The following is a 56,016-nucleotide window of genomic DNA, read 5'->3' as shown; positions in this document are numbered from 1 at the left end:
CCTGGGCGCCGAGGTCACCATCCTCGAAGCGCTGCCGGACTTCCTGGCCCTGGCCGATGCCGAAGTCGCCAAGACCGCCTTGAAGGAATTCAAGAAGCAGGGCCTGGACATCAAGCTCGGCGCCAAGGTGTCCAAGACCGAGGTCACCGGCAAGGGCAAGAAGCAGGAAGTCGTCGTCACCTATAGCGATGGCGACGGCGAGAAGACCCTCAACGTGGACAAGCTGCTGGTGGCCGTCGGCCGTCGCGCCGCCACCAAGGGCCTGCTGGCCGAAGGCACCGGGGTCAAGGTCAACGAACGTGGCCAGATCGAGGTGGATGCGCACTGCCACACCGGCGTCGACGGCGTGTGGGCGATCGGCGACTGCGTGCGCGGGCCGATGCTGGCGCACAAGGGCTTCGAGGAGGGCATCGCGGTCGCCGAACTGATCGCCGGCCTGCCCGGCCACGTCAACTTCGACACCATCCCGTGGGTCATCTACACCGAGCCGGAAATCGCCTGGGTCGGCAAGACCGAGCAGCAGCTCAAGGCCGAGGGCGTGCCGTACAAGGCCGGCAGCTTCCCGTTCGCGGCGATCGGCCGTGCGGTGGCGATGGGCGAGCCGGCGGGCTTCGTCAAGGTCATCGCCCACGCCGAGACCGACCGCGTGCTGGGCATGCACCTGGTTGGCGTCGGCGTCTCCGAACTCGTCCACGAAGGCGTGCTGACCATGGAGTTCAACGGCTCGGCCGACGACCTGGCGCGCATCTGCCACGCCCACCCCACCCTGTCCGAAGCGATCCACGACGCGGCCATGGCGGTGAGCAAGCGGGCGATCCACAAGGCCAATTGAGGCTGGGATTGGGGATTCGGGAGTGGGGATTCGCAACAGCAGCCCCTCTTCCTACCCCATCCTTCAATCGCACAGCGCCGGGCAGATGCCCGGCGTTGTGCTTTGCGGATCGCCCCACGCATGAAGCCGATCAAGCGATGACACATCGCCGCTCCGGCATCATCGGCGGACCGATAAACCCACTGCTTTTACGAATCCCCAATCCCGACTCCCGAATCCCATGAAAAGCATCTGCGTCTACTGCGGCTCCAACGCCGGCAACAAGCCCGCCTACGTCGAGCGCGCCACCGCGCTGGGCACGCGCATCGCCGAGCAGGGGCTGCGCCTGGTCTATGGCGGCGGCAATGTCGGCCTGATGGGCACCGTGGCCAATGCGGTGCTTGCCGCCGGCGGCGAGGTCACCGGCGTGATTCCCAAGCAACTGGCCGACTGGGAAGTGGCGCACCGCGGCCTCACCGAACTGGAGATCGTCGGCTCGATGCATGAGCGCAAGTCGCGCATGTTCGACCTCTCCGACGCCTTCGTCGCCCTGCCCGGCGGCTTCGGCACCATGGAGGAGATCTTCGAGATGCTGACCTGGCGCCAGCTCGGCATCGGCAACAAGCCCTGCGCCTTCCTCGACGTGGAGGGCTTCTACGCGCCGCTGATCGGCATGATCGATCGCATGGTCGAGGAGCGCTTCCTGCACCCGGACCAGCGCGCCGACCTGTGGTACGGCAGCGACATCGAGACGATGCTGGGCTGGATGCGGGACTACACGCCGGCGCAGGCGTCGAAGTGGATTGATGAAAAGCGGCGCAATGCATTGCGCTGAGAGACGCCTGACGCGCGGTGAGTTCATGGCGCGTGGCGACGCGTTACAGCATCCGGCGCCTCACTGCCCCTGCGGCGCGGATTGATGAAAAGCGGCGCAATGCATTGCGCTGAGAGACGCCTGACGCCCGGCGAGTTCATGATGCGTGGCGACCGCTTCGGTCACCGCACACAACGACAGGAAGCGTCTCGTAGGAGCGGCTTCAGCCGCGACGGGCGCTCCCGGTAACGCCCTGTCGCGGCTGAAGCCGCTCCTACGGGACAAGCGCATCTGGATTGCGTGTGGCCAGAGCAGGTGCCCTCCAGTCGCTCCAGCCTGTGGGAATGACTGAGGTACGAACCGACCGGAATCGCCGCAACGTGTCGCGCCGAGACGGAACACATCGCCTCGGCAGCAAGCGCCACGCGCATGGCGACGCGCTCTGCATTCGATCGCCTAAAGCTGTTGCGGCGCGGCGGCCGGGCGCCCCAGCAGATAGCCCTGCCCGTAGTCGCAGCCCAGCTCGCGCAGGGTTGCCAGTTGCTGCTCGGTCTCGATGCCTTCGCCCACCGTCTCGATGCCCAACGTGCTGGCCAGGGCGAGGATGCCGCGCACCAGCGCGTGGCTGCCGGTGCCGCCCTCGTCCTGCAGGCCGGCGACGAAGCTCTGGTCGATCTTCAGCACCGAGATCGGGAAGCGGTGCAGGTAGGACAGCGCCGAGAACCCGGTGCCGAAGTCGTCCAGTTGCGCCAGCACGCCGCGCTCGCGCAGCGCCTGCAGGATGGCCAGGGTGCGCGGCGCGTCGTCGAGCAGCGCCACTTCGGTGATCTCCACGCGCAGGCGGCGCGGATCGGCACCGGCGGTGTCGATCAGACCGAACAGCCGCTCGGTGAAATCCGGCGAGCGGAAGTGCCGCGGCGAGACGTTGACCGAGACGTAGCCACCCTCGCTCTGCGCCAGACGCCGGATCACCTGCGCGTACAGCAGCCAGTCCACCTGCTCGATCAGGCCGCTCTCTTCGCCCAGGTCGATGAACTGGCTCGGCACCAGCAGCCCGCGGCTCTCGTGGCGCCAGCGCAACAGCGCCTCGTGGCCGATCACCTCGCCGTCGTGCAGGCGCACGATCGGTTGGTAGAACGGCTCGAAGTCGCGGTTGTTGATCGCGCGGCGCAGGTCCGCCTCCAGATCGAGGCTGCGCAGCGCCGCCTCGCGCATGGCCTCGTCGAACACCACGCAGCGGTCCTGGGTCTGCGCCTTGGCCCGGTACATGGCCGCATCCGCGTCGCGCAGCATCTCCTCGCCGTTGTGGTAGCGCGGATGCCAGGCGGCGATGCCCAGGCTGCCGGACGGGAACAGTTCGCGGCCGGCCACCCACATCGGCTGGCCGAGCACGTGCAGCAGGCGCCGCGCCAGTTCGCGCGCGCCGTCCAGGCCGTGCTCGGATGGCGTCAGCACCGCGAACTCGTCGCCGCCCAGGCGCGCCACCACGTCCTGGCCGCGGATCGTGGAGACGATGCGCTTGGCCACCTGCACCAGCATCTCGTCGCCTGCGGCGTGGCCGATGCTGTCGTTGACCAGCTTGAACCGGTCCAGATCCAGGAACAGCACGGCGAAGGTCTTGCCGCCGCCGCGGGCACGGGCGATCGCCTCGCTGAGCCGGTCCAGCAGATGCGAGCGGTTCGGCAACCCGGTCAGCGCATCGTGCAGCGCCTGATGGGTCAGCCGCTGCTCGGCGCGCCAGCGTTCGGCGATCTGCGCCAGCAGTTGCTCGTTGACCTCGGCCAGCTCGCGGGTGCGCTCGTCCACGCGCTGCTCCAGCTCCGCGTGCGCCAACCGCAGCCGTTCCTGCGCACGCTGCCGCGCCAGGCCGCTGCCGATGTTGTGCGCGACGAAGGTGAGCAGGCGCTGGTCGTGCTCGGTGAAACGCACCTTGGCGACGTAGCTCTGCACCACGATCGCGCCGATCACCTCGCCCTCGTCGAACAGCGGCGCGCCCAGCCAGCTGTAGGGGCGCTGGCCGTACTCCTGCACCTCGCCCTGCGCCAGCAAGGCGTCGATGTCGGACAGTTCGAGCAGCTGCGGACGCCGTACCCGCATCACGTATTCGGTCAGCCCGCGGCCGCGGCGCCGTTGCGGCCGGTACGGAGTGAACTCGTCCACCGAATACACGAACTCCAGCATCGTGTCGTCGTCGGACAGCAGGGCGATGTACAGATTGCGTGCGTCGATCAGCCCGCCGACGATGGCATGTACCTCGGTGTAGAACTGTTGCAGGCTCTCCGAGCGGATCGCCAGCTCGGCGATGCGGAACAGCGCCAGTTGCAGCATCTCCGCGCGCTTGCGCTCCTGGATCTCGTCCTGCAGGTCGCAGTTGGCGCGCTGCAGCTCCTGGGTGCGCAGGTCCACCCGCCGCTCCAGCTGCACCTGCGCATGACGCCGGTCCATCGCGGTCTGCACGTGCTGCGCCACGTAGGCCAGCAGCGCGCGGTCGGCATCGGTGTAGCGCAGCGCATAGTCGTAGTTCTGCACCACGATGGCCCCGCACACGCGGCCCTCGCGCAGCATCGGCACGCCCAGCCAGTCGCGGCTCTCCGGGCCGTGGCCGATGTTGTCGCCCACCTTCAGGCGCTCGCGCACCTGCTCCGACGGCCCGCGCACCGCACGGCCGTGGCGCAGCAGGGCGAAGGTCAGGCTGTGCGGCATGTCGTGCAGGAAGTAGGTCCGCTCCGGATCGGCGACGAAGTCGTCGTGGCGGTCGGAGAAGTACAGGAAGCGCATGCTCTGCTGGTCTTCGTCGTACTCGACGATGTAGCAGTTCTCCGCGTACATCAGCGATTCCAGCACGGCGTGCACGCGCTGCAGCATCTGGCTCATTTCCAGATCGGCGCCGGCCAGGTCGGCGATCTCGTACAGCGCCTGCTGCAGCTGCTTGGATTTTTCCAGGCCCTCGATGCGTGCGCGCATTCGCTCGGTGTCGAGCAGGTTCAGGCCGAACGCGACCGCAGCGTCGCACCAGGCCGCGCGTTGCGCGGCCTCCAGGGGCTGCGCCACTTCCGCGCCGATCGCCACGCAGGCGCCTTCGGTGGTGCGGTGCACGTGCAGCAGCGCCGGCACCGTCGACGGCAGCGGCGCGGTGCCGGCCAGCGCCTCGGCGACCAGCGCCTGCAGCCACGCCGGCGCCTGTGCGCTGGCGCCCTGCAGGCGCCCGACCACGCCGTCGCCGCAGCCGAGCGCCACGGCGCTGCCGGGCGGCAGCAGGCCGCACAAGGCCTGCGCCGTGCGCGCGGGGGCATGGCCGCCGGCTGGGTCTTCGCGGACGGTGGTGGACGAATTGAACAGCATCGACGACAACTCCTGCAGGGCCCCCCGGAACTGCTCCACGCTCGCCCTTCACCATCAGCATACCCGTTGCATGCGCCGATCGACGCCGGCTCGACCCCGAAGTGGCGAGATGGGCGTTTGTCTCCCCATGTTGTCCGAACTTCCGCAATCGCCGCCCTCCTCCGGGCCCCCGCCTCCCGACTATGCGCCGGCCCGGCGAACGCTTAGGCTTGCCGCCGTGGACGCCCCGGTCGAAGCGAGCGACGAAGCCCTGATGCTGGCCTACGCGGCCGGCGACGCGCGCGCGTTCGAGACCTTGTACCTGCGCCACCGCGGCCGCCTGTACCAGTACCTGCTGCGACAGCTGCGCGATCGGGCACTGGCCGAAGAACTGTTCCAGGACGTGTGGCAGCGTGTCATCGCCGCGCGCCTGGACTGGCAGCCGCAGGCCGCATTCACCACCTGGCTGCTGCGCATCGCCCACAATCGGCTCGGCGACCACTGGCGCGCGGCCAAGCACCGTCCGCCGGCGCCGGCCGACGCCGACCTGCGCACCGCCCGCGTGCAGGACCCCGACACCCCGGAGCGGCAGTTGTCCGCCTTCGAGCAACGGCGCCAGCTGCAACTGGCCCTGGATGCGCTTCCCGAGGAGCAACGCGACGTGCTGCTGCTGCGCCTGGAGCAGGAATTGAGCCTGGACGAGATCGGGCAGATCACCGGCGTCGGCCGCGAAACGGTCAAGTCGCGGCTGCGCTATGCGATGGACAAACTGCGCGCGAGGCTGGGCGGATGAGCGCCGACGAACCGCTGACCCCGGAAGAGCGCGCGCTCGCCGAACGCCTGCGCCAGGGCCGGCAGGCGCTGCCGCCGCCGGCGCTGGATGCGGCGATCCTGGCCGCCGCGCGCGCGGCGGTCGTGCCGGGTGCCACCGAGATCGCGGACTATCCCAGCAGCGCCGCGGAGCGCGCGCGGGCGCAAGCCGCCACGTCGCTGCCGGTGCCGCCACCCGCGCCTGCCGGAAAGGCGACCGCCCACGCCCCCGCAGCGCGCCCCGCTCCAGCCGCGTCGCGATCGCGCTGGCCGACCTGGCTCGGCCTGGCCGCCTCGCTGGTGCTGGTGGCCGGCATCGCCTGGCGCGCACGCCCACCGGTGCCCTCGGCACCGGCACCCGCACCGGCGGTGGCGCCTGCCCCGGCAGTCCCTCCCGCTCCCGACGCCGCGCCGGCGCCCGCCGCATCGCCGACCCCCTCCTCCGCGGAGCCGGCGCAGGCGGCCGCCGCGCCGGCAACCTCCGAGACCGCAGCGCCCGCGCCTGCGGCTTCGGCGCGCATGGCAGCGCAGGCGCCTGCCGCGCCGCTGGCGGAGCGTACGCCGGAGGCACAGGCGCGCAGACTGGCGCCCGCAAAGAGCCTGGCCCCTCCCATGCCACCGACGCTGATGGCGCCCGCCGCGCCGCCGGCCCCGCCACCGCCGCCCATCGTGGCCGACAGCAACGCGCCCGCCGCCGAGCAGCAGGCCGCGCCGGCCGCGATGGCCTTGCGCGCACCGGCGCGCGCGGCGACGACGCAGGACGCCTTGCCGCGCAGCGCCCCCACCGACCACGCCCGCCAGGCCACGTTGGCGGCCTCCACACGCGCGCAGGCCGCCGCGGGCGAGTCGTCGGAGGCGCTCTCGCTGCGTCCTTCGACGTCGACCGCCGATCCGGCTACCGCATCGCCGCAGCCCCCGCCCGCTGCCGGCGCCGTGGAAGCCGCGGTGGAGGCCGCAGCGGAGGCCGACGCGCAACTGCCCCCGCGGCGTTGGCTGCAGCGGATCCGCGAGCGCCGCGACAGCGGCGACCTGGGCGCCGCCCGCGCCAGCCTGCTGCGCTTCCAGCGCATCCACCCGCACCGCGCGGTGCCCGCAGACCTGCGCACGCTGCTGCACGACTGAGCCGCGCGATGCCGGCGCCTGCGCGGCAGGCCGGGGGCACGCCTCGTCTACAATGCCTCCGATGCCCGATACGCTCCCGCACCCCGTCAGCCACAGCGTGGAGATCAAGCACAGCCGCTTCGTGGCCCACGCTGCGCCGATCGCCGACGCCGGCGCGGCACTGGCGTTCGTGCAGCAGGTCGCGGTGGCCGACGCCACCCACAATTGCTGGGCATATCGCCACGGCGACGAGTACCGCTCCAGCGACGACGGCGAACCCGCCGGCACCGCCGGCCGCCCGATCCTGGCGGCGATCGACGGCCAGGGCTTCGATCGCGTGGTGGTGGTGGTCACGCGCTGGTACGGCGGCATCAAGCTCGGCGCCGGCGGCCTGGTCCGCGCCTACGGCGGGACCGCGGCCGAATGCCTGCGCCTGGCGCCACGGCAACCGCTGCTCGCGTTGAGCCTGTTGACCCTGCACTGCGGCTTCGACGATCTAGGCGCGGTGCATGCCGCGCTGAGCGCCTGTGCCGCGGAGAAACTCGATGAACGCTTCGATGCCGGCGGCGCCGAACTGCAGCTGCGCCTGCCCCGCGATCGCGTCGACGCCTTGAAAACCCGCCTGCGCGACGCCACTCGCAATCGGGTCCGCTGTTCGGAACCCGCCCCCGCATGAACACCCCGCCGGCCGACCAGGCCAAGTCGCTGCGCAGACTCGGCAGCCTGCGCACCCTGTGGCCGTTCGTGCGTCGCCGTCGCGGCCTGCTGATCGCCTGGCTGGTGGCGCTGGCGATCTCCTCCAGCGCCACGTTGAGCCTGCCGGTGGCGGTGCGGCAGATGATCGACCACGGTTTCAGCGACAGCAGCCGCATCAACCAGTCCTTCGCCCTGCTGTTCGCGGTCGCGGTGGTGCTGGCGGTGGCCACCGCCACGCGCTTCTACTTCGTGTCCCTGCTTGGCGAGAAAGTCGTCGCCGACCTGCGCGAACGTCTGTATACGCATCTGATCGGCCTGCATGCCGGTTTCCACGACCGCAACCGCAGCGGCGAACTGGTCTCGCGCCTGTCCGCCGACAGCGAACTGCTGCGCGGGGTCATCGGCAGCACCATGTCGGTGGCCCTGCGCAGCACGGTCACCGCGATCGGCAGCGTGGTGATGCTGTGCGTGACCAGCCCGCACCTGGCCGCCTACACCCTGCTCGGCATCCCGCTGGCGGTGCTGCCGATCGTGCTCGGTGCGCGTCGCCTGCAGAAGATCTCGCGCGCCAGCCAGGACCGCGTCGCCGACGCCAACACCCTGGCGGCCGAGACCCTGGGCGCGGTGCGCACGGTGCAGGCATATGCGCGCGAAGGCTACGAACGCGGCCGCTTCGGCGAGGCGCTGGCGCAGACCGTGGCGGTGGCGCGGCGCCGGGTCGGCGCGCAGGCGCTGATCACCGCCGCGGCCATCGTGCTGATCTTCGGCGCCATCGTGCTGGTGCTGTGGTCCGGCGCGCACGAGGTCGCTGCCGGCGAACTCAGCGCCGGCGCGCTCGGCCAGTTCGTGCTGTACGCGATGTTCGGCGGCGGCTCGGTCGCTTCGCTGGCCGAGGTCTGGAACGATCTGCAGCGCGCGGCCGGCGGCATGGGCCGTATCGCCGAGCTGTTCCAGGAACGTCCCGAGGTGGTCGCGCCGGCGCAGCCGCGTGCATTGCCGCAGCCGTTGCGCGGCGAGGTGCGTTTCGACCACGTCAGCTTCCGCTACCCGCAGCGCCCCGATCACCCGGCGCTGGACGGCTTCGACCTGCATGTGCGGCCCGGCGAGAGCGTGGCCCTGGTCGGTCCCTCCGGCGCCGGCAAGAGCACGGTGCTGGCGCTGCTGATGCGCTTCCACGATCCGCAGTCCGGCAGCGTGCAGGTGGATGGCCTGGACCTGCGCACGCTCGACCCGTCGCAGCTGCGCTCAGCGATCGGACTGGTGCCGCAGCACCCGACCCTGTTCGCCGCCAGCGCCGCCGACAACATCCGTTACGGCCGGCTCGAGGCCAGCGAGGCCGAGGTCGAGGCTGCGGCGCGCGCCGCCGAAGCCGACGCATTCCTGCGCCAGCTGCCCGACGGCTACGCCAGCGAACTGGGCGAGCGCGGCGCGCGCCTGTCCGGCGGCCAGCAGCAGCGCATCGCCATCGCCCGCGCCCTGCTCAAGGACGCTCCGATCCTGCTGCTGGACGAGGCCACCAGCGCCCTGGACGCGCAGAGCGAAAACGCCGTGCAGCAGGCGCTGGAGCGGCTGATGGCCGGGCGCACCACCCTGGTGATCGCGCACCGCCTGGCCACCGTGCTCAAGGCCGACCGCATCGTGGTGATGGACCACGGCCGCATCGTCGCCCAGGGCACCCACGCCGAGCTGCTGGCGCAGGGGGGGCTGTACGCCGAACTCGCTCGCCTGCAGTTCATCGACTGAGCACGCCGCGCTAACGGCGGCGGGACTACCGTCGATCCGCGTCTGCCGCGGGCCGCGCATGTCGCGGCTGCCGTGCCGGCGTCCCGCATTCGATGCAGCGTTCGACAGGAGGCTCCCGATGTCCTTTCGCCAATTGCCTGCCCTCGGTCCCGACGGCGAGGCCTATCTGATCACCGAGTTCCAGGACGATGCGCCGCGCCAGCAGCAGGCGCAGCACGATCCGCACGCGGACAGCGGATTGCGCTACGAACTGGCCGACGGCCGCAAGCTGATCCGCCGCGGCCAGCAGTTCGTCACCACCGGCGGCGAGTTGACCCTGACCGCGGTCTAGCGTCGCCACCACGCTGTGCCGTCTTGCCCTGTCGTCGCCACTGGCGTTCGGCGCACTGGCGGCGGGCTGGTCAATTTTTCGCCACACCTCTTGACAGGCTTGCCACGCAAGGCGCGCCAACGGTTATCCACATGTTTGTGCAGTGGCCATCCACATGCGCTGTGGATGAATTGCGGCAGGCGTTGGTGGTTCCCGTGCACGCATCTGGCGAGTTGCACGGTCGCGGCTGAAGCCGCTCCTACGATGGGTGTTGCGTGCTTTCGTAGGAGCGGCTTCAGCCGCGACGGCGTTCGATGCAATTCAACCCGCCAGCACCCGCCCGATCCCGCTGGCATCGATTTCCGCCGCCGCGGCACGCACCGCTGCAGCATCGCTGGCCGGATCGAAGCCGAGCCGGAAATGCAGCTCGCCCGCCTGCGTGCGCGAGGAATGGATCGAGGCCAGGTTGACGCCATGGCGCTCGAACACGTGCAACAGCGCGCGCAGCGAGCCGGCGCGGTCTTCTGGCAAGTACACGCTGAGGGTGGACTGCTCGGTCAGATCGGCCAGCAGGTAACCCACCCGCTCGTAGCTGTAGTTGCCCTGGGCGATCGCCGCCTCGCCCAGCGCCTGCCGGTTGGCGTCGAGGAACTCGGCGCGGAACTGCGCGCGCGCCGCATCGTCGCCACGGCCGACCTGCGCACGCAGCCGCGACAGTTGTGCGATCAGCCCATCGAGCACGTCGCCGACATGCGGATTGCCGAACTGGATGTCTTCGTAGATGGCCGGATTCAAGGCCAGGATGCGCGCGATGATCGCGGTGTCCAACTCGAACGAGGCCGAGCGGTACGGCAGCAGGGCCTGCAGCGGCCCCAGTGCCGGCGCATGCTCGCGCAGCACTCCGGCCTGGGCCAGATGGGTGGCGTGGACCATCGCCTGTACCAGCGCCATCACCCGGTCGTGGTGCTCGGGCGTGGTGCGCACGCACTCGCCTTCCAGCGCCGCGTACAGCTGCTGCAGCCAGGGCTGCCACTGCGTCACCCGCGCTTCGCACACCACCAGCACGCGGCCCTTGAGCGTCGGCGACTTCGGCGGCGCGGTCATCGGGTGCAGGCCGGCCACCTCCGCCTGCGAGGCCAGCATCGCCGCCACCGGCTCGGCCTTGACCGAGGTGACGTCCAGCCACAACTGGCCGCGCTCGCGGCCGCCGGCGCGCTGCACGTACGCGCCGATCAACGCCGGCGTGTGCCGGATCGGTGCGGAGAAGATCAGCACCTGCGCCTGCTGCAGCAGTGCCTCCGGCGCCAGCGACTGTGGGTCGGCCGGATCGTGGCCGACCACCTCCAGTTGCATGCGCTCGCGGAAGAAGCGGCTCAGCCAGCGGCCGTAGGCGCCGGCGCTGCCGACGATGCCGACGACCGGGCGCAGGCTCACGCCAGGCGCTCGGCGACGAAGCGCAGCGGCGTGGCTAGCGCGGCAGGCGCCGCCGCCAGCACGTCCAGCTCTTCCACGTCCGCGGCCAGGGTCGCCTCCAGGGCCGCATGCACGCCGGCGATGGCGCGGCCGATCGCCGCCTCGAAACTGTCGCCACGCAGCAGGAAGGCCACCAGCAGCGCCATCAGCACATCGCCGGTGCCGGCCACGTCCACCGGCAGCAATGGCGAGCACCAGCGGTAGACCGCCTCGCGGCTCACCGCCAGCGTCACCAGTTGCCCGGCATCGCCGCCGACACTGTGGGCGAGCACCCACTCCGGGCCGCGCGCCAGCAGCACGCGCGCGGCGGCGATCGCCTCGTCCCGGGCCAGCGCCGGCATGCCGGTCAGGCGGCCGAGTTCGAAGGCGTTCGGCGTCACCAGCCACGCATGCGGCAACAAGCGCTCGGCGAAGATCGCTTCCAGGCCTGGTTCCACGTAAGGACCGGTATGCGTATCGCCGATCACCGGGTCCAGGCAGTAGCGCAGCGTCGGGCACTGCGGCAGCGTGGCGTCGAGCCAGTCGGCGAAGGCGGCGCCGTTGCCGACGCTGCCGAAGTAGCCGGACACCAGCATGCGCGCGCGTTGCGGCAGGCCGCGTTCGCTGGCGCCGAGCAGCAGGTCGGCGAACCAGTCCGAGGGCAGCACCCTGCCGCGCAACGTGGCGTAGAACGGCGCATTGCTCAGCAGCGTGGTCGGGATCTCGGCCACGCGCAGGCCCAGCGCGCGCATCGGCGGCACCGCCGCGCTATTGCCGGCGTGGCCGTAGACGAGCTGCGACTGCACGGAGATGACGTCGACCGGCACCGGCCCGTCGGGCCGTTGGCGGCGGCCATGGATGAGATGATTTGCGGCGTTGCTGTCGGCGGAAGCGTTCATCGCCGTAGTGTAGCGCCGGCGCAAGGACGCTCAGCGGCGCGTGCATGCGCGGTGTTGCGGGGGCTTTCAGCAACAACGGCCTCAGCTGCGGCGCTCCGACGAGAAAGCGTCGCGGCTGAAGCCGCTCCTACACAACAGGGAGTCAGGATGCGAAAAAACGGCCACGCATCCGGAATCGCAAACCTTGATACCTTCGCTGCACGCAGCGGGCGAAACATTCCAGCAACACGGTCCGCTGTAGGAGCGGCTTCAGCCGCGACGCGTCTGACAGTAAGCGTCGGGGCTGAAGCCCCTCCCACAAAAAGCCTGGCAGCGGCCAGAAACGCTGGGAAAATCCCGACCCCCGGTTTCAACAGCCCCGGGCTGGTCATCTCGAATCCCGGATTCCCAATCCGGGCTTCCAACAGCCGCAGACCGGTCATCCCGAATCCCCAATCCCGGCCTTACGACGTCATCCGGTCCCAGAACCCCTTCACCCCATCGATGAAGGTCGCCGACTTCGGCGAATGCTTGCGCGCGTCCTCGCCGGTGAAGGTGGACTCGAACTGCTCCAGCAGCTTGCGCTGGTCGGCGGTGAGGTTGATCGGCGTCTCCACCACCACCCGGCAATACAGGTCGCCCTCGCTGCGGCTGCGCACCGAGCGCACGCCCTTGCCGCGCAGGCGGAACAGCTTGCCGGTCTGGGTTTCGGCCGGAATGCGGATTTCCGCCTCGCCGCCGAGAGTGGCCACGCGCACGGTGTCGCCCAGCGCCGCCTGCGAGATGCGGATCGGCACCTCGCAATGCAGATCGTCGCCGTCGCGTTGGAAGATCGGATGCTCGCGCACCCGCACTTCCACATACAGATCGCCCGGCGGCGTACCGGCCGGACCGGCCTCGCCCTCGCCCGACAGGCGGATGCGGTCGCCGTTGTCGACGCCGGCGGGAATCTTCACCGACAGCACCTTGGTCTCTTCCACACGCCCGGCGCCGTGGCAGACGCCGCACGGGTTCTGCACGATCTGGCCGCGGCCGGCGCAATGCGGACAGGTCTGCTGCATGGCGAAGATGCCGCGCTGGATACGCACCTGGCCGCGCCCGTGGCAGGTGACGCAGGTCTCGACCTTGCCGTCCTCCGAGCCGCTGCCGTGGCAGTGCTCGCATTCGCTCAGGGTCGGAATCTCGATGCGGCGCTCGATGCCGGCCACCGCTTCTTCCAGGTCCAGCTCCAGCACGTAGCCGATATCGGCACCACGCCGCGGCGCACGTCCACCACCACCACCGGCACCACCGAAGATGTTGCCGAAGATGTCGCCGAAGATGTCGCCCATGTCCGGACCGCCAGGGCCGCCGCCCATCCCGCCCATGCCGTGCTCGAACGCGGCGTGGCCGTGCGCGTCGTACATGCGCCGGCGGTTGCCGTCGGACAGCACCTCATAGGCTTCCTTGCATTCCTTGAACGCGGCCTCGGCGGCTTGGTCGCCGGGATTGCGGTCCGGGTGGTACTTCATCGCGCAACGGCGATAGGCCTTCTTCAGCTCGTCGTCGCTGGCGGTGCGGGCCACACCCAGCACCTCGTAATAGTCGCGTTTGCTCATGGGGCGGGGATTCGAGATTCGGGAGTCGGGATTCGTTCAATGCAAAAGCGGAGAGCCTCGGCTCTTCCGCTCTTGCAAACTGGATGGACAGGGATCGGGATCGGAGACCGCAAGGCAACGCGCCTTGCGCATCTCCAATCCCCAATCCCCAATCCCGGCTTATTTCTTGTCGTCCTTGACTTCGGTGAACTCGGCGTCCACCACGTCGTCGGACGGGGCCGAGGACGCATGCGCACCGCCGGCGTTGCCGCCCGGCTGCTGCTCGCCCGCTGCTGCGGCAGCGTACAGCGACTGACCGGCCTCTTCCAGCGCCTTGGTCTTGGCCTCGATCTGGCCTTTGTCGTCGCCCTTCATCGCGGTTTCCAGATCCGCCAGCGCCGACTCGACCTTGCCGATCACGTCGCCGCCGACCTTGCTGCCGTGCTCGGTGATCGCGCTGCGGGTGGCGTGGATCAGGCCGTCGGCCTGGTTGCGCGCCTGCACCAGCTCGTGGAACTTCTTGTCTTCCTCGCGGTTGGCTTCCGCGTCGGCGACCATGCGCTGGATCTCGTCGTCCGACAGGCCGGAACCGGCCTTGATCTCGACCTTCTGCTCCTTGTTGGTCTTCTTGTCCTTGGCCGACACGTGCAGGATGCCGTTGGCGTCGATGTCGAAGGACACCTCCACCTGCGGCAGGCCGCGCGGCGCCGGCTCGATGCCGGACAGGTCGAACTTGGCCAGCGACTTGTTGTAGCGGGCCTGCTCGCGCTCGCCCTGCAGCACGTGCACGGTCACCGCGGACTGGTTGTCCTCGGCGGTGGAGAACACCTGCGAGGCCTTGGTCGGGATGGTGGTGTTCTTCTCGATGATCTTGGTGAACACGCCGCCCAGGGTCTCGATGCCCAGGCTCAGCGGGGTCACGTCGAGCAGCAGCACGTCCTTGACGTCGCCGGCCAGCACGCCACCCTGGATCGCGGCGCCCAGCGCCACGGCCTCGTCGGGGTTGACGTCCTTGCGCGGCTCCTTGCCGAAGAACTCGGCCACCGCCTGCTGCACCTTCGGCATGCGGGTCTGGCCACCGACCAGGATCACCTCGGTGATGTCGCTGGCGCGCAGGCCGGCGTCGTTCAGCGCGGTGCGGCACGGATCGATGGTGCGCTTGACCAGGTCCTCCACCAGCGCCTCGAGCTTGGCCCGGGTCAGCTTGATGTTGAGGTGCTTCGGGCCCGACGCGTCGGCGGTGACGTACGGCAGGTTGACTTCGGTCTGCTGCGAGGACGACAGCTCGATCTTGGCGCGCTCGGCGGCGTCCTTCAGGCGTTGCAGCGCCAGCGGATCCTTGCGCAGGTCGATGCCCTGGTCCTTGTTGAATTCTTCGACGAGGTAGTCGATGACGCGCTTGTCGAAGTCTTCGCCGCCCAGGAAGGTGTCGCCGTTGGTGGCCAGCACTTCAAACTGCTTCTCGCCGTCGACGTTGGCGATCTCGATGATCGACACGTCGAAGGTGCCGCCGCCCAGGTCGTACACCGCGATCTTGCGGTCGCCGCCCTGGCCCTTGTCCAGGCCGTAGGCCAGCGCCGCGGCGGTCGGCTCGTTGATGATGCGTTTGACGTCCAGCCCGGCGATGCGGCCGGCGTCCTTGGTCGCCTGGCGCTGGCTGTCGTTGAAGTACGCCGGCACGGTGATGACCGCCTCGGTGACGGTCTCGCCCAGGAACGCCTCGGCGGTCTTCTTCATCTTCTCCAGCACCTGCGCGGAGATTTCCTGCGAGGCCAGCTTGCGCCCGTCGGCGGTGGCCACCCAGGCGTCGCCGTTGTCGTGCTGGACGATGCTGTACGGCACCAGGCCGATGTCCTTCTGCACTTCGGCGTCGGTGAACTTGCGGCCGATCAGGCGCTTGACTGCATAGAAGGTGTTCTTGGGGTTGGTGACGGCCTGGCGCTTGGCCGAGGCGCCCACCAGCACTTCGCCATCCTTGGTGTAGGCGACGATCGAAGGCGTGGTGCGGTCACCCTCGGAATTCTCGATGACGCGGGCCTTGCCGCCGTCCATGATCGCCACGCACGAATTGGTCGTGCCCAGGTCGATGCCGATGATCTTGCCCATTGCAATGACTCCTGAAAGGTCGTGTAGCCGGCCAGTGCCGGGATCTGGTTCGGATATAGGGATGGCTGCAGGTCATTCAAGCCATCGCCGCAAATTAGCGTTCCACGGCCGCCGCGCCGGGTTCAGGCGCGGGCGGCCGGCGCGCTCAGTCGTGCTTGGCCACCACCACCAGCGCGGGCCGCAGCAGGCGCTCGTTGAGCAGGTAGCCCTTCTGGAACACCTGGATCACGTGCCCCGGGGGAACGCCTTCGGCCTCGGCCTGGCTGATCGCCTGGTGATGCTCCGGGTTGAACGGCTCGCCGGTCGGGTCGAGCAAGGTCAGGCCGTTGTCGGCGGCGACCTTGAGCAGCTGCTTGTAGGTCAGTTCCAGGCCGTCGCGCAGCGGACTGGGCTCGCTGCCGGCGGCGGTCAGCCCCGCGTCCAGACTGTCGAACACCGGCAACAAATCGCCGAGCAGGCGTTCGTTGGCGAACTTGCGCGCCTGCTCCACGTCGCGGGCGATGCGCTTGCGCTGGTTCTCCAGGTCGGCCCGCTCGCGCAGGGCGTCGGCCTTGACCAGGGCCAGTTCGCTGCGCAGCGTCTCCACTTCCGCCTGCAGCGGATCGGTCGAGGGCTGCTGCGCCTCGGTCAGGTGTTCGGAATCGAATTCGGGGTGCTCTTGCGTCATGTCCGTGTCCCTGGCGGGGTGCGTCCCGCCTTACCGGACCACCTATGTGGGCGGCGCCGGCGGATTCAAGTGAATCAGGGGATGGGGGAGTCGGGAGTGGGGATTTGCGTGGACGGCCGGCTGGCGAATAGCGCTGCGGCGCCCTAGCGGTCGCCGGGCGGGGACGGGTCCAGGCGGGCGCCCAGGACATCGGCGGCGGTCTGCACCAGCGGGATGACCCGGTCGTAGTCCATGCGCTTGGGACCGATCACGCCCAGCACGCCCAAGACCTGGCCGCCGGCCATGTACGGGGCGGTCACCAGCGACACGCTCTCCAGCGGCACCATGCCGGTCTCCTCGCCGATGAAGATGCGCACGCCGGGCGCGCGGATGGTGCGCTCGAGCAGTTGCAGGATCTCGCGCTTGCTGGCGAAGACCTCGAACAGTTCGCGCAACCGCTCCAGGTCCGAGAGGTCCTGCACGCCCATCAGCTTGGTCTGCCCGGCCAGCACCATGTCGTCGCCGGCCGGGGCCAGCGCCTGCTCGGCCAGCTCGACGCTGTGCGCCAGCAGTTGCTCCATCTCGTCGCGCGCATGGCGCAGGTCGCGCAGCAGGCTGGCGCGGATGTCGGCCAGCGCACGCCCGGCGAAATGCCGGTTCAGATAGTTGGCCACCCGCTCCAGCTCGGCCGGCTCGTAGGCCTTGCGCGGCTCGATCACCCGGTTCTGCACCTCGTTGTCGGCGAACACCAGGATCGCCAGCACCCGCCGCGCGTCCAGCGGCACGAAGTCGATGTGCCGGAACGCGAACTGCTCGCGCTTGGGCGCGCTGACCACGCCGACGAAGTGGGTCATGGCCGACAGCAGTTCCGAGGCGCTGCCGAGCAGCGCCTGGGTGCCGGCGGCATTGGCCATCTCCGCGCGCAACCGCGCCACCTCGCCCTCGGCCGGTGGGCGCATCTGCACCAGGCTGTCGACGAACACCCGGTAGCCGGTGGCGGTGGGCACGCGCCCGGCCGAGGTGTGCGGCGAGCTGAGCAGCCCGGCATCCTCCAGGTCGGCCAGGATGTTGCGGATCGTCGCCGGGCTCACGTCCAGCCCGGCGTGCCGGGCCAGGGTCTGCGAGCCGACCGGCTCGCCGTCGCGGATGTAGCGCGAGATCAGCGTGCGCAGCAGCTGCCGGGCACGCGGATCGAGGCTGGAATGGACCGGGGAAGCGCGCATGGAATCAACCCGTGAGACTGGTCCTTAGATAATGTCTGCACGCCGGCTTGGCAAGTCATTGGCCCACCTACCCGCGCATGCTAGCGTTGCGCGGCTCCGGATGCAGACCCCATGCTCAGACATCTCTCGATCAAGGATTTCGCCGTCGTACGCGGCACCGAACTGGAATTCGGCCCCGGCATGACCGTGGTGTCCGGCGAAACCGGCGCCGGCAAGTCGCTGATGGTGGACGCGCTCGGCTTCCTGTCCGGGCTGCGCGCCGACAGCGGCGTGGTCCGCCACGGCGCCGACCGCGCCGAACTGTCGGCCGAGTTCGTCGCCCCCGCCCAGGCCCGCGCCTGGCTGCGCGAGAACGAACTCGACGACGAGGAACAGTGCCAGCTGCGCCGGGTGATCCGAGCCGACGGCGGCTCCCGCGCCTGGATCAACGGGCGCCCGGTGACCCTGTCGCAACTGGCCGAACTGGCCGGCCACCTGGTCGAGATCCATGGCCAGCACGAACACCAGGCCCTGCTCTCGCGCGGCAGCCAGCTCGGCCTGCTGGACGCCTATGCCCGCAACGAGGCCGAACGCGCCGCGGTGCGCGCCGCCGCGGCCCGCTGGCAGGGCCTGCTCAGCGAGCGCGAGGCCCTGCTGGCGCAGGGCGATGTCAGCGACCGCATCGGCTTCCTGCAGCATCAGTTGGCCGAACTGCAGCGCGAGGACCTGGACCCGGCGGCGATCGCTTCCCTGGACGCCAACCATCGCCGCCAGGCCCACGCCGCCGCGCTGATCGGTGCCTGCGAGGGCGCGGCGCAGCGGCTCAACGGCGACGAGGCGCCGGCGGTGCTGGACCTGTTGCAGCAGACCCGCCACGAACTCGGCAAGGTCGGCGAGTACGACCCGCGCCTGGCCGAGGTGCAGGCGCTGATCGACAGCGCCGGCATCCAGCTGGAGGAAGCGCTGGCGCTGATCGACCGGGTCCGCGACGACCTGGACGCCGACCCGGCGCAGTTCGAGGACATGGAACGCAAGCTCGGCCGCCTGCACGACCTGGCCCGCAAGCACCGGATCGGCGTGGACGCGCTGGCCGGGCACCGCGACGCCCTGTTGGCCGAGGTGGAGAGCCTGCGCGGCACCGGCGAGCGGCTGGACGTGCTCGACGCCGAGATCGCCCAGGCCACCCAGGCCTGGCGCGACGCCGCGGCCGCCCTGACCGCCACCCGCGACCGCGGCGCGCAGGCGCTGTCGCGCGATACCACCGCCCTGATCGGCGAACTGGGCATGGGCGGCGGCCGCTTCCTGATCCAGCTCGAGCCGCACGACACCGAACGGCCGGACCCGGCTGGCGCCGAGCGGGTCGAGTTCCTGGTCGCCGCCAATGCCGGGCAGCCGCCCCGCGCCCTGCGCAAGGTCGCCTCCGGCGGCGAACTGTCGCGCATCTCGCTGGCGATCGAGGTCGCCGCGCTGGGCCTGGACGCGGTGCCGACCATGGTCTTCGACGAAGTGGACTCGGGCATCGGCGGCGCCGTCGCCGACATCGTCGGCAAGAAGCTGCGCGCACTCGGCGAGCAGCGCCAGGTGCTGTGCGTGACCCACCTGCCGCAGGTCGCCGCCCAAGGCCACGCCCACTACCGGGTCAGCAAGGCACCGGTCGAGGGCATGACCCAGAGCTCGGTGGAACTGCTGGCCCCGCGCCAGCGCGAGGAAGAACTGGCGCGGATGCTGGGCGGCGTCGAGGTCAGCAAGGAAGCCCGCGCCGCGGCCAAGCGGCTGCTGCTCAGCGCCGGCTGAGCGGCGGCCATCGCACGCGGCTGCACCGCTGGGCCAAACTGCCCCACATGGGCGATCTGGATCGGATCACAAAGCGGCACAGCCCCAGCCGCCAATGCAGCTAAGCCGCGAGCATCAACAAGCCCCTCTCCCGCCGGGAGAGGGGTTGGGGTGAGGGTTAGGCCCGGAGCGGCCCGCTGACGTGATCCACCCGGCACCACCCGCCCCCTCATCCGCCCATGCGGGGCACCTTCTCCCGATGGGAGAAGGGAGAAGCAGTAGCCCCTCTCCTGCCGGGAGAGGGGTTGGGGTGAGGGTCCGTGGCGACGCCCTCGCGCATCTGGCGCACAAGGAGGGGCCACACGCGGACCGGGTTCACCCGGCGGCGGAACTCAACCCTTCTTGCCGCTCGGCCGCTTGCTGCGCACGTAAAGCACCAGGGAGTGCTCTTCCAGCTCATAGCCGTGATCGGCAGCGATCTTGCGCTGCAGTTCCTCGATTTCCGCGCTTTCGAACTCGATGATCTTGCCGGTGTCCACGTCCACCATGTGATCGTGGTGGCCGCCGCGGTCCAGTTCGTACACCGCCTGGCCGCCCTCGAAGTTGTGCTTGAGCACCAGCCCGGCCGCCTCGAACTGGGTCAGCACCCGGTACACCGTGGCCAGGCCGATCTCGTCGCCGTGGTCCAGCAACTGCCGATAGATCTCCTCGGCGGTCATGTGGTGCCGCGCCGATTTCTGCTCCAGCAGCTCGAGGATGCGCATCCGGGGGTGCGTGACCTTCAGGCCGACTTTGCGCAGATCGTGGGATTCCATGGCGTCTCCGTTCATAGCTGGTTTATCGCCAGCTGCCTGGAATGGGTCGCGGCGGTCGCCGGGAGTGTATCATCGACGCGATTTCATTCAGCCATGTCCCCGATGCGCAATCTCCTGCTGGTCGCCGCTGTTGCCCTGTCCACCGCTGGCTGCGGCATCATTTACAAGCAGCCCATCTACCAGGGCAATCTGATCAAGCCGTCGGCCGTGGAGCAGCTCAAGGTCGGACAGAGCAAGCAGCAGGTCAGCGCGCTGCTCGGCAGCCCCTCGATTCCGGATCCGTTCCACGCGCAGCGCTGGGACTACACCTCCACCGAGCGTGTCGATCGTCTGGGCCATACCGAGATCAAGAACTTCGTGGTGTTCTTCGACAACGACATGGTCACCCGCTGGGAAGGCGACTATTTTCCGGATCAGGACGAAGAGCTGGCCAAGAACAGCGTGCGCCAGTTCGGCCGCAACCTGGCCAAGGACAAGAAGAAGCAGCGCCGCGGCGAATGAGCCAGCGGCCGCGTCACGCCCGGCCGCTCAGCGCGGCTTGGCGCGGCGGCGCCTGGCGTCCTTGGGATCGATCAGCAGCGGCCTGAGCAATTCCACCCGATCGCCCTCCTGCAGCAGCCGTGTCGGTGCGGCGATGTCGCCATACACCGCGCAGGCCATGTCGGGCGTCGCCTCGGGCAATGCGGCGGCGGCCAGCGCATCGGCGACCGTCGCCCCCTCCGGCAGGTCCAGCCGCCGCGACACGAAGCGCTCCGGCCAAGCCAGCACCACCTCGATCCGCATGGCGGCTAGGCCTGTTCCCGGTCGGCCACGCGCACGAAGTCGTTGACCATGCGGTCGGCCAGGCTCTGGAAGCCCAGCGCCAGCGCCGGCCCCAGCAGGCGCGAGGCCGGCTCGAAGTCGAGCATCAGGCTGACCTTGCTGGCGTGTTCGTTGAAACCCTGGAAGGTCCACTGCCCCTGCAGGCGCTTGAACGGGCCGTCGCGCAGATGCATATCGATGCGATCCGGGCGCTGCAGGCTGTTCTCGGTGGTGAACCAGGTGCGGAACGAGCCCAGCCCCAGGTCCAGCCGTGCCACCAGGACGCGGTCGTTCTGCTCGAGGATATGGGCCGCATCGCACCAGGCGAACCGGCGCGGATAGGCGGCGACGTCGTTGACCAGATCGAACATGCGCGTTGCGGCGTGTTCGACCAGAGCGCTGCGGCGGATGATAGGCATTCGGACGGGAAGTGGGACCAAGACGTTCGGGAGGCCCCGAATCGGAGACAATAGCAAGATGAGCAAGAAACCCGTCAAGGATAAAGCAAACGGCGCGACGGCCAACAAGACCATCGCCCTGAACAAGCGCGCGCGCCACGAATACCACCTGGAGGACCGCTACGAGGCCGGCCTGGCCCTGCAGGGCTGGGAGGTGAAGTCGATCCGCGCGGGCCGCGCCAACATCGGCGAGAGCTACGCCTTCGTGCGCCAGGGCGAGCTGTTCCTGTTCGGCGCGCAGATCACCCCGTTGATCCAGGCCTCCACCCATGTGGTCGCCGACGACCGGCGCACGCGCAAGCTGCTGCTGCACCGGAACGAGATCGACAAGCTGATCGGCCGCGTCGAGCGCGACGGCTACACCCTCGTGCCCACCGCGATGTACTGGAGCAAGAACAAGATCAAGCTCGAGATCGCGCTGGCCAAGGGCAAGCAGGACCACGACAAGCGCAACGCGGCCAAGGACCGCGACTGGGCCCGCGACAAGCAACGGATCATGCGCCGGCACAACAAGAATGCCTGAGGGCGGGGATTTGGGATTCGGGATTGGGGATTCGCAGGGGCGGGTCCCCTGCCCGTTCGGCTTTTCTACCCGCTTAGCCTTTTTCTGTAGGAACGGCTTCAGCCGCAACGCGGTGCCGGGATTGGGGATTGGGGAGTCGAGAGGCCGTTCCCCGGAGCACCAGCTCAGCCGCACCTGAGGAGCCGGGATGATCAGCCATCTGGCTGCCGAAAAGCCGGGGATTCGGGAGTGCGATTCGCAAGGGCGAGTCTCCCGTGCCCGTCTCAGCGCTCTTGCCCGCCTCGCCTTTTGTGTAGGAGCTGCTTCAGCCGCGACGCCGTCGGGCCGGGAGTCGGGATTCGCGAAAGCCACGTCACGGCGCACGCGCTCAGTTGCTCGCGCAGCGCAGCGCAGCAATGCCGAAATTTCAGCAGTCGCAAACCCTCTTTGGCGTATCAACGCCCTTGTGGGAGCGGCTTCAGCCGCGACGCGATGAAGTCGGAATCTCGACGCGATTCGGGCGCGCCGGTGGCAGAAGACGCGCCAACCCGCTTCATGCCCTCATCCGGAAACGTTGGCATTCACCCGTCGTGGCGAAAGCAGATTCCCCGATGAAAACGATGCGGCCTGGCAACCGCCGTTGCGATCCCCCAATCCCGAATCCCGAATCCCGAGTCCAAACCTCAGCGCGTCGCGGCTGAAGCCGCTCCTACAAGGGAGACCGTGCCGCCGAGGGAACTGCTGTTGCGAATCCCCACTCCCGATTCCCCGGCTTTTCAGCAGCCGGATGGCTGATCATCCCCGCCCCGCTCACGTCCCACCAAGCATCCGCATCAAGCTCGGCAATCCGCTGCCCTGCATGTAGCGATCGCGCTGCAGGTCCAGGCACTGCGCCAGCACCAGCTGCTTGACCCGATCCGGGGCGCCGATGAACTCGCGGCGCACCGACAGGAAGGCGGCGATCAGCCCCGACACATGCGCCGCGGCCATGCTGGTGCCGCTCATCTCCACCATCCAGGTGCCGGGGTCCTCGACCACAAAACCGTGGTGCGCCGACAGGATCTTTTCGCCCGGCGCGACCAGGTCGGGCTTGTAGCGTCCATCGGCCGTGGGGCCGCGCGAGGAGAAATACGAAATGCCGTAGCTGTGCGGGCTGCTCTTGTGCACCGAGCCCACCGCCAGCGATTCCTCCAGGTTGGCTGGGTCGCCGATGCTCAGGTCCAGGTTCAGCGGATATGCCTCGCCATCGCCCTGCATCAGCCAGGCCAGGCCGTCGTTGCCGGCCGCGATCACCACCACCACGCCCTGCCGCCACAGCCGGCGCAGTTCGTTGCACAGCGGGGTGAAGCCGCAGCCGTAGCTCTCGGCGTCGAAGTAGCCGCCCAGGCTCAGGTTGACCCCGTGCACCACCAGTTCGCCGGCGCGCTCGTTGAGTTCGGCCACCTGCTGCACGCCCTTGATGATCCACGAGTCGCGGCCGTTGCCGTCGTCGTCCAGCACCTTCAATCCGTAGAGCCGCGCCAACGGTGCCATGCCGGCGAACTGCAGCGGCGCGGTGGCCGGCACGCCCGGCAGCGGCGCCTCGCATTGCCCGGCGATGATGCCGGCCACGTGGGTGCCGTGGCCGTTGCCGTCGAGCGCATCGAAACCGGCCTCGCCCGGGCGCAGCGCGCGTGGGCGCCCGCGCTGGGTGCAGTCCCATTGGGCGAGCACGGTCGGCGGCTGCCCGGCGGCGTTGAAATGCGGATGCGCCGCGGCGATGCCGCTATCCAGCACCGCCCAGCCGATGCCGGCACCCAGCGCGCGATAGGCCACCTGCGCCGCATCCACCTGGATCGTGCTGCGCGACTGGTAGATCAGCGCGCGCTTGCCCGCATCGCGCCACAAGCGCTTGAGGTTGAGGTCGCGATAGCGCTCGCGCAGGCTTTCGATCTCGAACCGGGTCAGCCGCGCCGACACGTAGCGCTGCATCGTGTCCTCCAGTTCGATCTGCGCATCCAGCGCCTCGCCCTGCAGCCCGGTGGAGGCCTGGGTCAGCGCGCGCAACGCCGCGATCAGCGCATGCTTGCGCTGCGCCGCATCGCCGGCATCGGACAATCGTTCGAGTTCGATCAGCACCTCGTGCCGATAGTCCGGCGCGCGCGCCTCCAACTGGTCGGACAGATCCTTGATCAGCACCGGATGCGCGATCGGCTGGTCGAAGCCCACCCCCACCGCGCGCCGCACCTCGGCCCGCACGTCGGGGATGGACAGGTAGCCGGCGGCCGAATGTGGGTTGTGCTGCCAATCCGGGTTGATCTTCGACCCGGCGATGTTCTGGAAGCGCCCGTCGGCATCGCCGATGTCGTCGCTGAGATCGTCGTCCAGGGCCACCGGGTCGCGCCGCTCGGCGACATTGACCCAGCGCGCCACGCAGGGCGGGAACGGCAGCGTCGGCGTGCCGGTCCACTCCTTGAACATGCTGCGCACCACCGGCAGGCCCAGCGGCGAGCCGAGCGTGAGCAGCAGCGAGACCTCGCAATCCTGCGGCTGCAGCTCCCGCAGCACGTCGTAGGCGATCAGCGAGCCCTGGCTGTGCGCGATCACCACGAACGGGCCGCCGCCGGCGCGGATGCGCTGCAGCAGGCTCTCGCGCATCTGCGTGCGTCGCGCCGGCACGAAGAAGAAGTCGTGCACGTCCTGCAGCAGCGCCGCGGAGATCAGCTTGAGCAACGCGCGGTTGAGCACGTCGACCACGCCTTGCGCATGCACGTCGGCGGTTGCCGTCGCTGGCGCCGGCGCCGCCGCCTCCACTTCATCCAGCAGCTGCTGCAGCCGTGCGCGCTCGACCTCGCTGCCGGCCAAGGTATCGGCGAGCTGGCGCAGATCGGCCAGTTGCGGGGCCACGCCCAGTGCACTCAGCACGCGCTGCTCGGCCTGGTTCAACACCGGGCCGCGATCCTGATCCTGGCAGTCACCCGGTTCCGGCGACGGATAGCGTTCGCGATTGACCCAGTAGGCCATGCGCGTGCGCTCGCCCATGGCGCGGCCGAACAGGGCACGGTCCCACTGGCAACGCAGCACCTCGGCCGGCGGCTTGTTGCCGATGCCGTGGATGTAGACGACCGTGCGTGCCCGCCCCTGCGCCAGCGAGCCTTCGCCGGTGGCCTTGGGCCGCAACGCGGTGCCAGCCGGTGGCGTGGCGGCGGGCATCGCCGAGGCAGGTCTGCTGACGCTGGGAGCCGCGACGTTGGGTCGGGACGGTGCAGCGGCCCGTGCCGATGCGGGTGCTTCCGTCGCTGTCGGTGCCGGTGTCGCCGCCTTGGGCGCCTTGGCAGCACGCGCGCCAACCGCTGTCGTCTTGCGCGCTGCCGCTCTCGGCTTGGCGGCGGATGTCGCCGGCGGCTTGCCGGGCGTGGACCCAGAGGACGTGACGGGTGCCTTCGGCGCGGACCCGCTGCTGCGGCCACGCGGCTGTCTGCTTGCCATTGCGCTGCTCCATGCTGGGGGGACCGCGGCGCCGCAGGGCCAGCACCGCAGTGAAGCCAGCTTAAGCGCGGTCTGTCGCAAGACTTGTGACTGCCCTCCCCGATCCCTACACTGTGCGGTGTCAGCGTTTGACGTTGTCCCCGGGGGTGCACTGGTTTCGACGGGGGTTGCAAAATCGCTTGGCGCATGCCGAGGGGGCAGCTTTCCTCGTAAATCCAGCCGCAAACTTATAGTTGCCAACGACGACAACTACGCACTGGCCGCTTAAGGCCTAGCCCCGAAATCGCTTGTGTCCGTGCTCGCGACGTAGGGTCATTATCACGGAATCGCCGGTGGTGGCTGCCTGTCAGCCATTGGCTAAATCAAGCAGGCTGGTCCCGGGATGCGCTTCGCACATCGTGCTGTTCCGGGACGAGATCCAACGATGAGCTAAGCATGTAGTGCCGGGGATGGAGTGCCTTCGGACGGCGGTTCGATTCCGCCCACCTCCACCATTCGAAACCCCTGATTCGTCAGGGGTTTTTTATTGTCCCGCGTTCTGTGCTTGGACGCGCCACCGCGCGACTGGCGGTGCCCGCACCCCGCAATTCCCCAACGCGTCGCACAGGTAGCACGATGCTCCACCATGTTTCGTTTGGCGTCCGCGATCTTGCCGTGGCAGGCGCGTTCTACGATGCCGCGCTGCGGCCGTTGGGCTACCTGCGCGTGTTCGAAGACGAGACCGCGATCGGATATGGCATCGCCGAGGGCAGCGACGATCTGTTCTGCCTGAAACTGCATGACCACGCCACGGCGCCGGGACCCGGCTTCCATCTGGCGTTCGCCGCGGCAACGCAGTTGCAGGTGGACGCGTTCCACCGCGCCGCACTGCAGGCCGGCGGTCACGACAATGGCGCACCCGGCCTCCGCCATGACTACGGAGATGCCTACTACGCTGCCTTCGTGGTCGACCCGGATGGGCACCGCGTCGAAGCCGTCTTCAACCCACTGAGCAGCTAGGTCGGCAACGCGACTCCGGGTCCATTGCACGGCCTCCATCGGTTCGCAGATGGCAGGCATCCAAACCCGCGGCAAAGTCGGCGGCAATGGACCTCGCCAGTGCGGGACGTGCCTCAGATCCGAGATGCTGCCCGTGCGCTGTAGAGGTCGGTAGCGAGCCGCGCACTCCGACCGCGCTGCGCGAAAACGCAAACGCACCGGCAGGTGGGATGCCTGCCGGTGCGCGAAGAAAGTGGTCCAGCCGCGGATGCCTGCATCCTTGAAGCAGCCCCAGGCATCGCCCCGGCCGCACAGCTGGTAGGCGCATCATGCGTGGGCACCCGTTACGCCGGCGTCCTCGAGGCGTTGCGGAATGATGTCGGCAGCGTCGTGGCCGCGCGATGAGAGGAGATGGCGCACGCGAGCTCGCGGATTGCCGCGATCGCGTCTCCACGACAATGCAAGCAATCTCGCCACCGCAGTGACGCACCGACATGCCCGTCACCGCCGGCCTGTACGGTGAGGCTACCCTCCATCATTCGGACTACTTGCCATGCCATTGACCCAGGAACAACTGCGCATCCTGCAGGACATCCACGCCACCAAGCCGGTCAGCGAGGCAGAGGCGACCTGGGCGGTGCGCGAGGACTATGCGGCGCAAGGCGAGGACGGCGATCTCGCGCTGAGCCAGAAGGGGCTCAAGGCCATCGACGGTAGCGAAGCCTAGCCCATCCCTGGCGAGCCAGCGCGCTGATCCCGCCCGCGCCGGCAACGCCACCGGGCCGCATGCGCGGCGGCGCCGCGGCGCTTCGCACATCGATTTGCGCATCGCCGTTTTGACGCGACCGCGGGTACGCCTTGCGCAGCGCGCCTGACCTTGCCCGCCCCTCGTCCGGCGCCGCGCGCAACCTTCTGCCAGAGGCAGAAGGCAGCAGGGGCGCGCGTCCTTGCGCGGCCCTGCCCTAGCCGCCGCAACCAGACCCGCCGGCGCGTGGCGCGGGCGCTCGGCGCGACGCCGGTCGCTGCGTCAATGCGATGCCGTCGCGGCGCGCAAGGTGTCGGCAATTCCAGTGTCCCGTGTTCAGCATCGGGATGCGCACCACAGAAGAGCTTCAGGCATGGAACTTGCCTATGTCATCGCAACATTCCTCCGCCATCCTGACGTCGCCATGTTCGTCGCCCGCCCCAGTCCACCCGCCCGCCATGATCGTGCGCCGTGCCGGAGCGCCTCTCCGTGAGCGCGGGCTTGACCCTGCGCCGGCACTTCCGGCTCGGCATCATCAAGGTTCTCGGCCCCTCCACGGCCGGGGTGCTGCTGCTGTTCGCCCTCTACCAGATCGCCATCGGCGCACCGTTGACCGCGCTGGCCGGCGCCACCCTGGCCGGCTTGGCCGCGCTGGCGACCTGGCTGGCCCTGCATCGCAGCGACGGCCGCATGGATCCGTTGCTGTCGCTGAGCTGGCTGCTGGGCAGCGCCCTGGCCTGCCATGTGCTGCGCCATGCCGCGGTGCCGTGGCTGTACCTGGTGATGATGAGCAACTTCTTCGCGGTCACGCGCAATGTCGCCTTGGCCTGCAACGCGACCCTGATCGCGGTGCTGCTGGTGGTCACCCCGAGCACGCTGGGTGCCGAGCATTTCTTCTCGATGCTGGCGGTGTCGCTGCTGATCACCGGGCTGGGCTACATGCTGGCGTTGCGGCTGGAGGGCGATCGCGTGCAACTGGAGCAGCTGGCCTCGCACGACTCGCTGACCGGGCTGCCGAACCGCCGCATGCTCGAGCGCAGCCTGTCGCAACGGGTGGCCGATCCACGCCGGGCGACCCGCCGGCATGGGTTGATCGTGCTCGACATCGATCACTTCAAGGAGGTCAACGACCTCTACGGCCATGCCGAGGGCGATCGGGTGCTGGTCGACCTGGCCACGTTGCTGCGCGCGCAGGTGCGCGCGCCGGACGAGGTGTTCCGGTTCGGCGGCGAGGAGTTCGTGGTGGTGGCGCGGCTGCAGTCCGCGACCGAACTGTCGGCCTTCGCCAGGCGCCTGCACGATGCCGCGCGCACGGCGCTGCGCGGCCCCAACGGCACCATCACCGTGTCGCTGGGCGCGGCGATGCTGTGCGACGAAGCGCAATGGCACGACTGGTTCTCGCGCGCCGACACTGCGCTGTACCAGGCCAAGAACAACGGACGCGACCGCTACGTGATCGCCGAGGACGTGGCGCAGGACTGAGCGGCGAGCACCGGCAGCAGACGCGGCGCGATCCGGTCCGGCAGCCGTCACCAGCCTCCGTAGGAGCGGCTTTCAGCCGCGACGGGCTTCACCGGGAACGCCCGTCGCGGCTGAAGCCGCTCCTACAGGAAACCCCGCACCGGCCTGATGCTGACAAAAAGCAGACGAAGTGAGGTGCCGAGAAGGCCACGGTGCGTGCAGGCGGCCAGCACCGCGGCCTTTGCGGCCTACAACTCAACGCGCCTGCACCGCAGACGCCACCCCCGCGGTGGTCGCAACGTCCCTGCTGCCGGCGTCCGTGCCCGCATCTTGGCCCCAGCCGCCCAGCGCCTTGTACACCCGCACCACGCCGATGTTCACCGCCGCTTCGGCGTCGGCCAGGTCGGCCTCGGCGGTGAGTTGCGTGCGCTGCGCATCGAGCAGGGTCAGGAAATCCTCCGAGCCTTCGCGGTAGCGGATTTGCGCCAGCGCTTCGGCGCGCTGCGCGGCCTGCGTCTGTTCGGCCACGATCGCCAGCCGTGCCTGTTCGTGGGCGTAGGCGGTCAAGGCGTTCTCGGTGTCCTCCAGCGCGCCGAGCACGGCCTTCTCGTAGTCGGCGGCGGCGCCGTCGGCCTGCGCTTCGCTCGCGCGCAGGCGCGCCCGCACGCTGCCCATGTCGAATGCCGCCCACTGGATCGATGGGGTCAGCGACCAGGCCTTGCTGCGGCCGTGCAGCAGGGCACCGGCATCGCCGGACAGGAAGCCGACGAAGCCGGACAGGCTGATCCGCGGGAACAGGTCGGCGGTGGCCACGCCGACCCGCGCGGTCGCTGCCGCCAGGCGACGTTCGGCGCTGCGCACGTCGGGACGCCGGCGCAGCAACTGCGTGGTGTCGCCTAGCGGCAGGGCCCGCGCATAGGCCGGGGTCGGCTGCGGCGCCAGCAGCGCATCGAGCGCGCCTGGCGGCTTGCCCAGCAGCACCGCCAGCCGGTGCCGCGCCTGCGCGGCGTCGACTTCCAACAGCGGGATATCGGCCTCGATCGCCTTCAGCCGTGCGCGACTGCTCTGCACGTCCAGTTCGCTGCCGGCGCCCAGCCGCCAGCGGGTCTCGGTCAGCCGCTGGGTATCGCGCAGGTTGTCCAGCGTGGTGCGCGCCAGGGCGATGCGCTTCTGCGTGCCGCGCAGGGCGAAGTAGTTGCGCGCCACCTCCGCGGCCACGGTGACCTGGGCGTCGGCCAGGCCGGCCTGTTCGGCCTCCAGATCCGCACGCGCGGCCTCGCTGGCACGGCGCTGGCGCCCGAACAGATCCAGCTCCCAGCCAGCATCGAAGCCGAGCCTGTAGCTCTCGGTCAGCACGCGCGCGCCGTCGGCATCGGCGTCCGGCGCCTTGCCGCGGGTGTAGTCGCCGCCGGCGGTCACGTGCGGCGCCTGGTCCAGGCGCTGCTCGGCGAAGACGGCGCGTGCCTCGTGCACACGCGCCAAGGCGATGCGCAGGTCCAGGTTGGCGACCAGACCGTCGTGCACCAGTTGCTCCAGCACCGGATCGTCGAACTGCGCCCACCAGGACGCGACCGGCGAATCCGTTGCGAACACCGGCGACGCCGCGCCCTGCAGCGTCACCGCCGGCTGCGCCGGTGCGTGGTAGTCGGGGCCGACGCTGGCGCAGGCGCTGAGCAGCGCCAACGCCAGCGCGCCAAGTGCGGGCCGGATCACCATGGCAGCACCTGTCCGACATGGGTGTAGCTGCCAGTGGGGCCATCGGCATCGAGCAGCGCCATCATCACGCTGCTGCGCGCGCCGTCGGCCACCTCCAGCTCGCCCTCGCCCGCGTTCATGTCGGTCTTCACGTAGCCGGGGTGGATGGTGTTGACCTTGATCGGGGTCTCGCGCAGTTCGTAGGCCAACTGGATGGTCCAGGCATTCACCGCGCTCTTGGACACGTTGTAGGCCGGTACCTTGAAGTCGTAGATCGGCGAGCCCGGCTGGCTGTGCAGCGTCAGCGAGCCGAGCAGGCTGGAGACGTTGACGATGCGCGCGGCCGGAGCCTCGCGCAGCAGCGGCAGGAACGCCTGGGTGACCGCGATCAGGCCGAACAGGTTGGTGTCGAAGGTCTCGCGCCAGGACTCCAGCGACTGCTGCGACACGCTCAGGCGCAGGTCGTCGCGCAGGATGCCGGCGTTGTTGACCAGGATATCGAGCCGGCCGTGGCGTGCGCGCACCGTCTCCGCCGCCGCGGCGATGCTGGCGGCGTCGGTGACGTCCAGGGTCAGCGGCTCGACCGGCAGGCCCTCGCCCTGCAGTTCCAGGGCCGCGGCGCTGGCGCGGGTGGCATCGCGCCCGGCCAGCAGGGTGTGCACGCCGGCCTCGGCCAGTTGCCGCACGGTATGCAGGCCGATGCCGCGGGTGGCGCCGGTGACCAGGGCGATCTTGTGTGCTGCGTTCATTGCGAAACTCCTGAGAAGAAGGGGAAAAGGATCAGCCGTGCGCCGGCGCGTCGGCGTGGGCCGGCGCATGCGAGACCAGCGGTCGCCCGGCCAGCTTGCGCAGGGCGACATAGAACACGGGGGTGAGGAACAGACCGAACAGGGTCACGCCCAGCATGCCGGCGAACACGGTGATGCCGGTGGCAGAGCGCACTTCCGCGCCCGCGCCATGCGAGAACACCAGCGGCACGGTGCCGGCGATGAAGGCGATGGAAGTCATCACGATCGGGCGCAGGCGCAGGCGGCAGGCCTGCAGCGCCGATTCGACGATGCCCTTGCCCTGCAGCTCCAGCTCGCGGGCGAACTCGACGATCAGGATCGCGTTCTTGCACGCCAGGCCCATCAGCACCACCAGGCCGACCTGCACGAACACGTTGTTGTCGCCGCCGCTCAGCCACACCCCGAACAGCGCCGACAGCAGGGTCATCGGCACGATCAGGATCACCGCCAGCGGCAGCGTCCAGCTCTCGTACAACGCGGCCAGCACCAGGAACGCCAGCAGCACCGCCAGCGGGAACACCACCAGCGCCGCATTGCCCTGGGTGGCCTGCTGGTAGCTCAGGTCGGTCCACTCGATCTCCATGCCGTTGGGCAGCACCTGCTTGGCGATCTGGGTGATCTTGGCCATCGCCTCGGCCGAGGACAGCGATCGCGCATCCGCTTCGCCGGCCAGGTCGGCGGCCGGATAGCCGTTGTAGCGCAGCACCGGGTCCGGGCCGTAGGTCTGCTTGATCGTCACCATCGAGCCGATCGGCACCATCTCGCCCTGGGCGTTGCGGGTGCGCAGCCGGGCGATGTCCTCCACGCTCTCGCGGAACGGCGCATCGGCCTGGGCGATCACCTGCCAGGTGCGGCCGAACTGGTTGAAGTCGTTGACGTAGGTCGAGCCCAGGTAGGTCTGCAAGGTATCGAACAGATCGGTCAGGGCCACGCCCTGGGCCTTGGCCTTGACCCGGTCGACTTCGGCGTCGAGCTGCGGCACGTTGGCCTGGTAGGTACCGATCGGGAAGCTCATGCCCGGGGTCTGCGCCACCGCACCCTGCATGGCACTGACCGCGTTCTGCAGCGCACCGTAGCCGAGGTTGGCGCGGTCCTCGATGAACAACTGATAGCCGTTGCCGTTGCCCAGGCCGAGGATCGGCGGCGGCATGAAGGCGAACGACATGCCCTCGCCCAGCTGCGCGATGCGCTGGTTGATCTCGGCATTGATTTCCAGCGCGCTGCGGTGGCGCTCGGCGAACGGCTTCAGCGGCAGGAACACCACACCGGTGTTGGGCGTGTTGGTGAACTGCAGCGCGTTGAGGCCCGGGAACGAGATCGCATGGGCCACGCCGTCGGTCTGCATGGCGATGGTGGCGACCTTGCGCAGCATCGCGTCGGTGCGCTCGATCGACGCGCCTTCCGGCAGCTTGACGCCGGCGATCAGATACATCTTGTCCTGGGTCGGGATGAAGCCGCCCGGCACCGCCTTGAACATCAGTCCGGTGACCAGCAGCAGTGCCACGTACACCGCGAACACCGCGCCGCGGCGGCCGAGGATGCGCGACACCGCGCCCTGGTAGCGGTCGGAACTGCGATGGAAGAAGCGGTTGAACGGACGGAACAGCCAGCCGCCGAACAGCCGCTCCATGCCGCGCGACAGGCGGTCCTTGGGTGCGTCGTGGCCTTGCAGCAGGCGCGCGGCCAGCGCCGGCGACAGGGTCAGCGAATTGATCGCCGAAATCACCGTGGAGATGGCGATGGTCACCGCGAACTGCTTGTAGAACTGCCCGGTCACCCCGGACAGGAACGCCATCGGCACGAACACCGCGCACAGCACCAGCGCGATCGCGATGATCGGGCCGGACACCTCGCGCATGGCCTGGTGCGCGGCCGCCAGCGGGGTCAGCCCCTCCTCGATGTTGCGCTCCACGTTCTCCACCACCACGATCGCATCGTCGACCACGATGCCGATTGCCAGCACCAGCCCGAACAGGGTTAGCGTGTTGATCGAGAAGCCCAGCAGGTACAGCGCGGCGAAGGTGCCGACCACCGACACCGGCACCGCGATCAGCGGGATGATCGAGGCACGCCAGGTCTGCAGGAACAGGATCACCACCAGCACCACCAGCAGCACCGCCTCCAGCAGGGTGTGGACCACCGCGCTGATCGAGTCGCGCACGAAGATGGTGGTGTCGTACACCGCCTCATACTTCACGTCGTCCGGGAACTGCTTGGTCAGTTCGTCCATCTTGGCGATGACCTGATCGCGGATCTGCAGCGCGTTGGCGCCCGGCGCCTGGAAGATGCCGATGCCGACCGCGTTCTTGCCGTCCAGCTGCGCGCGCAGGGTGTAGTCGCCGGCGCCCAGTTGCAGGCGCGCGACGTCGGACAGGCGCACGGTTTGCCCGTCGGCGCCGACCTTGAGCACGATGTCGCCGAACTCCTGTTCGGTGCGCAGGCGGCCCTGCGCGTTGATCAGGGTCAGGAACTTGCTCTCGGGCATGGGCTCGGCGCCGAGCTGGCCGGCGGAGACCTGCACGTTCTGCTCGCGCATCGCCGCGACCACGTCGCTGGCGGTGAGTCCGCGCGCGGCCACCCGCTCCGGGTCCAGCCAGGCGCGCATCGCGTAGTCGCCGCCGCCGAACACCTGCGCATCGCCCACGCCCTGGATCCGCGCCAGCGCGTCCTTGACGTGCAAGCGCGCGTAGTTGCGCAAGTACAGGGTGTCGTACTTGCCCTTGGGCGAGGTCAGGTGCACCACCATCAGGAAGGTGGGCGACTGCTTCTGTGTGGTCACGCCCTGCCGGCGCACGTCCTCGGGCAGGCGCGCCTGTGCCTGCGCCACGCGGTTCTGCACCTTGACCGCGGCATCGTCCGGATCGGTGCCTGGGCGGAAGGTCACGGTCATCTGCAGCACGCCGTCGGAGCCGGCGACCGACTTGATGTACATCATGTTCTCCACGCCGTTGATCGCTTCCTCCAGCGGCGTGGCGACGGTCTCGGCGATGACCTTGGGGTTGGCGCCCGGATACACCGTGCGCACCACCACCGAGGGCGGCACCACATCCGGGTACTCGCCGATGGGCAGCAGCGGGATGGCGATCAGGCCCGCGGCGAAAATGACGATCGACAGCACGGCGGCGAAGATCGGCCGGTCGATGAAGAATCTGGAAAAGTCCATGGGTGGTGGTCCTGGAAACGGATGAAACGGGGGGCCGGGCGCGGACGCAGGCATGCCGGTGGCGACGCCGGGCCGTTGCGGGCCCGGCGGGTACGGCCGGCACGACTCGGCCGGTGGTGCGTCGACGCCCGCGACTCAGTCGAGGGCGACGGCCTGGCGCGGTGCGGTCGGGGACGTGGTCTGCGCGATGGGCTTGGCCTGCACCGGCATGCCGGGCATGAACACCTTCTGCACGCCGTCGACGATGACCTTGTCGCCGGCGGACAGGCCGCTCTGCACGATGCGCAGGCCCTCGGCGCTGCGGCCGAGCTGCACGTCGCGCCGCTGCGCCTTGCCGTCCTTGTCGACCACGTAGACGTACTTGCGGTCCTGGTCGGTGAGCACCGCGCGGTCGTCGATCAGCACCGCGTCGAAGCGGCCGCTGCCGAGCAGCCGTACCCGCGCGAACAGGCCCGGGGTGAAGCGGCGGTCGGCGTTGTCCAGCAGCGCGCGCACGTGGATAGTGCCAGTGCTGCGCACCAGCTGGTTGTCGAGGAAATCGACCTTGCCGGCATGCGGATAGCCGTCCTCGCCGACCAGGCCGACCTGCACCGGCAGGCCACCGTCGCGCTCGCTCGGGCGCTGGCCGTCGCGCGCCATCTGCGCATAGCGCAGGAAGGTGCCTTCGTCGGCGTCGAAGTACACGTGCACCTTGTCCAGCGACACCAGCGTGGTCAGCACGCTGGCGCTGTCGCCGGCACTGACCAGGTTGCCGGCAGTGACCATCGCGCGGCCGGCGCGGCCGTCGATCGGCGCGCGCACCTGGGTCCATTCCAGGTTGAGGCGTGCGCTGTCCACTGCCGCCTGCGCGGCCAGCACGTCGGCCTGTGCCTGCTCGGCGGCGGCGCGCCGCTGTTCCCAGCTCTCGGTGGAGATGGCCTGCTGTTCGGACAGGGTCTTGGCACGCGCGGCCTCGCTGGCGCTGAGCTTGGCCTGGGTGCGTGCGCGCGCCAGGTCGGCCTCGGCGCGGGCCAGTTCGGCGCGATAGCTGCGCGCGTCGATGGTGAACAGCACATCGCCCTTCTTCACCTCCTGCCCTTCGACGTAGTTGACCTTGTCGATGTAGCCGGACACGCGCGGGCGCAGGTCCACGTGTTCGACCGCCTCGACACGGCCGCTGAACTCGTCCCACTGACTGATCTGCTTCTGCAGCGCGGGCGCCACGCCCACGCTCGGCGGCGGCGGCGCGCCCTGTTCGTTGGCCTGGCTGCCGCAGGCGGCGAGCGTGGCGACCAGCAGCGCCACCGCCAGCGGGCGCAGGGCGTCCGGCAGCAGGCGCGACGGCATCGGAATCGGATTCATGGAGAGACCTCGTAGGTGGAGAAGGAAAACGGCAAGGCGTTGAGCAGCGCGCTGCGCGGACGCGCGACATGGCGGCGATCGATTTCGACCAGCGCGCGGTCCGGCCGCTGCGGATCGGCAAGCAGGTGGACCACGGCGCGGCCAACGCCGAGGGTGGTGAACCAGTCCGGGCAATCGCCGATGGCGTCGTCGCTGCGGCACACCGGCTCGGACAGCGACAGCAGGTGCACGTGCACGCCCAGCGGCTTGGCTTCCTCGTGCAGCACCTGGGCGAGCATGCGGATCGCCGCTGACGCCACCGAACTGTCGCCATGCCCGGACCAGGCGCGCAGCGCGCAGGGACTACCCAACAGGACGTAGCGGCCGCCGCGCGGATGCTCGGCCAGCAGCGGCAGCAGATGCCGGGCCGCGGCCAGGTGCGGCAGCAGGTCGGCATCCAGGCGCTTGCGCAGCGCGCTCAGCGGCCGCTCCAGCAGGCGCCCGGGGCGCAGCGGACTGCCCAAAGCGGCGACCACCGCGGCCAACGGCCGCGGCCGCTGCGCGACCTCGCCCACCAACGCCGCGGCGGCCGCGTCGGTGGCAACCGAACCGCACAGCACGTCCAGGCCGGGCTCGTCGCGGTGACGATCGCGCAGCGCCGCGAGCCGGGCGCGGTCGCGGGCCACCGCCAGCACCGGGCTGCCCGCCTCCAGCAGCGCCTGCACCACGCCCTGCCCGACCGTGCCGCTGCCGCCGAGGACTAGGACCTCGGGGGCCAACATCCCGCTCACGGGACTTTTCCTCCCGCCGACGGGACAATCGCGATGCGGCCCAGCCGGTCGTTGCCGGACGCGCCCAGGCGCAAACTGCTGCCGCCCTGGCGCCGCGGCGGCGGCGTGAACTCGCGAAACGCTTTCGGATAAGGGGATTGCGCCGATGCCGCGGGCGCAGAACGGCGCCGCAGCTGGCGATCGGGGCAGGCGAAAAACTGGAACAGGGTGCGCATCGACATGGGCAAAGACCGTCGGTGATGGCGAATGCGGACAAATTAGGCGCCAAAGCCGCACTTGATTAGTCCGAATTAAGGGGAATAATCGTCCCGCTACCGGTCCAATCGTCTCCACCTTAAGGAACCGCCATGAGCCACGATCTGAACGACACCCTGATCTTCGTCAAGGTGGTCGAGCAAGGCAGCTTCATCGCCGCGGCCAATGCCCTCGGCCTGCCCAAGACCACCGTCAGCCGCAAGGTGCAGGACCTGGAGGCGCGGCTGGGCGCGCGCCTGCTGCACCGGACCACGCGCCGGCTCGGGCTGACCGAGGCCGGCGCGGTCTACCACGAGCATTGCCAGCGCATCGCCCGCGAACTGGAGGAAGCCGAGAGCGCGGTGGGCCAGTTGCAGGCCGGCCCGCGCGGCTGGCTGCGCTTCAGCGTGCCCTACTCAGCCGGCATCTCCTGGGTGGCGCCGATCCTGGGCGAGTTCCACCGCCAGCACCCGGAAGTGCGCCTGGAGATGATCATGACCAGCGACAAGGTCGATCCGATCGCCGAAGGCGTGGACGTGGCCCTGCACATGGGCACGCTGCCGGATTCGACCATGGTCGCGCGCAAGCTCGCCACCTTCCGCACCCAGGTCTTCGCCAGCCCCTACTACATCGAACGCCATGGCGAGCCGCTGCATCCGGACGACCTGCAGCACCACCGCACGCTGGCGCTGAGTACCGGCCGCAACGGCGGCAACCGGCTGTGCTGGCCGCTGCGCAATGGCAAGCAGAGCGGCGAGTTCCTGGTCCAGCCAATCCTGCTGGCCAACGACTCGGCGGCGCTGATCGGCGGCCTGGTCTGCGGCGAAGGCCTGGTGCTGGCCAGCGATGCGACGATCAAGCCGCTGATCGAAGCCGGCAAGGCGCGGCGCGTGCTCGGCGGCTGGGTCGGGCCGGACCTGGACTTCAACGCGGTGTTCCCGGGCGGGCGCATGCTCTCGCCGAAGGTGCGCGCCTTCGTCGACTTCCTGGTCGACAAGCTCAACTTCGACGTCAGCTACATGATGGCGCAGTGCCCGGCCAAGCTGGCCACGCAGCAGGCCGAGGACGGCGCCGAGTTCACCCTGTGCAGCGGCGTGGCGATGAACACGCAGTCGTTGGGCAACGTGCCGCGCATCGCCACCTCTCCCGTACCAGTTCCTGCCGATGCAGCGCTGGAAGCGGAAGCCGAGGACGAAGAGGACGCGGCGCTGGTCTGAGCCGCGCCGCGCGCGGCGCGTCGCCAGAAAAAAACGCGAACGGGCCGCAATGCGGCCCGTTCGTCGTTGCGGTCGGCGGATCGGTCAGCCGGCCGAGGCGCGCAGCGGCACCACGCGGATCTCGACGCGGCGGTTCTGCGCGCGGCCGGCCTCGGTGCTGTTGTCGGCAATCGGATACTTCTTGCCGGCGCCCAGGGTCTGGATGCGCTCGGGCTGCACGCCCTGTGCGGTCAGGTATGCGGCCACCGAGGACGCGCGCTGTTCGGACAGGCGCTGGTTGACCGCATCGCTGCCGATGCTGTCGGTGTGGCCGACCACTTCGATCATGGTCTGGTTGTATTCGCCCAGGGTCTGGGCCACGCCGTTGAGCGCCGAATAGAACTGCGGCTTGAGCGTGGACTGGTTGAAGTCGAAGGTGATGCCGTCGGGCAGGTTGAGGGTGATGTTGTCGCCGTCGCGGCGCACGTCGATGCCGGTGTTGGCGGTGCGCTCGCGCAGCGCGCGTTCCTGCCGATCCTGATAATTGCCGATCGCCGCGCCGCTGAGCGCGCCGATGCCGGCGCCGATCATCGCGTGCTGGCGGCGCTCGGTGGCGCTGCTGCCGCTGAGCAGGCCGGCGGCCACGCCGACCGCGGTGCCGATCAGCGCGCCGCGGCCGGTGCGGTTCTGCTGCTCGGTGGGGTTGCCGTACTGGTCGCGCTGCACGTAGGAGCCGCCGGTGGCGCAGGCGGACAACACCAGCGCACTGGCCAGGGCCACGGACACGCCGCGAAGGGTGGTCGTTTTCATCATGTTCTCTCCGAACCTGGTTTGACGTGGCCGCAGCATAAACAGCGCCACGCGAGGCGCGGATGAACGCAGCCCGGCGTGCGATGCGCCCGGTTCAGGAAGACGGCAGCAGGGTCTCGGCGTCGGCGGCGCGCAGCGGCTGCTCCCAATCGCTCATCAGCGCCAGGTACAGCAGCTTCTCGAATTCGGCGCCGACCCGCCGCATCACCGCGTCCGGATCGGGAATCAGCCGCGCATCGCCGATCAGGCCGAAATGCACGCGATGGTTGTAGCTCATGATCGACACGCCGACGCCGATCGACCCGGTCTGCGGCACCCAGAACATCATCTCGCGCACGCGGCTGCCGGCCAGGTACAGCGGTTGCTGCGGCCCCGGCACGTTGGTCGCCACGGTGGTGGCCTTGCGGCTGAACAGGTCCAGCGCCGCCGACTGCAGCGCCGCCGGGGCCATGCCCACGGCCGCCAGCAGGCCGAACACCACCATCGCCTGGCGCGACTGCTTGAGCTGCTGCATCGATTGGGCCACGCACTGCAGGCGCCGCACCGGATTGGCCTCGCCCACCGGCAGGTCCAGGAACACCAGGCCGAAGTGGTTGCCGAGCTTGCGCGCATGCTCCAGCGGGCGCAGGTTGACCGGCACGGTGGCACGCAGGGTCACCCCGTCCAGGCGTTCGCCGCGCTCGAGCATGTAGTCGCGCAAGGCACCGGCCATGGTTGCCATCAGCACGTCGTTGACCGTGCAATCGCAGGCGCGGCCGACCGCCTTGACCTCGTCCAGGTCCAGCGGCTCGGCCCAGGCCACGCGCTTGCTGACGCCGAGGCGCCCGCGCAGCAGCGTCGGCGGATCGTCGGCCAGCAGCAAGGCATTGACCAGCTCGCGGCCGATCAACCCGCCTTCGCGCGCCAGCATCTGCGGCAGGTTCGGGTCCTGCGCCATCGCCCGACCCTTGTCGAGCATGCGCCCGCCGAGCTTGAGGTAGCGGTCCACCGCGCCGACCCGGCGCACCACCTCCTTGCCGTCGTCCTTGAGCCAGGCGCGGCCGAGCTGCGCCGACGGCTCCGGGGTGCGCTGGGTATCGGTCAGCGACAGCAGCACCTGCACCAGGGCGATGCCGTCGGCGTAACTGTGGTGGATCCGCGCCACCAGCGCCGAGCCGCCTTCGTAGCGTTCGATCAGGTGGAACTGCCACAACGGCTTGGTCTTGTCCAAGGGCGTGGACGCCATCTGCCCGGCGAAGCGCTCCAGCGCCTTCTTCTGCCCACGCCCCGGCAAGGCCGACAGGCGCACGTGCCAGTCCAGATCGAAATCGTCGTCGCGCTGCCAGTACGCGCCGGTGGCGGTCTCCACCGGCTTCTGCAGGAACCGCGGGAAGGCCAGGAAGCGCTTGCGCACCAGTTGCTTGAGCGCGGGCAGGGTCAGCGGCTCGTCGAACATCAGCACGCCGGTGATCATCATCGGATTGGTCGGCCGGTCCATCCGCAACCAGGCGGTGTCCACGCGCGACATCGGTTCGCGCTGCGGCTTGCGGCGAGCTGAGCTGGTGGCCATGCGGGCTCCTGTCCGAGCCCGGAGTGAATCATGCGTCGGCGAAGGGCGTCAATCGCGCGCCCAGGCCACCTGCGCACGCCGCCGTGGCGGCGCGGCGTTCAGCCGGCGGCGGTCTCGCGGTAGGCGGCCAGCGCCGCATCGCGGCCCGCCGCCAGGTCCACGATCGGCTGCCGCGGATACTGCGGTGCAGCGCGCGCCAGCCGCTGCGGCGCCTGCCACGGGGCGAAGCGGTCGGCCACCGGCAGCGCCGCCAGTTCCGGCACCCAGCGCGCGATGTAGTCGCTCTTCGGGTCGAACTTCTGCGCCTGGGTCACCGGATTGAACACGCGGAAATACGGCGCGGCATCGGCGCCGGTGCCGGCCACCCACTGCCAGCCCAGCGTGTTGTTGGCCAGGTCGGCGTCGACCAGGGTGTCCCAGAACCAGCGCGCGCCTTCGCACCAATGCACGCGCAGGTGCTTGCACAGGTAGCTGGCGACGATCATGCGCACGCGGTTGTGCATCCAGCCGGTGTGCCACAGCTCGCGCAGGCCGGCATCGACGATCGGCACGCCGGTGCGTCCGCGCTGCCAGGCGTGCAACTGCGCGGCGTCGGGTTTGGCCCAGCGAAAGCGCTCGAAGCGCGGATTGAGGTTGTGTTCGGGCGTGTCGGGGAAATGGTGCAGCAGGTGGTGGGCGAAATCGCGCCAGCCGAGCTGGCGGATGTAGCCGTCGATGGCCGCAGCGGTGGCGGCGCGGCGATGGCGTTCGAGCGTGGCGACGATGTGCCACGGTGCGATCTCGCCGAAATGCAGGTGCGGCGACAGCCGCGAGGTGCCGACCTGGTCCGGGCGGTCGCGGCCGTCGAGGTAGTCGCGCAGCGCGCCGTCGACGAACACGTCCAGCGCCTCGTGCGCGCCCGCCTCGCCCGGCTGCCAGACCTCCCAGAAGCCGCGGTCCCAATCCAGCGCCGGCGCCAGGCCGAGCCGCTCCAGCGGCAGGCTTTGCAGGCCCGCGGGCGGCGGCGGCAGCGTCTTCGGCGCAGGCTGCAGCGCCGGCACCTGCCAGTGGCTCAGCGCGCTGCGCCAGAACGGGGTGAACACCTTGTACGGACCGCCCTGCTGCGTCGCCAGTTGCCAGGGTTCGAACAGCAGCGCGCTGTTGTGGCTGTGCACCTCCAGGCCCTGTTCGCGCAACGCGCGCTTGAGCCGCGCATCGCGCGGTTGCGTGGCCGGCTCGTAGCGGCGATTCCAGTACACCGCCACCGCGCCGCAGTCGGCGATCACCTGGCGCAACGCGGTCTCGGCCGGGCCCTGGCGCAGGATCAGGCGCGAACCGCGTTCGCGCAGTTGCGCGTCCAGCGCCGCCAGCGAGCGCTGCAGCCAGCTGCGCGAGGCCGCACCCGCGGCCCAGGCGCCTTCGTCTTCCGGGCTGTGCAGGTAGACCGGCACCGGCGTATGCCCGGCATCCAGCGCGGCCTGCAGGGCGGGTTGATCGTGCAGGCGCAGGTCGCGCCGGAACCAGACGATGGCGTAGCTCATGCGAGGGGACGCAGCGAAGGACGCGCCATGATACGGATCGGGTGCAGCGGCCAGGTGAGCATGCGGCGACGCGCCGCACGCGCCTGGCGATGCAGGTCGTATGCCGCGCGTGCAGCCACGGACTGATTCGTAGACATCGCCGTGCGTCGCGCACGTGGGCCTCGCCGGCCCTGCTATAACGCCGAGGCGGGCGCCGTCATGTCGAAGCGGCGCCGCGACCGCTGCTGTTGGATGACGTTCCGGGGAAGGACGTCATCCGTGCTTTCGCTGCACCGCGTACGACACGGCCACGGCCGTCTCGCGCGCATGGGGACATCCGCCATCGCCTCTGCGATCTCACGGCCACCACGGCCGGCGAGCGCGGCTGCGTGCGCCCCGAGCCGCCGCGTCCGGACCTGCATCTGCAGGACGCGACGCGCCGCGGGCAGCGAACGGCGCAACGCGGCCATGCCCATCGCCGACATCCGCAATGACCTCAGGAGAGCAAGACCCATGGACAAGCGCATCGCAAAAGCCGCCCTCACCCTCGCGCTGAGCCTCGCCGCCCCGCTCGCGATGGCCTGCAGTACCGACATCGAGGAAGGCCCGGGCTCCTGTGGCTACCAGCCGCCGGGCAGCGGCGGCGGCAGCACGCCGGTCTACACGCTGCAGGGCGTGATCCAGAACCAGGGCTACGAGTCCGACAACCGACCGGCCGGCGGCAAGCGCCTGAAGATCCGCGCCTACTCGCGCTTCGCCAACGCCAACAACGACCGCGTCGACGCCCGCTACATCAACGTGCGCTGCAACGCCTACGACCCGTACGGCAACGGCTACACCACCGACTACGACGAGGAAGGCAACGGTGCCCTGGTCGACGTGCACTTCGCGTCGAACTTCGTCTATGGGATCTACCGCAAGATCACCGTGGTCTGCACCCACCATGCCGAGTACGGCGCCAACACCTACGACGCCACCAGCAACGCCGAGATCGAGATCCCCTACTGATCGTCGCGCCGCGCGGCCGGCGTCCGCAGCGTTGCGGACGCCGCGCCGGTCACCGCCGTTGCCCGCGCATGCGGGCGGCGGCTTACTCGAACGCGCCCACCGAATCGTGGGCGAGGTTGTCGAAGCGGGTGTATTCGCCGAAGAACTTCAGCTTGCACGATCCGGTCGGGCCGCCGCGGTGCTTGCCGATGATGATTTCGGCCAGGCCCTTGTCCGGCGAATTTTCCTTGTTGTAGTAGTCGTCGCGGTAGATGAACACGATCATGTCCGCGTCCTGCTCGATGGCGCCGGATTCGCGCAGGTCGGCCATCACCGGACGCTTGTCGGTACGCGTTTCCAGCGAGCGGTTGAGCTGCGACAGCGCGATCACCGGCACCCCCAGTTCCTTGGCCAGGCCCTTGAGCGAACGCGAGATCTCCGAGATCTCGGTGGCGCGGTTCTCGCTGTTGCCGGGCACCGACATCAGCTGCAGGTAGTCGATCACGATCAGGCCCAGGTCGTGCTCGCGCTTGAGCCGGCGCGCCTTGGAGCGCAGCACTTCCGGCGACACGCCCGGCGTGTCGTCGATGAAGATCTTGGTCTCCTTGAGCATCTTGATCGCGCCGGTGACCCGCGCCCAGTCCTCGTCCTCGAGCTGGCCGGTACGCAGACGCTGCGCGTTGATGCGGCCGTTGGAGGAGATCAGGCGCATCGCCAGCTGCGAGGCCGACATTTCCATCGAGAACACCGCCACCGCCTTCTTCGACTTGATCGCCGCGTACTCGGCGATGTTCAGCGCAAAGGTGGTCTTGCCCATCGCCGGACGCGCGGCGAGGATGATCAGGTCGGTCGGCTGCAGGCCGGCGGTCATCGCGTCGAAGTCGTTGTAGCCGGTCGGCAGGCCGGTGATGTTGCCGCCATTCTCGAAGCGGTTGCGCAGCTCCTCGAACGCATCCTTCAACGCGCCCGGCATCGCCACGAAGTCGCTGCGCCCGCGCGCGCCGGCCTCGGCGATCTGGAACACGGCCTTTTCCGCCGACGCCAGCAACTCGGCGCTCTCGCGCCCTTCCGGCTGGAAGCCGTCGTTGACGATGGTGGTGCCGACCTCGATCAGCTGCCGCAGCACCGCCTTGTCGCGCACGATTTCCGCGTAGGCGGCGATGTTGGCGGCCGAGGGCGTGGTGCTGGCCAGTTCGATCAGGTAGGCGCCGTCGCCGACCATCTCCAGCTTGCCCTGCGACTCGAACCACTCGCCCAGGGTCACCGCGTCGAACGGTCGCCCCTTCTCGGCCAGCTCGCGGATCGCACGGTAGATCAACTGGTGATCGCGCCGGTAGAAATCCTTGTCGGTGAGCTGGTCGTTGACCCGGTCGTAGGCCTCCGGCGCCAGCATCAGGCCGCCGAGCACGGCCTGTTCGGCCTCGATCGAGTGCGGCGGCACGCGCAACTGGTCGAGACGCGGCTCGCTGCGTTCGCTGCGCTCGCTTTTGCGATCGCCGCGGTAGCCGGGACGGGCGGACATAGGCTGGGTCTTCTCTGTGGGCGCGGACGCCGGGCGCGGCCTCACCGCGGCCCGGGCACCGATTTTAGTCGCCGCGCCCGGTTGGGGCTAGGGCGAGGCGCCGGCCGGTGGCGACGCGTATATCAGCATCGCTCGCCAACGCTGGGGACAAGTCTGGGGACAAGCGGTTGAGAACCTCGCCGACGCCCCGCCACGCAAGGCCCCTGCTCCCGGCGCTACCGCCGGCGCACCCCGGCACTGCTCAGGCCTGCAGTTCGTCGATCCAGGCGATGAACTTGTCCACGAAACCGGCGAGGAACTTGCGCGTGCGCTCGTCGTCGATGGTGCCGTCCTCGGCGATCAGGCCATCCTTGAACTGCAAAAAGATCTCCGGCTGGCCCAGCACCGGCATGTCCAGGTAGGCCAGCACGTTGCGCAGGTGCTGCTGCGCCAGGGCGCTGCCGATCGCCCCGGGCGAGGTCCCGCACACCGCCGCCGGCTTGCCGGCGAAGGCGCTCTCGCCGTACGGCCGCGAGCCCAGGTCGATGGCATTCTTGAGCACGCCGGGGATGGAGCGGTTGTATTCCGGGGTGACGAACAGCACCGCATCGGCGCCGCTGACCTGCGTCTTCAGGCGTCGGCCCTGCTCCGGATAGTCGTGGTCGTGGTCCTGGTTGTACAGCGGCAGGTCGCCGATCTCGACGTATTCGAAGCGCGCACGGTCGCCGGCGAGTCGCTCCAGCGCGTGCGCCAGGCGCCGGTTGAACGATTCCTTGCGCAGGCTGCCGACGAACACGGCGATGCGGTACTGGCTCATGGCGTAGCTCCTGACTGAATGAATCTTCAGGCTAGCCGCCGGCGCGCGGCAGTCAGGTGAACGCCGCGGCCGTCCCCGCCAGCGCCAGGCGCGCGCGCACCTCGTCCGGCAGCGGCGGCAGCGCCACGAAGCCCGGCGTGGCGCGCACCCGCTGCAGCCAGTCGCACAGCGCCGGATAGTGCGCCAGGGCGATGCCGGCGTCGCCGGCGCAGTGGGTGTAGGCGAACAGCGCGATGTCGGCGATGCCGTAGGCCGGGCCGGTGAACCAGGCCTGCTCCTGCAGGTGCTGCTCCATCACCGCCAGCGCCCGCGTCGCGCCCTCGCGCAGGCGCGGCAGTTCGGCGCGACGCGGCGAGTCGGCCGGCGTCCAGCCGCAGACGAAGCGCGCCACCGCCACGTAGGGTTCGTGGCTGTACTGCTCGAAGAACAGCCAGCTCAGCGCCTGCGCGCGCTGCCAGGGATCGGCGGGCAGATGGCCGGTGCCCTCGGCCAGCCAGCACAGGATGGCGTTGGATTCGGCCAGCACGCGCCCGTCCTCGCGCTCCAGCAGCGGCACCTTGCCGTTGGGATTCTTGGCCAGGAACGCCGGGGTGCGGGTCTGGCCGTTGGCGCTGTCGATCTCGACCCAGCGGTAAGCGCAGCCCAGTTGCTCCAGCAACAGCCGCACCTTGTAGCAATTGCCGGACAGCGCCATGCCGTACACGGTCAGGGGGAAACGTTCGGCTGCCATGTATCGCTCCTTGCTGAAGGGTCGGGACTGGGGAGTCGGGAACGGGGATTCGCAAGAGCAGGGCCTCGCCCCCCCGACGACGCTCCGCCGCGGCCGCGGGTCAGCGCCGCGCCTGCCATTGCGCGCGCGACTGGCCCCAGACCTCGATCGGCTCCTGCGGCAGTGGCTCCGGCAATTGCCCGGGACGCAGATACTGCGAACCGAGCTTGCCCGCCACCGCCTTGGAGTTGGCGTTGTCCGGCGCGATCACGTGGATCACCTCGCTCCAGCCCAACTGCGCGAACGCCCAGTCGATCGACGCCGCGGCCGCCTCCGGCGCATAGCCATGGCCCCAGTACGGACGCACGATACCCCAACCGACCTCCGTGCCCGGCCAGCCGTGCGGCTGCCAGGGGCCGACCCGGCCGATCCACTGCCCGCTGCGCTTCTCGATCACCGAGAACATCGCGAATCCCTGCAACTGCCAGCTGCCGACCATCGTCGCCAGGCCGCGCCAGACGACCGACGGCGCCTGCACGCCGCCGAGGTGATGCATGGTCTGTGCATCGGCGGAAAACGCGCAGAACGCCGCGAAATCCTCGGCGGTCGGCGGGCGCAGCAACAGGCGCTCGGTTTCCACGCGCACATCGAAGACACTCATCGTCGGTTCTCCTGCAAAACGGGCCCGCGCCGCGCGCGGGACATGGATTCAAAACGCATTGATGCCGGTCAGCTCGCGACCGACCACCAACTGGTGCACGGTTTCGGTGCCTTCGTAGGTGATCACCGATTCCAGGTTCAGCGCATGGCGGATCGCGCCGTAGTCGGTGGTGATGCCGGCGCCGCCGAGCAGGTCGCGGCATTCGCGGGCGATGTCCAGCGCCATGCGCACGTTGTTCCACTTGGCCAGCGACACCTGCGCCGGCTGCAGCGTGCCGGCATCCTTGAGCCGGCCCAGCTGCAGCGCCAGCAACTGCGCGGTGGCGATGCGCCGCGCCATGTCGGCGAGCTTGATCTGCGCGCTCTGGGTCGCCGCCAGCGGCCGCCCGAACAGCATGCGCTCGCCGGCGTAGGCCAGCGCCTCGCGCAAGCAGGCGATGGCCGCGCCGATCGCGCCCCAACTGATGCCGTAGCGGGCCTGGGTCAGGCAGCCCAGCGGCCCCTTCAGCCCGCGCACGCCGGGCAGGCGCTGGCTGTCGGGCAGGCGTACGTCGTCGAAGAACAGCGCCGAGGTCACCGAGGCGCGCAGGCTCATCTTGTGGGTGATGTCCTGGGTGCCGAAGCCCGGGGTGCCGGCCTCGACCAGGAAGCCCTGGATGCCGTCCTCGGTCTGCGCCCACACGATCGCCACGTCGGCGATGCTGCCGTTGGTGATCCACATCTTGCTGCCGCTCAGGCGCCAGCCATCGCCGTCGCGCACCACGCGGGTCTGCATCGCCGCCGGGTCGGAGCCGCCCTGCGCCTCGGTCAGGCCGAAGCAGCCGATCGCGGTGCCGGCGGCCATCGCCGGCAGCCAGCGCTGGCGTTGCGCGTCGCTGCCGTAGGCGTGGATCGGGTACATGCACAGCGAGGACTGCACGCTGACGAAGCTGCGCAGTCCGCTGTCGCCGCGCTCCAGTTCCTGGCAGATCAGGCCGTAGCAGACCGCGTTGAGGCCGCCACCGCCCTGCCCGGCCGGCAGGCTGGCACCGAGCAATCCCAACTGCGCCAGTTCCGGCACCAGTTCGCGCGGGAACCGCGCCTGGTCGAAGGCGTCGCCGATCACCGGCAGCACCCTGGCATCGACGAAGCGCGCCACCGCCTGCTGGATCGCGCGTTCTTCCTCGGTCAGCAGCGCGGCTACGTTGAACAGGTCGTCGCAAGGCAAGGGCATGGCGGGTGTCCACGGCGAAAGCCGCATTGTATCGGCCCCGCCCGCGCTGCCGCCCGCAGACAGACGAAGGCCGGCGCAAGCGCCGGCCTTCGGAGGGAGGTGCAGCGTGGGTGCGACTCAGCGCTGGCTGACGTCGCTGTCGCCGGCCGAGGCGGTCTGGGTGACCAGGCGGCCGTCCAGGACCGGCAGGCGGTCGCTGTTCGGGCGGTCATCCATGCGCACGGTCTTTTCCTGGCCGTCGTAGCGATAGGTCACGTCGTAGCCCTTGACCACGTCCTGCGTGCCCATGGCGATGCGGCTGCCCGGCTTGCTGTCCATGCGCATGGTGCCGGTGGTGCCGTCGTCGTTGCGGTAGGTCACGTTGTAGCCGGTGATGGTCGAGGACTGCGCAGTGCTGTTCTCGGTGTGGCACTGGCGCTCGGTGCGGTCGACCACGCGGCCGCCGACGTGGTTCTGGTCGATGCGGTTGCCGATGAAGCCGCCGGCCACCGCGCCGGCCGCGGTCGCGGCCTTGCGGCCATTACCATGACCCACCTGGTTGCCGAGCAGGCCGCCGACCAGCGCACCGACCACGGTGCCGCCGACGTTGCCGTCGCGCTCGGGCAGGCGCTCCTGCACCACCACGTCATTGCAGACCTGGCGCGGGGTGGTGGTGGTGGAGGTCTCGCGCAGTGGCTCGGTACCGATCACCTCGGCATAGCGCTGCTGTTTCTGGGTGATCGGGTCGACCCGCACCACGTCGGCGTAGTCCAGCTTGCCGCCGACGCTGTTGTCCAGCGCGCTGTCGCCACGCGTATTGTCCAGGGCCGGACGCACGTCGCTGTTGGCGACGTCCACCGGTTTGTCGCGATTGTTCATGAAGGCCGCGGTGGCGACGCCGCCGACCAGCAAGGCGCCAGCCGCGACCAGAACGGTTGTCGTAGTGCTTTTCATGTGTGCTCTCCTGCGGGCTGACCGCGTTGTCTACGGTGCTGTGATTACCATGCGGAAGCTGAACCAATCCGCTCCCTATTCAGCAATGCGTCGGCGCCGCGACTGGTAACGCCGCCAGAACGTCGCCATATCGAGGCTGTTAGCGTTTCCACCGCTCCCCGGAGGACGTGCCGTGCCCAATCCGATCGTGTATCCGCTGCTGCGCTGGGCGGGCAAATTGCGCTACCCGACGCTGTTCAAGATCACCGCCGGGCTGTTCGTGCTGAGCGTGCTGCTGCCCGACCCGGTGCCCTTCATCGACGAGATCGTGTTCGGCCTGGGCACCTTGCTGCTGGCCAACTGGAAGAGCCGCACGCCGGCGCCGGCCACCGACGAACCGCTGACCTCCACCGCGCAGCGCGTGCGCCGCTGAGCGCCGATGCAGTTGATCGACAGCCATTGCCACCTGGATGCGGAGGAGTTCGACCCGGACCGTGCCGCGGTGATCGCACGCGCGCAGGCGGCAGGCGTCCAGGCGCAGGTGGTGCCGGCGATCACTGCGGCCTCCTGGCCCAAACTGCGTGATGTATGCGCGGCCGCGCCCGGCCTGTATCCGGCGTATGGCCTGCATCCGCTGTTCCTGGGTCGGCACCGCCCCGAGCACCTGCCCTTGCTCGGCCAATGGATCGAACGCGAGCGCCCCTGCGCCATCGGCGAATGCGGCCTGGACTTCTTCGTCGAAGGGTTGGACGAAGCCGAGCAGCAGCGGTATTTCGTCGGGCAACTGCAACTGGCACGAGCGTTCGACCTGCCGGTGATCGTGCATGCGCGGCGTGCGGTGGACGCGGTGATCCTGGCGATCCGCAAGGTCGGCGGCGTGCGTGGCGTGGTGCACAGTTTCGCCGGCAGCGCCGAACAGGCCGCGCAGTTGCGTTCGCTGGATTTCCTGATCGGCCTCGGCGGGCCGGTCACCTACGAACGGGCGCAGCGCCTGCGCCGGCTCGCCGCCACGGCGCCCCTGGAGCAACTGCTGCTGGAGACCGATGCGCCGGACCAGCCCGATGCGGCGATCCGCGGGCAGCGCAACGAACCGGCGCGGCTGCGCACGGTGCTGGACACCATCGCCGCGCTGCGCGACGCACCTGCCGCGGCCATTGCCGCGCAGACCACGGCCAACGCACGACGCCTGTTCGGCCTGCCCGATACGCGCGCCGCGACGCCTGTCACCACCTGACGCGGCGCGTCCCTGCGCACCGCAATTCCGACACTGCACGTCGCTTACTGACGCATTGACGCAGGTACAGACGCTACACGCCGGCCACGCACGGCGCGACGGCAAGGCGATCGGCGTGACACCTCGCCTGTCGAAACGGCTTTCGTACGAAACTGTGAACTGGGCAGGTGGATGACTGCCTTTCGACCGCGTTTCGGCGCACTTGCTTCTGCTACTGTGCACCGCGCTGAAACGGCGAGCGGCTCCTTTGTCCGCCAGGCACCGGAGTGTGAATCCGTTCGCTCTCAGCAAAGGCTTGGCGGCCGGCTCGATGGCGCGCGTTCTGGCAGATCGGATCCTCCTGGCGTGAAACAACCGGCAAGCCGCATTCCCTACCCGCTTCTCCACGGCGCGCGGCGCACGCATGCGATCGCGTCGTCCTCCGCTGCCGCTCCGGCGCGAACGACGACGGCGCGCACGCGGGCGCTGCGACGATGAAGAGCGGCACGAGTTCGGAAAAACCCGCCTCCAACGGCGAAAGCTGGGTCTCCCTGAAATTCCGCGACAGCAATCGCAGCCGCAAGATGCGCAGCACCCTGACCCTGGCCGGGGTCTCGTGCACCACGCTCGGCGCCCTGTGGACCGTGTGCTACCTGTATTACGGCCGGCCGGAGTTGGCGTTCGCCTTCGTCGGACTGACCGCCGTGGGCCTGCTGGCGCTGGGCCGCCGCCGCCATTGCGACGAAGCCTCGCTGTCGCTGGTGGCGCACGGCATCTTCGTCGTGGTGCTGGTGATCTCGATCATCGACGCGCCGATCGGCACGGTGCCGCGCTCGGTGCACACCTTCTTCCTGCCGCTTGCGGCCGGCGCGCTGTTCGTGTTCGACCGCAGCCGCCGCTACCGCGCGCTGGTGTTCCCGCTGGCCTGCCTGGGCGCCTTCGTCGCGTTCGGCTCGGGCGAACTGGACTGGCTGGCGCCGGCGTCCTCGCCACCGCTGGGGATGCGCCGGCTCGGCGCGATCTCCAACATGGCGTGCGCGGCCGGCTTGCTGGCGGCGATCCTGCACATCTACCGCAACGACGTGAACGCGCGCATTTCGCTGGAGCGGGAGTTGGCGCGTGCGGTCGGCAACAGCGAGATCGAGGTGTTGTACCAGCCGCAGGTCAACGCGCACGGCCATATGCTCGGGGCCGAGGCGCTGGTGCGCTGGCGGCACCCCAGCGGCAAGCTGCTGACTCCGGACAAGTTCATCCCGCTGGCCGAAGAGAGCCAATTGATTCGCGAAGTGGGACTGGAAGTGCTGCGCCAGGTCTGCCGCACGCTGCGGCGCTGGTCGCTGGAACCGGACCTACGTGCGCTGGTGGTGGCGGTGAACGTCAGCCCGGTGCAGTTGCTCGATCCCAACTTCGTGGCCTCGGTGAAGCAGGTGATCACCAGCGAGGGCGTGGCGCCGGCATCGCTGGAATTCGAGCTGACCGAGTCGGCGCTGTATGTGGACACCGCCGGGGTGCGCGCCAAGATGCACGAACTCAAGACGTTCGGCATCGGCTGGGCACTGGACGACTTCGGCACCGGCTTCTCGTCGCTGGCGATGCTCAGGACGCTCCCCGTCACCAAGCTCAAGATCGACCGGCAGTTCGTCAACGACGCCAAGGCCGACGAATCCTCGCGGCGCCTGCTGGCCAAGATCGTGGAGATCTCCGAGGTGATGGGCATGGTTGCGCTCGCCGAAGGCATCGAGGATGCGCAGCAGTGCGAGATGCTCTCGGCGATGGGCTGCCGGCACTTCCAGGGCTTCCTGTTCGGCCGACCGCAGCCGGCGCAGGACCTGGAACGGCTGGCCACGCTGCAGGCCGGGACCGAGCGCAACCTGGCGAACGCTGCGCCGCCGCCAGCCGCAACGCGCTAGGCGGCCGCGGCCTCGCGCGCCGCGACGCGCTTCAACAGCATCTCCAGGGCCTTGCCGACCGCGGCGAAGGCGAACGCACCGGTGATGTGGGTGGCCGCGCCAAGGCCGGCGCCACAGTCCAGGTTCAAGGCCGCATCCGGCCCCAGCGCCGGCCGCAGTCCGCAGACGCTGCCGTCGGCCTGCGGGTAGCGCACGTTTTCCAGCGAGTACACGGCCGGCACGCCGAAATAGCGCTGCGGGTTCTTGGGGAAGTTGAATTCGCTGCGCAGCTTCTTGCGGATCAGCGCCAGCATCGCGTCGTGCTCGGTCCGCGACACGTCGCGGATCCGCACCAGGGTCGGATCGGTGCGTCCGCCGGCCGAGCCCACCGTCAGCAGCGGCAGCTTGCGCCGCCGGCACCAGGCGATGGTCTCGACCTTGACCCGGAAGCTGTCGCAGGCGTCGATCACCAGGTCGAAGCCGGCATCGAGCAGTTCGGCGATGTTGGTCGGGGTCAGGAAGGCCTCGACCGCGACCGCCTCGATCTGCGGATTGATCGCCACGCAGCGCTCGGCCATGGCCACGGCCTTGTTGCGACCGTACTGCCCGGCCAGCGCCGGCAGCTGCCGGTTGGTGTTGGACACGCAGATGTCGTCGGCGTCGATCAGGGTCAGATGCCCGACCGCCGAGCGCGCCAGTGCCTCCACCACCCACGAGCCGACCCCGCCCATGCCCACCACCGCCACCCGGCACTGCGCCAGCCGCCCGATCGTTCCTTGCCCGTAGAGCCGGTCGATGCCGGCGAAACGCTCGCGCCATTGTTCGTTCATCCGCCTATTTTAGGCCGGGATTGGGGATTGGGGATTGGGGATAGGCGATTCCCCGCAGCGGTCTGGGCGCTCGTGCGCGACGCGTTGCCACAGGCGTACCATCGGGACTCCATCCCGCTGCGCCTGCTCCGATGGCCAAGCCGCCTGCGCCCACCTCCGCTTCCCGCTATCTGTTCGTGTTGCTGGCCGGGCTGCTGCTCGGCCTGGTGCTGACGGTGATGGCGCTGCGCGCGGTGCAGGCGCGGCAGGATCCGTTCCCGCGCAGCCTGATGCAGGTCATGGGCAAGCAACTGGCGTTGCTCGAACGCGACACCGCGCACCGGCAATGCAGTGGCGCCGGTCCGCAGGCGCGCCTGCGCACCTTGCGCCTGCTCGGCGACGAACTGGACACGGCCTTCCCCGACCTGGCCGACGACAGCCGCTTTCGCGAGCATGCCGATGCCTTGCGCGCGGGCGTCGACGCGGCACTGGCGCCGCCGCCGGCCGACTGCGCCGCGCTGGCGCAGGCCCGCCAGCAGATCGACGAACGCTGCGACGCCTGCCACCGCGATTTCCGCTGAACGTGCAGCGAGACAGGAAGAACGTCCAGCCTGTCTGGCGGCATGCAATCGCGCGGATCGATGCCGATACGATCCGCGTTTCCACGGACGTGCCATCGCGCATAGCGCTGAGCCGCAGACGCGCTGTGTGCCGAACGCGCCCTCGCACGCTTGCATGAATTGCCGCTGACGCCGGCCGCGGCGAGGCTGAACGGCGCCTGCCAGGGTTGGCGTTGCATTCACGCAGGGGTGGACAGGATGCGTGCGAACGCGGCGCTGCCGCCGCGCTCCACATACTGTCTGTCGAGGAGAGCACCCATGAAGATTCAACTGATGGCCACCGCGGCCGTGGCGACCCTGGCGCTGGCAGGCTGCGCCACGTCCCCCGGCTATGGCGGCGGTTACGGCGGCGGCTACAGCCAGCCGGCGCGCGGCGGTTACACCCAGACCCGCTGCGCCGACTGCGGCATCGTCACCCGCATCGACACCGTGCCGTCGGGCCGCACTGCGCCGTCGGCCACGGGCGCGATCCTGGGCGGCATCGTCGGCGCGGTCGCCGGCCACGAGATTTCCGACCACACCGGCGGCAGCAAGGGCAACCAGAACGTGTCGGCGGTGGCCGGCGCGGCGGCCGGCGCGCTGGCCGGCAACCAGATCCAGAAGAACGTCACCAGCGACACCTACGACGTGCACGTGCAGATGGACGACGGGCGGGTGATCGTGGTCAACCAGCGCGACCTGGCCGGCGTGCGCGAGAACACCTACGTGCGCGTGGTCAACGGGCGCGTGGTGCCGCGCTGATTCGCGCCGGCGGCATTGCCTGACATGCAAAAAGGCCCGCAATGCGGGCCTTTTTGCTGCGCGTGGCGCACCGCGGCGCGCGGCGGCGACTCAGAGCGGCTGCACCGCGTCGGCCTGCAGGCCCTTCTGACCCTGCACCACGGTGAAGCTGACCTTCTGGCCTTCCTTCAGGCTCTTGAAGCCCTGGGTCTGGATGGCGCGGAAGTGCACGAACACGTCTTCGCCGTTCTCGCGGCTGATGAAACCGAAACCCTTGGCATCGTTGAACCACTTCACGGTGCCGTTTTCGCGATTGCCGTTCATGATGGACTTACTCCTTGGAACACGTCTCAGGGGTGGGTACGCCGGGGGTGCGGCGGCTGGTTGCAAGGAGGAAGCGAGGTATAACGATGTAGCGGATCGATGGATCTACCGCATCAGGCCACGATTCACGGTGACCTTTGCAAACGCAGCGGCTGCAACTTACCCCGGTCAAAATGAAAATGCAATCCGCAAAAAGACCCCATCTGTCAACCCCCAAATCTCCCCCGCGGTGAGCCACGTGGACCCTGCGTTCATCTATTACCTGTGTGCCGGACTGCTGGTGTTGGTCGGGCTGGCGGGGGTGGTGCTGCCGGCCCTGCCGGGGACGCCGCTGATGTTCGCCGGGCTGCTGCTGGCGGCCTGGGCCGACGGCTTCCAGCGCGTGGGCTGGCCGACGCTGACCGTGCTCGGCGTGCTCACCGCACTGTCGCTGCTGGTCGACCTGCTGGCCACCGCGTTCGGCGCGCAGCGCGTCGGCGCCAGCCGCAAGGCGCTGTGGGGGTCGGTGCTGGGCGGGATCGCCGGCATGCTCTTCATGCCGATCGGGCTGTTCGTCGGCCCCTTCGTCGGCGCCCTGGTCGGGGAGTACTGGCACGGCCGCGAACTGCGGCAGGCGACGCGGGTCGGGGTCGGTACCTGGCTTGGGATCGTGCTGGGCACCGCTGCCAAGCTTGGCCTGGCGCTGGCGATGCTGGCGCTGTTCGCGGTGGCCTGGCTGCTCTGACGCAGCACGCCTGAAGACCGCGTCGCGGCGACAGCATGAACGTGTGATGACCCTGTTGTCGTCACTTCCTGTATTTTCCCTGCCGGCCATTCACCCCGGCAGCGCACCACCCGCCCGCGCCGCCCGTTGCAGCGAGAACCGCATGTCCCACCGCCAGGTCCGCCCCCTGTTACTGCTGTCGATCGCGGCCGTGCCGCTTGCGCACGCGCAGGAAGTCCTGCCCACCCCCGCCTCGCCGGAAGCCTGCGTGGCCATCTCCAGCGATGCCGCCCGCCTGGCTTGCTACGACCAGGCACTGTCGCGCCGGACCGCCGACCCGCAGGCCGCGGACGCCGCGGCGCAGGCCGCCAGCGAACGCCAGAAGCAGAAACTGGACGCGACCCTGCCGGAGGACGCCGGCGTCGCCGAACGCACCCGCCAGCGGGCCGCGGCGATCTTCAAGGAGGATCGCTACGACAGCACCATCGCCAATGCCGGCAAGGGCTCGCTGCTGGACAGCCGCTGGGAGCTGGCCAAGGACTCCAAGCTGGGCACCTTCCAGTTGCGCGCCTACAAGCCGGTGTACCTGCTGCCGGCGTTCTGGACCAGCAAGAAGAACGAACTGCCGTCCTCGCCGAACCCCGCCAACACGGTGACCACCGCCGAGCCGCTGGACAGCTTGGAGGCGAAGTTCCAGCTGAGCTTCAAGACCAAGATCGTGGAGAACATCTTCGGCGACAACGGCGACCTGTGGGGCGGCTACACCCAGAGCTCGCGCTGGCAGGTCTACAACTCGGAGCAGTCGCGGCCGTTCCGCGAGACCAACTACGAGCCGGAAGTGATGCTGGTGTTCCGCAACAACTACAGCCTGTTCGGCTGGAAGGGGCGGATGACCGGCATCCAGCTGACCCACCAGTCCAACGGCCGCAGCGATCCGCTGTCGCGCAGCTGGAACCGGGCGATGCTCAACATCGGCCTGGACCGCGACAACTGGGCGCTGGTGCTGCGCCCCTGGTACCGCATCCCGGAGAGCCGCAAGCAGGACAACAACCCGGACATCGAGGACTACATGGGCCGCGGCGACGCGACCCTGATCTACAACCGCAACGGCCACGAGGTGGCGCTGATGGCGCGGCACTCGCTGCGCGGCGGCGACCGTTCGCACGGCGCGGTGCAGCTGGACTGGGGCTTCCCGATCAGCAACCTGCTGCGCGGCCATGTGCAGGTGTTCGATGGCTACGGCGAGAGCATGATCGACTACAACCACCGCGCCACCTACGTCGGCGTGGGCATCTCGCTGCTGGAATGGTTCTGATCGGCCACGCCTGAGCGACGCACGCGGCGCCCGCCTGGGCGTCGCGTGCGCCGGTCGCTCAGAACCGGTAGTTGCCCTTCAGCCACAGGTTGCGGCCCGGTTCGGCGATGC

Annotated in this window: 51 protein-coding genes and 1 other RNA gene (2 of these 52 cut by a window edge); 23 read left to right on the top strand and 29 right to left on the bottom strand. The window is 69.4% G+C overall.

Annotated features, from left to right (window positions below):
• On the top strand, positions 1-832 hold the 3' portion of the coding sequence (gene lpdA / locus NUG21_RS08835) for a dihydrolipoyl dehydrogenase (protein ID WP_263392837.1). The gene continues 611 nt to the left of window position 1, outside the view; only the last 832 of its 1,443 coding nucleotides appear in the window; its start codon lies off the left edge, out of view; its stop codon occupies positions 830-832.
• Positions 833-1,052: 220 nt separating this feature from the next.
• Entirely contained in the window at positions 1,053-1,646 is a 594-nt protein-coding gene (locus tag NUG21_RS08830) for an LOG family protein (RefSeq protein WP_160946040.1), read from the top strand.
• 435 nt (positions 1,647-2,081) lie between these two features.
• Here NUG21_RS08830 and NUG21_RS08825 read toward each other — a convergent pair whose 3' ends face one another.
• Complete coding sequence (locus NUG21_RS08825; RefSeq protein WP_263392836.1) at positions 2,082-4,967, bottom strand: bifunctional diguanylate cyclase/phosphodiesterase; 2,886 nt, start codon at positions 4,965-4,967, stop codon at positions 2,082-2,084.
• A gap of 217 nt (positions 4,968-5,184) precedes the next feature.
• Between NUG21_RS08825 and NUG21_RS08820 the strand changes: the two genes are divergently transcribed.
• The 5 genes from NUG21_RS08820 to NUG21_RS08800 all read left to right on the top strand — a co-directional run bounded on the left by NUG21_RS08820 (position 5,185) and on the right by NUG21_RS08800 (position 9,627).
• Positions 5,185-5,739 (top strand): RNA polymerase sigma factor, encoded by a 555-nt coding sequence (locus NUG21_RS08820; protein ID WP_160946038.1) that lies wholly within the window; start codon positions 5,185-5,187, stop codon positions 5,737-5,739.
• Positions 5,736-6,878: a hypothetical protein gene (locus NUG21_RS08815; RefSeq protein WP_263392835.1), complete on the top strand. Its 1,143-nt coding sequence runs from the start codon at positions 5,736-5,738 to the stop codon at positions 6,876-6,878. The genes NUG21_RS08820 and NUG21_RS08815 overlap by 4 nt, the downstream gene beginning before the upstream one ends.
• A 61-nt stretch (positions 6,879-6,939) precedes the next feature.
• The gene (locus NUG21_RS08810; RefSeq protein WP_184502408.1) at positions 6,940-7,533 is read left to right on the top strand and encodes an IMPACT family protein; all 594 of its coding nucleotides are present in this window, start codon (positions 6,940-6,942) and stop codon (positions 7,531-7,533) included.
• Entirely contained in the window at positions 7,530-9,296 is a 1,767-nt protein-coding gene (locus NUG21_RS08805) for an ABC transporter transmembrane domain-containing protein (RefSeq protein WP_184502407.1), read from the top strand. Before NUG21_RS08810 ends, NUG21_RS08805 begins: the two co-directional genes overlap by 4 nt.
• A gap of 118 nt (positions 9,297-9,414) precedes the next feature.
• Positions 9,415-9,627: a hypothetical protein gene (locus NUG21_RS08800; protein WP_010344257.1), complete on the top strand. Its 213-nt coding sequence runs from the start codon at positions 9,415-9,417 to the stop codon at positions 9,625-9,627.
• A 300-nt stretch (positions 9,628-9,927) separates the two neighbouring features.
• Here NUG21_RS08800 and NUG21_RS08795 read toward each other — a convergent pair whose 3' ends face one another.
• The 6 genes from NUG21_RS08795 to hrcA all read right to left on the bottom strand — a co-directional run bounded on the left by NUG21_RS08795 (position 9,928) and on the right by hrcA (position 17,488).
• Positions 9,928-11,040, bottom strand: a complete 1,113-nt coding sequence (locus NUG21_RS08795) for a prephenate dehydrogenase (protein ID WP_160946034.1) — start codon at positions 11,038-11,040, stop codon at positions 9,928-9,930.
• Positions 11,037-11,957: a pyridoxal kinase gene (gene pdxY / locus NUG21_RS08790; RefSeq protein ID WP_263392834.1), complete on the bottom strand. Its 921-nt coding sequence runs from the start codon at positions 11,955-11,957 to the stop codon at positions 11,037-11,039. The genes NUG21_RS08795 and pdxY overlap by 4 nt, the downstream gene beginning before the upstream one ends.
• A gap of 443 nt (positions 11,958-12,400) precedes the next feature.
• The gene (dnaJ, locus tag NUG21_RS08785; protein WP_160946032.1) at positions 12,401-13,534 is read right to left on the bottom strand and encodes a molecular chaperone DnaJ; all 1,134 of its coding nucleotides are present in this window, start codon (positions 13,532-13,534) and stop codon (positions 12,401-12,403) included.
• 159 nt (positions 13,535-13,693) lie between these two features.
• On the bottom strand, positions 13,694-15,619 hold the full coding sequence (dnaK, locus tag NUG21_RS08780; RefSeq protein ID WP_019796580.1) for a molecular chaperone DnaK: 1,926 nt from the start codon (positions 15,617-15,619) through the stop codon (positions 13,694-13,696).
• A gap of 145 nt (positions 15,620-15,764) precedes the next feature.
• Positions 15,765-16,286 (bottom strand): nucleotide exchange factor GrpE, encoded by a 522-nt coding sequence (gene grpE, locus NUG21_RS08775; protein WP_019796579.1) that lies wholly within the window; start codon positions 16,284-16,286, stop codon positions 15,765-15,767.
• Between the two features lie 143 nt (positions 16,287-16,429).
• Positions 16,430-17,488, bottom strand: a complete 1,059-nt coding sequence (hrcA, locus tag NUG21_RS08770) for a heat-inducible transcriptional repressor HrcA (protein WP_160946031.1) — start codon at positions 17,486-17,488, stop codon at positions 16,430-16,432.
• A 111-nt stretch (positions 17,489-17,599) separates the two neighbouring features.
• Between hrcA and recN the strand changes: the two genes are divergently transcribed.
• Positions 17,600-19,261 (top strand): DNA repair protein RecN, encoded by a 1,662-nt coding sequence (gene recN, locus NUG21_RS08765; protein ID WP_263392833.1) that lies wholly within the window; start codon positions 17,600-17,602, stop codon positions 19,259-19,261.
• A 371-nt stretch (positions 19,262-19,632) separates the two neighbouring features.
• Here recN and fur read toward each other — a convergent pair whose 3' ends face one another.
• Positions 19,633-20,055 carry a ferric iron uptake transcriptional regulator gene (gene fur, locus NUG21_RS08760; RefSeq protein ID WP_026143876.1) on the bottom strand — a complete coding sequence of 141 codons (423 nt, stop codon included), beginning with the start codon at positions 20,053-20,055 and terminating at the stop codon, positions 19,633-19,635.
• Between the two features lie 102 nt (positions 20,056-20,157).
• Between fur and bamE the strand changes: the two genes are divergently transcribed.
• A complete protein-coding gene (gene bamE / locus NUG21_RS08755; RefSeq protein ID WP_019796584.1) occupies positions 20,158-20,556 on the top strand; it encodes an outer membrane protein assembly factor BamE in 399 nt (132 codons plus the stop codon).
• Positions 20,557-20,583: 27 nt separating this feature from the next.
• Here bamE and NUG21_RS08750 read toward each other — a convergent pair whose 3' ends face one another.
• Together NUG21_RS08750 and NUG21_RS08745 are read right to left on the bottom strand one after the other, a co-directional pair.
• Positions 20,584-20,838: an RnfH family protein gene (locus tag NUG21_RS08750; RefSeq protein WP_263392832.1), complete on the bottom strand. Its 255-nt coding sequence runs from the start codon at positions 20,836-20,838 to the stop codon at positions 20,584-20,586.
• 5 nt (positions 20,839-20,843) lie between these two features.
• Positions 20,844-21,275 (bottom strand): type II toxin-antitoxin system RatA family toxin, encoded by a 432-nt coding sequence (locus NUG21_RS08745; protein WP_019797730.1) that lies wholly within the window; start codon positions 21,273-21,275, stop codon positions 20,844-20,846.
• Positions 21,276-21,333: 58 nt separating this feature from the next.
• Here NUG21_RS08745 and smpB point away from each other — a divergent pair, with 58 nt between their 5' ends.
• Positions 21,334-21,837 carry an SsrA-binding protein SmpB gene (gene smpB, locus NUG21_RS08740; RefSeq protein ID WP_017908548.1) on the top strand — a complete coding sequence of 168 codons (504 nt, stop codon included), beginning with the start codon at positions 21,334-21,336 and terminating at the stop codon, positions 21,835-21,837.
• A 789-nt stretch (positions 21,838-22,626) separates the two neighbouring features.
• On the opposite strand, the gene NUG21_RS08735 is transcribed toward smpB, so the two are convergent.
• Positions 22,627-24,876 (bottom strand): S8 family peptidase, encoded by a 2,250-nt coding sequence (locus NUG21_RS08735; RefSeq protein ID WP_263393059.1) that lies wholly within the window; start codon positions 24,874-24,876, stop codon positions 22,627-22,629.
• Positions 24,877-25,426: 550 nt separating this feature from the next.
• Here NUG21_RS08735 and ssrA point away from each other — a divergent pair.
• The 4 genes from ssrA (at position 25,427) to NUG21_RS08715 (ending at position 28,489) form a co-directional block, all read left to right on the top strand.
• Positions 25,427-25,778, top strand: a transfer-messenger RNA (tmRNA) gene (gene ssrA / locus NUG21_RS08730).
• Positions 25,779-25,899: 121 nt separating this feature from the next.
• Positions 25,900-26,283 carry a VOC family protein gene (locus tag NUG21_RS08725; RefSeq protein WP_160946066.1) on the top strand — a complete coding sequence of 128 codons (384 nt, stop codon included), beginning with the start codon at positions 25,900-25,902 and terminating at the stop codon, positions 26,281-26,283.
• 532 nt (positions 26,284-26,815) lie between these two features.
• Complete coding sequence (locus NUG21_RS08720) at positions 26,816-26,989, top strand: hypothetical protein (protein WP_184502406.1); 174 nt, start codon at positions 26,816-26,818, stop codon at positions 26,987-26,989.
• A 507-nt stretch (positions 26,990-27,496) separates the two neighbouring features.
• Positions 27,497-28,489, top strand: coding sequence for a GGDEF domain-containing protein (locus NUG21_RS08715; protein ID WP_263392831.1), 993 nt, complete (start codon positions 27,497-27,499; stop codon positions 28,487-28,489).
• Between the two features lie 234 nt (positions 28,490-28,723).
• On the opposite strand, the gene NUG21_RS08710 is transcribed toward NUG21_RS08715, so the two are convergent.
• The 6 genes from NUG21_RS08710 to NUG21_RS08685 all read right to left on the bottom strand — a co-directional run bounded on the left by NUG21_RS08710 (position 28,724) and on the right by NUG21_RS08685 (position 36,446).
• Complete coding sequence (locus tag NUG21_RS08710) at positions 28,724-30,184, bottom strand: efflux transporter outer membrane subunit (protein ID WP_263392830.1); 1,461 nt, start codon at positions 30,182-30,184, stop codon at positions 28,724-28,726.
• The gene (locus NUG21_RS08705; protein ID WP_263392829.1) at positions 30,178-30,912 is read right to left on the bottom strand and encodes an SDR family oxidoreductase; all 735 of its coding nucleotides are present in this window, start codon (positions 30,910-30,912) and stop codon (positions 30,178-30,180) included. The genes NUG21_RS08710 and NUG21_RS08705 overlap by 7 nt, the downstream gene beginning before the upstream one ends.
• A 31-nt stretch (positions 30,913-30,943) precedes the next feature.
• Positions 30,944-34,114 (bottom strand): efflux RND transporter permease subunit, encoded by a 3,171-nt coding sequence (locus NUG21_RS08700; protein WP_160946026.1) that lies wholly within the window; start codon positions 34,112-34,114, stop codon positions 30,944-30,946.
• 135 nt (positions 34,115-34,249) lie between these two features.
• Entirely contained in the window at positions 34,250-35,455 is a 1,206-nt protein-coding gene (locus NUG21_RS08695) for an efflux RND transporter periplasmic adaptor subunit (protein ID WP_263392828.1), read from the bottom strand.
• Entirely contained in the window at positions 35,452-36,225 is a 774-nt protein-coding gene (locus tag NUG21_RS08690; protein WP_263392827.1) for an SDR family NAD(P)-dependent oxidoreductase, read from the bottom strand. Before NUG21_RS08690 ends, NUG21_RS08695 begins: the two co-directional genes overlap by 4 nt.
• Positions 36,222-36,446, bottom strand: coding sequence for a hypothetical protein (locus NUG21_RS08685; RefSeq protein WP_160946024.1), 225 nt, complete (start codon positions 36,444-36,446; stop codon positions 36,222-36,224). The genes NUG21_RS08690 and NUG21_RS08685 overlap by 4 nt, the downstream gene beginning before the upstream one ends.
• Positions 36,447-36,572: 126 nt before the next feature.
• On the opposite strand from NUG21_RS08685, the gene NUG21_RS08680 reads away from it, so the two are divergent.
• Positions 36,573-37,676, top strand: a complete 1,104-nt coding sequence (locus NUG21_RS08680; RefSeq protein ID WP_242083029.1) for a LysR family transcriptional regulator — start codon at positions 36,573-36,575, stop codon at positions 37,674-37,676.
• An 84-nt stretch (positions 37,677-37,760) separates the two neighbouring features.
• On the opposite strand, the gene NUG21_RS08675 is transcribed toward NUG21_RS08680, so the two are convergent.
• The 3 genes from NUG21_RS08675 to NUG21_RS08665 all read right to left on the bottom strand — a co-directional run bounded on the left by NUG21_RS08675 (position 37,761) and on the right by NUG21_RS08665 (position 41,534).
• Positions 37,761-38,468: a YiaD family glycine zipper/OmpA-like lipoprotein gene (locus tag NUG21_RS08675; RefSeq protein ID WP_198526544.1), complete on the bottom strand. Its 708-nt coding sequence runs from the start codon at positions 38,466-38,468 to the stop codon at positions 37,761-37,763.
• Between the two features lie 91 nt (positions 38,469-38,559).
• Positions 38,560-40,014 carry a WS/DGAT/MGAT family O-acyltransferase gene (locus NUG21_RS08670; protein ID WP_160946022.1) on the bottom strand — a complete coding sequence of 485 codons (1,455 nt, stop codon included), beginning with the start codon at positions 40,012-40,014 and terminating at the stop codon, positions 38,560-38,562.
• A gap of 98 nt (positions 40,015-40,112) precedes the next feature.
• Positions 40,113-41,534 (bottom strand): cryptochrome/photolyase family protein, encoded by a 1,422-nt coding sequence (locus NUG21_RS08665; RefSeq protein ID WP_263392826.1) that lies wholly within the window; start codon positions 41,532-41,534, stop codon positions 40,113-40,115.
• A gap of 492 nt (positions 41,535-42,026) precedes the next feature.
• On the opposite strand from NUG21_RS08665, the gene NUG21_RS08660 reads away from it, so the two are divergent.
• Positions 42,027-42,521: a hypothetical protein gene (locus NUG21_RS08660; protein WP_263392825.1), complete on the top strand. Its 495-nt coding sequence runs from the start codon at positions 42,027-42,029 to the stop codon at positions 42,519-42,521.
• Between the two features lie 82 nt (positions 42,522-42,603).
• On the opposite strand, the gene NUG21_RS08655 is transcribed toward NUG21_RS08660, so the two are convergent.
• From NUG21_RS08655 to NUG21_RS08630, 6 genes are all read right to left on the bottom strand, one after another.
• Complete coding sequence (locus tag NUG21_RS08655) at positions 42,604-44,022, bottom strand: replicative DNA helicase (protein ID WP_019798147.1); 1,419 nt, start codon at positions 44,020-44,022, stop codon at positions 42,604-42,606.
• A 241-nt stretch (positions 44,023-44,263) separates the two neighbouring features.
• A complete protein-coding gene (locus tag NUG21_RS08650; RefSeq protein ID WP_263392824.1) occupies positions 44,264-44,818 on the bottom strand; it encodes an NADPH-dependent FMN reductase in 555 nt (184 codons plus the stop codon).
• 52 nt (positions 44,819-44,870) lie between these two features.
• Complete coding sequence (locus tag NUG21_RS08645; RefSeq protein WP_263392823.1) at positions 44,871-45,548, bottom strand: glutathione S-transferase family protein; 678 nt, start codon at positions 45,546-45,548, stop codon at positions 44,871-44,873.
• Between the two features lie 100 nt (positions 45,549-45,648).
• Positions 45,649-46,188, bottom strand: coding sequence for a GNAT family N-acetyltransferase (locus NUG21_RS08640; protein ID WP_263392822.1), 540 nt, complete (start codon positions 46,186-46,188; stop codon positions 45,649-45,651).
• Positions 46,189-46,236: 48 nt separating this feature from the next.
• Positions 46,237-47,400, bottom strand: coding sequence for an acyl-CoA dehydrogenase family protein (locus NUG21_RS08635; protein ID WP_263392821.1), 1,164 nt, complete (start codon positions 47,398-47,400; stop codon positions 46,237-46,239).
• Positions 47,401-47,517: 117 nt separating this feature from the next.
• Positions 47,518-48,333 carry a glycine zipper 2TM domain-containing protein gene (locus tag NUG21_RS08630; protein WP_317852478.1) on the bottom strand — a complete coding sequence of 272 codons (816 nt, stop codon included), beginning with the start codon at positions 48,331-48,333 and terminating at the stop codon, positions 47,518-47,520.
• 172 nt (positions 48,334-48,505) lie between these two features.
• Here NUG21_RS08630 and NUG21_RS08625 point away from each other — a divergent pair, with 172 nt between their 5' ends.
• From NUG21_RS08625 to NUG21_RS08615, 3 genes are all read left to right on the top strand, one after another.
• Positions 48,506-48,745: a DUF6116 family protein gene (locus NUG21_RS08625; RefSeq protein WP_019796330.1), complete on the top strand. Its 240-nt coding sequence runs from the start codon at positions 48,506-48,508 to the stop codon at positions 48,743-48,745.
• A 6-nt stretch (positions 48,746-48,751) separates the two neighbouring features.
• Positions 48,752-49,546, top strand: a complete 795-nt coding sequence (locus NUG21_RS08620; protein WP_263392820.1) for a TatD family hydrolase — start codon at positions 48,752-48,754, stop codon at positions 49,544-49,546.
• A gap of 473 nt (positions 49,547-50,019) precedes the next feature.
• Positions 50,020-51,435 (top strand): putative bifunctional diguanylate cyclase/phosphodiesterase, encoded by a 1,416-nt coding sequence (locus NUG21_RS08615; protein WP_263392819.1) that lies wholly within the window; start codon positions 50,020-50,022, stop codon positions 51,433-51,435.
• Here the strand turns inward: NUG21_RS08615 and NUG21_RS08610 are convergent.
• Complete coding sequence (locus tag NUG21_RS08610) at positions 51,432-52,244, bottom strand: tRNA threonylcarbamoyladenosine dehydratase (RefSeq protein WP_263392818.1); 813 nt, start codon at positions 52,242-52,244, stop codon at positions 51,432-51,434. The genes NUG21_RS08615 and NUG21_RS08610 overlap by 4 nt on opposite strands.
• 131 nt (positions 52,245-52,375) lie before the next feature.
• Here NUG21_RS08610 and NUG21_RS08605 point away from each other — a divergent pair, with 131 nt between their 5' ends.
• Positions 52,376-52,804, top strand: a complete 429-nt coding sequence (locus NUG21_RS08605) for a hypothetical protein (protein ID WP_263392817.1) — start codon at positions 52,376-52,378, stop codon at positions 52,802-52,804.
• Between the two features lie 297 nt (positions 52,805-53,101).
• Entirely contained in the window at positions 53,102-53,584 is a 483-nt protein-coding gene (locus tag NUG21_RS08600; RefSeq protein ID WP_017912805.1) for a glycine zipper 2TM domain-containing protein, read from the top strand.
• A 90-nt stretch (positions 53,585-53,674) separates the two neighbouring features.
• On the opposite strand, the gene NUG21_RS08595 is transcribed toward NUG21_RS08600, so the two are convergent.
• On the bottom strand, positions 53,675-53,890 hold the full coding sequence (locus NUG21_RS08595; RefSeq protein WP_029562316.1) for a cold-shock protein: 216 nt from the start codon (positions 53,888-53,890) through the stop codon (positions 53,675-53,677).
• Positions 53,891-54,125: 235 nt separating this feature from the next.
• Between NUG21_RS08595 and NUG21_RS08590 the strand changes: the two genes are divergently transcribed.
• On the top strand, positions 54,126-54,611 hold the full coding sequence (locus NUG21_RS08590; RefSeq protein ID WP_263392816.1) for a DUF456 domain-containing protein: 486 nt from the start codon (positions 54,126-54,128) through the stop codon (positions 54,609-54,611).
• A gap of 142 nt (positions 54,612-54,753) precedes the next feature.
• The gene (locus tag NUG21_RS08585) at positions 54,754-55,905 is read left to right on the top strand and encodes a phospholipase A (protein ID WP_263392815.1); all 1,152 of its coding nucleotides are present in this window, start codon (positions 54,754-54,756) and stop codon (positions 55,903-55,905) included.
• A gap of 58 nt (positions 55,906-55,963) precedes the next feature.
• On the opposite strand, the gene NUG21_RS08580 is transcribed toward NUG21_RS08585, so the two are convergent.
• Positions 55,964-56,016 carry the 3' portion of a TonB-dependent copper receptor gene (locus NUG21_RS08580; protein WP_263392814.1) on the bottom strand. The gene runs 2,002 nt beyond the window's last position, so only the last 53 of its 2,055 coding nucleotides appear in the window; the start codon falls outside the window, past its right edge; the stop codon is at positions 55,964-55,966.

The sequence above is a fragment of the Xanthomonas sp. CFBP 8445 genome, assembly GCF_025666235.1.
Lineage (GTDB): Bacteria > Pseudomonadota > Gammaproteobacteria > Xanthomonadales > Xanthomonadaceae > Xanthomonas_A > Xanthomonas_A indica.
Note: the sequence above shows the minus strand (reverse complement) of the source record. Positions and strands in the feature narration are given on the sequence as shown.

What these genes read in the sequence shown, in the direction of transcription:
- NUG21_RS08720 (WP_184502406.1), top strand. Translation starts at nt 26,816, where the DNA reads ATGCCATTGACCCAGGAACAACTGCGCATCCTGCAGGACATCCACGCC.
- NUG21_RS08585 (WP_263392815.1), top strand. Translation starts at nt 54,754, where the DNA reads ATGTCCCACCGCCAGGTCCGCCCCCTGTTACTGCTGTCGATCGCGGCC.
- NUG21_RS08815 (WP_263392835.1), top strand. Translation starts at nt 5,736, where the DNA reads ATGAGCGCCGACGAACCGCTGACCCCGGAAGAGCGCGCGCTCGCCGAA.
- NUG21_RS08705 (WP_263392829.1), bottom strand. Translation starts at nt 30,912, where the DNA reads ATGAACGCAGCACACAAGATCGCCCTGGTCACCGGCGCCACCCGCGGC.
- NUG21_RS08800 (WP_010344257.1), top strand. Translation starts at nt 9,415, where the DNA reads ATGTCCTTTCGCCAATTGCCTGCCCTCGGTCCCGACGGCGAGGCCTAT.
- bamE (WP_019796584.1), top strand. Translation starts at nt 20,158, where the DNA reads ATGCGCAATCTCCTGCTGGTCGCCGCTGTTGCCCTGTCCACCGCTGGC.
- NUG21_RS08745 (WP_019797730.1), bottom strand. Translation starts at nt 21,275, where the DNA reads ATGCCTATCATCCGCCGCAGCGCTCTGGTCGAACACGCCGCAACGCGC.
- NUG21_RS08695 (WP_263392828.1), bottom strand. Translation starts at nt 35,455, where the DNA reads ATGAATCCGATTCCGATGCCGTCGCGCCTGCTGCCGGACGCCCTGCGC.
- dnaJ (WP_160946032.1), bottom strand. Translation starts at nt 13,534, where the DNA reads ATGAGCAAACGCGACTATTACGAGGTGCTGGGTGTGGCCCGCACCGCC.
- NUG21_RS08655 (WP_019798147.1), bottom strand. Translation starts at nt 44,022, where the DNA reads ATGTCCGCCCGTCCCGGCTACCGCGGCGATCGCAAAAGCGAGCGCAGC.
- NUG21_RS08675 (WP_198526544.1), bottom strand. Translation starts at nt 38,468, where the DNA reads ATGATGAAAACGACCACCCTTCGCGGCGTGTCCGTGGCCCTGGCCAGT.
- NUG21_RS08640 (WP_263392822.1), bottom strand. Translation starts at nt 46,188, where the DNA reads ATGAGTGTCTTCGATGTGCGCGTGGAAACCGAGCGCCTGTTGCTGCGC.
- NUG21_RS08710 (WP_263392830.1), bottom strand. Translation starts at nt 30,184, where the DNA reads ATGGTGATCCGGCCCGCACTTGGCGCGCTGGCGTTGGCGCTGCTCAGC.
- NUG21_RS08660 (WP_263392825.1), top strand. Translation starts at nt 42,027, where the DNA reads ATGGACAAGCGCATCGCAAAAGCCGCCCTCACCCTCGCGCTGAGCCTC.
- NUG21_RS08685 (WP_160946024.1), bottom strand. Translation starts at nt 36,446, where the DNA reads ATGTCGATGCGCACCCTGTTCCAGTTTTTCGCCTGCCCCGATCGCCAG.
- NUG21_RS08620 (WP_263392820.1), top strand. Translation starts at nt 48,752, where the DNA reads ATGCAGTTGATCGACAGCCATTGCCACCTGGATGCGGAGGAGTTCGAC.
- grpE (WP_019796579.1), bottom strand. Translation starts at nt 16,286, where the DNA reads ATGACGCAAGAGCACCCCGAATTCGATTCCGAACACCTGACCGAGGCG.
- NUG21_RS08805 (WP_184502407.1), top strand. Translation starts at nt 7,530, where the DNA reads ATGAACACCCCGCCGGCCGACCAGGCCAAGTCGCTGCGCAGACTCGGC.
- NUG21_RS08725 (WP_160946066.1), top strand. Translation starts at nt 25,900, where the DNA reads ATGCTCCACCATGTTTCGTTTGGCGTCCGCGATCTTGCCGTGGCAGGC.
- NUG21_RS08645 (WP_263392823.1), bottom strand. Translation starts at nt 45,548, where the DNA reads ATGGCAGCCGAACGTTTCCCCCTGACCGTGTACGGCATGGCGCTGTCC.
- NUG21_RS08700 (WP_160946026.1), bottom strand. Translation starts at nt 34,114, where the DNA reads ATGGACTTTTCCAGATTCTTCATCGACCGGCCGATCTTCGCCGCCGTG.
- NUG21_RS08830 (WP_160946040.1), top strand. Translation starts at nt 1,053, where the DNA reads ATGAAAAGCATCTGCGTCTACTGCGGCTCCAACGCCGGCAACAAGCCC.
- recN (WP_263392833.1), top strand. Translation starts at nt 17,600, where the DNA reads ATGCTCAGACATCTCTCGATCAAGGATTTCGCCGTCGTACGCGGCACC.
- NUG21_RS08825 (WP_263392836.1), bottom strand. Translation starts at nt 4,967, where the DNA reads ATGCTGTTCAATTCGTCCACCACCGTCCGCGAAGACCCAGCCGGCGGC.
- pdxY (WP_263392834.1), bottom strand. Translation starts at nt 11,957, where the DNA reads ATGAACGCTTCCGCCGACAGCAACGCCGCAAATCATCTCATCCATGGC.
- NUG21_RS08670 (WP_160946022.1), bottom strand. Translation starts at nt 40,014, where the DNA reads ATGGCCACCAGCTCAGCTCGCCGCAAGCCGCAGCGCGAACCGATGTCG.
- NUG21_RS08635 (WP_263392821.1), bottom strand. Translation starts at nt 47,400, where the DNA reads ATGCCCTTGCCTTGCGACGACCTGTTCAACGTAGCCGCGCTGCTGACC.
- smpB (WP_017908548.1), top strand. Translation starts at nt 21,334, where the DNA reads ATGAGCAAGAAACCCGTCAAGGATAAAGCAAACGGCGCGACGGCCAAC.
- NUG21_RS08680 (WP_242083029.1), top strand. Translation starts at nt 36,573, where the DNA reads ATGAGCCACGATCTGAACGACACCCTGATCTTCGTCAAGGTGGTCGAG.
- NUG21_RS08750 (WP_263392832.1), bottom strand. Translation starts at nt 20,838, where the DNA reads ATGCGGATCGAGGTGGTGCTGGCTTGGCCGGAGCGCTTCGTGTCGCGG.
- NUG21_RS08665 (WP_263392826.1), bottom strand. Translation starts at nt 41,534, where the DNA reads ATGAGCTACGCCATCGTCTGGTTCCGGCGCGACCTGCGCCTGCACGAT.
- NUG21_RS08650 (WP_263392824.1), bottom strand. Translation starts at nt 44,818, where the DNA reads ATGAGCCAGTACCGCATCGCCGTGTTCGTCGGCAGCCTGCGCAAGGAA.
- dnaK (WP_019796580.1), bottom strand. Translation starts at nt 15,619, where the DNA reads ATGGGCAAGATCATCGGCATCGACCTGGGCACGACCAATTCGTGCGTG.
- NUG21_RS08810 (WP_184502408.1), top strand. Translation starts at nt 6,940, where the DNA reads ATGCCCGATACGCTCCCGCACCCCGTCAGCCACAGCGTGGAGATCAAG.
- NUG21_RS08605 (WP_263392817.1), top strand. Translation starts at nt 52,376, where the DNA reads ATGGCCAAGCCGCCTGCGCCCACCTCCGCTTCCCGCTATCTGTTCGTG.
- fur (WP_026143876.1), bottom strand. Translation starts at nt 20,055, where the DNA reads ATGGAATCCCACGATCTGCGCAAAGTCGGCCTGAAGGTCACGCACCCC.
- hrcA (WP_160946031.1), bottom strand. Translation starts at nt 17,488, where the DNA reads ATGCGCGCTTCCCCGGTCCATTCCAGCCTCGATCCGCGTGCCCGGCAG.
- NUG21_RS08610 (WP_263392818.1), bottom strand. Translation starts at nt 52,244, where the DNA reads ATGAACGAACAATGGCGCGAGCGTTTCGCCGGCATCGACCGGCTCTAC.
- NUG21_RS08615 (WP_263392819.1), top strand. Translation starts at nt 50,020, where the DNA reads ATGAAGAGCGGCACGAGTTCGGAAAAACCCGCCTCCAACGGCGAAAGC.
- NUG21_RS08630 (WP_317852478.1), bottom strand. Translation starts at nt 48,333, where the DNA reads ATGAAAAGCACTACGACAACCGTTCTGGTCGCGGCTGGCGCCTTGCTG.
- NUG21_RS08600 (WP_017912805.1), top strand. Translation starts at nt 53,102, where the DNA reads ATGAAGATTCAACTGATGGCCACCGCGGCCGTGGCGACCCTGGCGCTG.